We start from the raw sequence: 55805 nt of genomic DNA on the forward strand, positions 1-55805 counted from the left end.
ATGTTGCCGATGCCGCTGACGACGGACTGGTCCATCAGCACGAGCCCGACCGGCGTCGCCGTCCTGCGGAGCCGGTTCACGAAGCGGTCGCGCGCCTCGTCGGAGTCGTCGTCGGCCGGATCCGGACCGAGGCGGGCGAGGAGGGCCTCGACCTGGGCGGGGTCCATCACCTCGCACGCGGTGGGACCGCGCAGGTCGGCGACGGTCTCCTCCGTCATGATGCGCACGCGCACCGCGCCCACGGGCGGCGGCGGGAACTCGTCGAGGTCGGAGTCGGTCTCGTGCTCCGTCTCGGAGAGGCGCACGGCCCGGCGGCGCCGGGGAGCGCCGATGCTGCTGCCGGCCTTCCCGTCCGGGAACAGCGGAGAGACGTGCCCGAGGAAGTCCCACGCGCCGTAGAGGCCGAGGTGGACGTGCAGCGTCAGGTCGCCCTCGAAGCGCAGCAGCAGGTGCTTGCCGACGGCCGTGGAGTCGAGGACCTCGCGGCCGTCGAGGAGCGCGGCTCCCTCGGTGAAGCGGCCCTGGGGGCTGCTGGTCGAGACGCGGTGCCCGACGACGTCGCGCTCGAACTGCAGGGCGATCCGGTGGACGGAGTGCCCCTCGGGCACTCAGCGCTCCTTCGCGGCGGAGTCGACGACCCGGCCGGCGATGTCGCCGGTGGCCTCGTACTCGGCGAGCTGAGCGATGCGGCGCACGTGGCGCTCCTCGAAGGTGAAGGGCTCGGCGACGAACGCGTCGATGAAGCCGGTGGCCTCCTCGACGGAGTGCTGGCGCGCCCCGATCGAGATGACGTTCGCATCGTTGTGCTGGCGGGCCAGCACGGCGGTGCTCAGGTTCCAGACGAGCGCCGCGCGCACGCCCGCGACCTTGTTCGCCGCGATCTGCTCGCCGTTGCCCGAGCCGCCGAAGACGATGCCGAGGGCCTCGACCCCCGCCTCCTGATCACGCACGACCGCAGCGGCGGCGTTGATGCAGAAGGACGGGTAGTCGTCCAGCGGGTCGTACGACGTGGGGCCGTGGTCGATCACGTCGTGACCGGCGGCGCCGAGGTGCTCGATCAGGTGACGGCTGAAGTCCAGCCCTGCGTGGTCCGTGGCGATGTGGATGCGCACGAGAGAACTCCTCCGGAAGAGCCGTCTGGGGCCCGCGGTGCCCGGGCCGGGAGCCAGAGTACCGCGGGTCGGCTCAGTCGAACCGCGGGTCGCGGGTCCGCGAGCGCTTGAGCTCGAAGAAGCCGTCGAACGAGGCGGCCGCGACGATGCCGTCCCAGAGCGTCAGCGCCTGCTCCCCCCTCGGGATCGGCGAGATGACGGGACCGAAGAAGGCGACGTCGCCGATCGCGATGACCGGGGTGCCGACGTCCTGGCCGACCCGCTCGATCCCGTCGAAGTGGGAGGCGCGCATCGGCTCGTCGTACTCGTCCGAGTCGGCGTACGCGGCGAGCTCCGCGGGCAGGCCGAGCTCGGCGAGCGACTCGGCGATCACCGCGTCGACGTCCGTGCGGCCGCCCGGATGGATCCGGGTTCCGAGCGCGTCGTAGAGCGGCTTCACGTGCTCGCGGCCCTCGCGCTCGGCGACGGCGGCGACCAGGCGCGTGTAGCGCAGCGCGCGCGGGAGGAAGGCGCGGTACGAGTCGTCCACGTCCTTGTCCTCGTTGAGGACGGCGAGGCTCATGATGTGCCACTGCACGTCGAGGTCGCGGGCGGGGGTCACCTCGTCCACGAATCGTGAGGTCATCCAGGCCCACGGGCAGGAGGGGTCGAACCAGAAGTCCACAGAGGTCATGAGGACACGGTACGCCGCTCGCCGCGGCCGCGTCCGCGCTCCCCGGCGGCTCCGCAGGATCGGCGCCACGGGAACTCCACGGCGGGTCCCGGCAGCCCTAGGGTGGATCGGCGGCGCCCCCACCCCGGCGCCCCCGGCAGCGCCCGAGACGAACGGATGGAGCACCCCCGTGCCAGGAGACAACCTCACCCGGAGCGAGGCGCAGGAGCGCGCCTCCCTGATCCGGGTCCACGACTACGACATCGCCCTCGACCTGACCCGTGGCGCCGAGACCTTCCTCAGCACGACCACGGTGCGCTTCTCCGCCACCGAGGGCGCCTCGAGCTTCATCGACGCCGTCACGGGCACGGTCCACTCCGTCACCCTCAACGGCGCGGAGCTCGACCCGGCCGACGTCGCCGACGGCGTCCGCATCCGCCTCGACTCCCTGGCCGCGGACAACGAGCTCACCGTCGTCGCCGACGCGCTCTACACCAACACGGGCGAGGGCCTGCACCGCTTCGTCGACCCGGTCGACGGCGAGGTGTACCTCTACTCGCAGTTCGAGGTGCCCGACTCCCGCCGCGTCTTCGCGGTGTTCGAGCAGCCGGACCTCAAGGCCGAGTTCCGCTTCACCGTCACCGCGCCCGCGCAGTGGCAGGTCGTGTCGAACCAGCCCACTCCCGAGCCGGTCCCGGCGGGCGAGGGGATCGCGACCTGGAGCTTCGAGCCCACCCCGCGCATCTCCTCCTACATCACGGCCCTCGTCGCCGGCCCCTACGTGGTGGAGACCGACTCGCTCGTCTCCTCCGACGGCCGCACCATCCCGCTGGGGGTCTTCGCCCGGGCCTCGCTCGCGCCCTTCCTCGACGCCGACTACGTGTTCGAGAAGACGAAGCAGGGCTTCGCCTTCTACGAGGAGAAGTTCGGCGTCCCGTACCCGTTCGCGAAGTACGACCAGCTGTTCGTCCCCGAATTCAACGCGGGCGCGATGGAGAACGCGGGAGCGGTGACCTTCACCGAGACCTACGTGTTCCGCTCGAAGGTGACGGACGCGATCAAGGAGCGCCGGGTCGTCACGATCCTCCACGAGCTCGCCCACATGTGGTTCGGCGATCTGGTGACGATGAAGTGGTGGAACGACCTCTGGCTCAACGAGTCGTTCGCCGAGTACGCCTCCACCCTCGCCACCGCGGAGGCGACGGAGTGGACCGAGGCGTGGACCACCTTCGCCGCGATGGAGAAGAGCTGGGCCTACCGCCAGGACCAGCTGCCCTCGACCCACCCGATCGTCGCGACCATCAACGACCTCGAGGACGTCCAGGTCAACTTCGACGGCATCACCTACGCCAAGGGCGCCTCGGTGCTCAAGCAGCTCGTCGCGTGGGTCGGCGAGAAGGAGTTCCTCGCCGGCGTCCACGAGTACTTCGTCAAGCACGCGTTCTCCAACACGGAGCTGCGGGATCTGCTGGTCGAGCTCGAGGCCACCAGCGGGCGCGACCTCTCCGAGTGGTCGGCGCAGTGGCTCGAGACGGCCGGCGTGAACACGCTCCGCCCGGAGATCGCGGTCGACGAGAGCGGAGCGATCGCCTCCTTCGCGATCCTGCAGAGCGCGGTCGAGGAGTACCCGACGATCCGCCCGCACCGCCTGGCGATCGGCCTGTACGACTTCGAGGGCGAGCGCCTCGTCCGCGTCGACCGCCTCGAGCTGGACGTCGACGGGGAGCGCACCGAGGTGCCCGAGCTGATCGGCCGCACGCGCCCGGCGCTCGTGCTGCTCAACGACGACGACCTCGCGTACGCGAAGGTCCGCCTCGACGAGGCCTCGCTCGCCGTGGCCGTCGAGCACCTCGCGAGCATCGAGAGCCCGCTGGCCCGCTCGCTGGTCTGGGGCTCGGTCTGGGACTCGACCCGGGACGCCGAGTCGGCTCCGCGCGACTTCGTCCGCCTCGTCCTGGGCAACATCGCCACCGAGACCGAGTCCACGACCCTCCGGACGGTGCTCAACCAGCTCGTCGCCACCGCCACCCAGTACGTCGCTCCGGAGTACCGGGCCGAGGTCGTCGAGGAGGCGGGCGATCAGCTGTGGACGCTCGCGCAGAGCGCCGAGCCGGGCAGCGACGCGCAGTTCCAGTTCGTCAAGTTTTTCGCCGCGATCGCGTCGACCCCGGCGCACATCGAGGCCGTGCAGGCGCTGCTCGACGGCTCCACCGCGCTCGACGGCCTCGACATCGACACCGACCTCGGCTGGGAGCTGCTGATCGCTCTGGTCGCCGGCGGGCGGGCCGGCGCGGGCGACATCGACGCGGCGCTCGCCTCGGACAACACGGCGACCGGCCAGCAGTCGGCCGCGCACGCCCGTGCCGCGCTGCCGACCGCGGAGGCGAAGCGCGCGGCCTGGGACTCGGTCACGGCCGACGACTCGGCGCCGAACACGATCGTCCGCTCGACGGGCCTGGGCTTCCAGCGCGCCGCCGACCCGCATCTGCTCGACGCGATGGTCCCGGTCTACTTCGACGCCCTCCGCTCCCTCTGGGAGTCGAAGAGCTACAAGATCGCCGAGTACCTGGTCGTCGGCTTCTACCCGGCCGCCACGCCCTCGCGGGAGATCGTCGACGCCACCCGCGCGTGGCTCGACGCGAACCCGGAGGTCCCGGCGCTGCGCCGTCTCGTGATCGAGAACCTGGCCGGCGTGGAGCGCGCGCTCCGCGCCCAGGAGCGGGACGCCCGGGGCTGACCCGCGGCCGCTCGGTCCCCCGGCGCCCAGCGCTGCGGGGACCGAGCGGCGCCCCTCGACCCGTCGGGGACTACCGCTGCGGGACCGAGCGGCGCTCCGGCCCGTCGTAGGCGGACAGCGGCCGGATGAGCGCGTTCGAGCCCCGCTGCTCGATCACGTGGGCCGTCCAGCCCACCACGCGCGCCGCGACGAACAGCGGGGTGAAGATCTCGGTGTCGAACCCCATCAGGCGATAGGCGGGGCCGGACGGGTAGTCGAGGTTCGGCAGGATCCCCGTCCGCTCGGCCATCGCCTCGGCCAGAGCGTCGTAGAGCTCCATGAGCTCGCCGGCCCCCTCGTGCTCGGCGAGCCGCCGGAGAGCGGCGTCCATGGTCGGCACCCGCGAGTCGCCGGACTTGTAGACCCGGTGGCCGAACCCCATGACCTTCCGGCGCTGCCCGAGAGCCTCGGCGAGCCACTCGCGGGACCGCCGGTCCGCCTCCGGTCCGGTCCCGAGCTCGTCGAGCACGTGCAGCACGGCCTCGTTCGCCCCGCCGTGGAGCGGACCCTTGAGCGCTCCCACGGCGGCGGTCACCGCGGAGTAGACGTCCGACAGCGTCGACGTCACGACGCGGGCCGTGAAGGTCGAGGCGTTGAAGGAGTGCTCGGCGTAGAGCACCAGGGAGACGCGGAACGCGTCGACGACGACCGGCTCCGGCACCTCGCCGAAGGTCGTCCACAGGAAGTTCTCGGAGTAGTCGAGGTCGTCGCGCGGCTCGATCGGCTCGAGGCCGCGCAGGCGGCGCTGGGCGTAGGAGACGATCGCGGGCAGCGCCGCCCAGAGCCGCACGGAGCGCTCCAGCACGGCCTCGGGAGTGTCGGCGTCAGCATCCTCGTCGAGGGCGCCCAGGACGCTCACCGCCGTCCGCACCACGTCCATCGGGTGCGCCGACAGCGGCAGCAGGTCGATCACGGTGCGCACCTCGGGGGCCAGGCCGCGGTGGGACCGCTCCACGGCGGCCAGCCCGGCCGCCTCCTCCGGAGTCGGGAGCTCGCCGTGCCAGAGCAGCCAGGCCACGTCCTCGAACGAGGTCCCCGCCGCGAGCTCCTGCACGGGGTAGCCGCGGTAGAGCAGCGAGTTCGACGCCGGGTCGACCTTCGAGACGGCCGTCGTGTCGACGACGACCCCCACGAGTCCCTTGCGGATGTCCTGATCGGTCGTGCTCATCCTTCGCTCCTTCGCGAGAGGCGGGCGGCGGCGCCGGGGGGCGCCGCCGGTTCGTGCGGGTCGGCGCGCTCAGGCGCCGTAGTGGTCGGCGAGCGAGAAGTCGAAGACGCCCTCGTCGAAGCGGCTGTAGGACGCGTAGTCGAGGAGCTCGTAGAGCTCGGCGCGCGTCTGCATGCCCGGGACCTCCGAGCGGAGCGACCCCTCGGCCTTGAGGGCGTCGAGCGCCCGCATCGCGGCCCCCATCGCGATCCGGAGCAGCGAGACCGGGTGGATCACGACGTTCACGCCGACGTCGGCGAGCTGCTGCGCGGTGAACAGCTCGCTCTTGCCGAACTCGGTCATGTTGGCGAGGATCGGCACGTCGATCGCGGCGCGCACCGCCTCGAACTCGGACAGATCGCGCATCGCCTCGGGGAACACCGCGTCGGCTCCGGCGTCGACGAGGCGCTTGGCGCGGTCGATCGCGGCCGGCAGGCCGTCGAGGGCGCGGATGTCGGTGCGGGCCATGATCACCAGATCGGAGTCGCGGCGCGCGTCGACGGCCGCCGCGATCCTCCGCACCGAGGTCGCCTCGTCGACGACCGCCTTGCCGTCGAGGTGCCCGCACCGCTTGGGGTTCACCTGGTCCTCGATGTGCAGCCCCGCGACTCCGGCGTCCTCGAGCATCTGCACCGTGCGCGCGACGTTCAGCGGCTCGCCGAAGCCGGTGTCCGCGTCGACGAGGACCGGCAGGTCGGTCAGGCGCGCGATCTGCTGCGAGCGGCCGGCCACTTCGCTGAGCGTGGTGAGCCCGATGTCCGGGAGCCCCAGCTCGGCCGAGAGCACGGCGCCCGAGACGTAGATCCCGTCGAAGCCCTTCGCCTCGATGAGGCGCGCGGAGAGCGGAGTGAACGCGCCGGGCAGCTGCAGCAGCTCGCCCGAGGCGAGGCGCTCGCGGAAGAGGCGGCGCTTCTCGGCGGGAGTCCGGGTGGAGTGGAGCATCGGGCGTCCTTCCCAGGGCGGTGTCCGGGTCCGAGCGGACCCGCCTCGAATCTATACGCGCGCGGGGCCCGTGCACCCGACTCGGAGGGAGGCGTCCCGTAGCCTGGAGCGGTCATGCTGCTTCTTCAGACCTCCACCCCGGACCCTGTCGCCGCCACCGTCTCCTTCTTCGAGTCCGAGCCCTTCTGGAAGGTGGTCGCGATCCTCGGGATCGTGCTGGGCGCGCTGCTGGTGCGCGTCATCGCCCACTTCGTGATCGGCCGTGTCGTCGACCAGATCGTGTCGGGAGTGAAGCGCCGCCAGCGGGTCGAGGACACCCAGTCGATCGCCGCGTCGCCGCTCGCGGCCGTGCGGGTCGTGCAGCGCACGCGCACGCTCGGGTCGATCCTCAACAACCTGAGCTCGATCCTGATCGTCGTCATCGCCCTGGTCATGATCGTGACGACGATCGACAAGGACCTCATCGGCTCCTTCGCCCTGCTGACCGCCGCCCTCGGCGCGGGCCTGGGCTTCGGCGCGCAGAACATCGTGAAGGACGTCCTGAACGGGCTGTTCATGGTCGCGGAGGACCAGCTCGGGGTCGGCGACGTCGTCGACACGGGGCAGGCGACGGGCGTGGTCGAGTCGGTCGGCGTCCGGGTGACGCAGATCCGCGACGTCAACGGGACCCTCTGGTTCGTCCGGAACGGCGAGATCGTCCGGGTCGGGAACATGTCGCAGGGCTGGTCGCGCGTCATCGTCGACCTGGCCGTGCCCTACGAGACGGATCTCGAGCAGGTACAGTCCACGGTCCTCGCCACCGCGAACGAACTGGCGGCGAGCAGCCGCTGGCGGGCACGGATCATCGACAAGCCGGAGCTCTGGGGCCTGGAGTCCATCGCCGACGACGCCCTGGTCATCCGGGTCGTGGTCAAGACCCGCACCACCGCGAAGGACGACGTCGCCCGCGAGCTGCGCCTGCGCCTGAAGAGGTCGCTCGACGCGCTCGACGTGAAGCTCCCCTCGCTGGCGACCGTCGTCCTCGAGGGCTTCGAGGGAGCGACCAGCGTCGGAGGCGCCAAGCCGCCGCGCACCACGCCCTCCCCCACGATCAGCACCGAGCACGGCAAGCCCGTGCGCCTCCCCCGGGCGCTGCGGCGCGGGAGCGGAACGCCGCCCCAGGACGGCGGCGGCACGTCCGGCCCGACGGGACCGCGCTCGTGAGCGGCCTGCAGATCGGCGGCACGCCTCCGCTGCGCAGCTTCTGGGAGCACGTCGGCGGCCGGCCGACGTTCGAGCGCCTGGTCCGCCGGTTCTACGAGGGTGTCCGCGAGGACGAGGTGCTCTGGCCGATGTACCCCGAGCACGACCTCGAGGGCGCGATCCAGCGCCTCACCGGCTTCCTCGAGCAGTACTGGGGCGGGCCGGGCACGTACAGCGAGGAGCGCGGCCACCCGCGCCTGCGGATGCGGCACCAGCCCTTCCGGATCAACCCCGAGGCCCGCGACCACTGGCTCCAGCACATGCGGACGGCGGTCGACGGGCTCGAGCTCGCTCCGGCCGACGACGCTCTGCTCTGGGACTACCTGGAGCGCGCCGCCCACGCGATGGTGAACACCTTCGAGGAGTAGCCGCTCAGCCCGGGGTGCGGACCAGCACGTGCCCGCGGCGCGAGGTGAGCCGGCGCCAGGCGCCGCTCTCGAGAAGGGCCACCGGGTCGTCGGCGCCGAGGAACCCGAGCGCGAAGAGGGCGAACGCCGCTCCCGCCGGGACGTCCTCGAGTCCGTCGAGCGGGCGGCCCCAGACGCTCGACCGCACGCGTCCGACGATCTGCTCGCCCGTCTCGGAGCCGACGGCCGCCGCGATCTCGTCGATGCCCTCGCGCGCGACGCGCTCCAGGAATCCGGGGTCCACGGGCTCGCGTCGGGTCCACCCGCCGCGGGGCGGGGAGACGCCCGCCCAGGGGCCGGCCGTCGCGTCGTCGCCGTCGGGCAGCACGACCGGCTTGCCGTCCGCTCCGCCCGGCTCCCACTGCAGGCGGGCGAGACGATCCGACAGGGCCCGGATCGGCACGACCCGGTCGAAGCCGGCGGGCTCGTCGAGCGCGAAGACGCGCAGGCCCAGCACGGTCGCGGAGCGGTCCAGCAGACCGCGGGGCTGGAGGATCGGGGTGTAGACGGCCAGCACGTGGTCGTCAGCGAGGAGCCGGACCGCACCGTCCTCGACCCGAGCCGAACGGCCGAGGAAGACGCGCAGATCCGACAGGCTCGGCGGATCCGCCAGGGAGAAGGACGAACTCATCGCGTCGATAAACTTACCCCGCGCCGCTCGCCCCACCGCCCGACACCCCGGAGGTACCGTGCCCGATCCCCTGTCCTCGTTCCTCACCGCGCTCGACCTGACGGACACCGGCGCCCGCACCAGCGAGGACATCTCGACGGGTCCCTCGCAGTGGATGCCCGAGGGGCGGGTCTTCGGCGGCCAGGTCCTCGCGCAGTCGCTGATCGCGGCCGGTCGCACCGTGGCGGGGCGCTCCGTGCACTCGATGCACGGGTACTTCCTCCGCCCCGGGGACGTCTCCCTGCCGATCACGTTCTCGGTCGACCGGATCCACGACGGCCGCTCCTTCTGCACGCGGCGGACGCAGGCCTACCAGAACGGCCGCCCCATCCTCTCGATGATCGCCTCGTTCCAGACCGAGGACGAGGGGCTCGACCACCAGGCGCCGATGCCGGAGGGGATCCCCGACCCGGAGTCGCTGCCGAGCACCGCCGAGATCCTCGCGGGGGTCGACCACCCGGTCGGCAGCTTCTGGGCCACGCAGCGCCCCTTCGACGTGCGGCACGTCGAGCAGCCCGTGTACCTCCGGGCCGACCCCGAGCGGGTCGCCCACCAGAGCGTGTGGATGCGCTCGCTCGGACCGCTGCCGGACGATCCGATGCTGCACCGCGCCGCCCTCGCCTACGCGAGCGACTACACGATCCTCGAGTCGACGCTCCGCAGGCACGGCGCGGCCTGGACGACGCCGGGCCTGCGCATCGCGAGCCTCGACCACGCGATGTGGTGGCACCGCCCCGCGCGCGTGGACCAGTGGCTCCTCTACGTGCAGGAGGCGCCGAGCGCGTCCGGCGGACGCGGACTCTCGCTCGGGCGCATCTACACGCAGCAGGGCGTGCTCGTGGCGAGCGTCGCCCAGGAGGGCATGATCCGCGTCCCGCTGGGCTGAGCTCAGTTCCGCTTCGAGAACGTGATGGGCTCCTCGACGTAGGGGCCCCATGCCTCGCGGAGCTCCTCCGGGATGCGCTGGGGCCTGCCGGTCGCGGCGGTGACCAGCACCAGAGTGGTGGCCGCCTTCGTGAAGAGCACCCGCGGGACGACGCCGGCCGGTGAGTAGAGCTCGTAGCAGACCTCGAGGCTCGCGCCGCCGATCCGTCCGATCCACAGCTCCACGTCGATCGGCGCGCGCATGTAGGGGATCGGCGCGAGGTACTCGATCTCCTGCCGGGCGATGAGGCTGATCGACTCGGCACCCGGCCGTGCGTCGAGCACCGCCGTCGCCATCCCGCCGGGCTGCGGCGAGTCCGGCTTCCAGAACGCCTGGATGCGCGCCTCCTCGAGCAGGCGCAGCATCTCGGCGTTGTTCACGTGCGCGTAGGCGTCGAAGTCCGACCAGCGCAACGGGATGGCGACGTGCAGGCGCATCAGTCGCGGGTGAGCTTGCGGTAGGCGGAGCGGTGCGGCTTCGCCGCGTCCGGGCCGAGGCGCTCGATCTTGTTCTCCTCGTACGCCTCGAAGTTGCCCTCGAACCAGTACCAGTTGGCCGGGTCCTCCTCGGTTCCCTCGTACGCGAGGATGTGGGTCGCGATCCGGTCGAGGAACCACCGGTCGTGCGTGATCACCACGGCGCAGCCCGGGAACTCGAGGAGCGCGTTCTCGAGGCTGCCCAGGGTCTCGACGTCGAGGTCGTTGGTGGGCTCGTCGAGCAGGAGCAGGTTGCCGCCCTGCTTGAGCGTCAGCGCGAGGTTGAGGCGGTTCCGCTCGCCGCCGGAGAGGACTCCGGCCTTCTTCTGCTGGTCCGGGCCCTTGAAGCCGAACTGCGAGACGTAGGCGCGGGAGGGGATCTCGGTCTTGCCGACCGTGATGTAGTCGTGCCCGTCGGAGACGACCTCCCACAGGTTCTTCTGCGGGTCGATGCCGCCGCGGCTCTGGTCGACGTAGGAGATGTCGACCGTCTCGCCGATCTTGAGGTCGCCGGAGTCCAGCGGCTCGAAGCCGACGATCGTCTTGAAGAGCGTGGTCTTGCCGACGCCGTTCGGGCCGATGACGCCGACGATGCCGTTGCGGGGCAGGGTGAAGCTCAAGTCGTCGATCAGGACGCGCTCGCCGAACTGCTTGTGCAGCTTCTTCGCGTCGATGACCTGGGCGCCCAGGCGGGGGCCGACCGGGATGACGATCTCCTCGAAGTCGAGCACGCGCGTCTTCTCGGCCTCCGCCGCCATCTCCTCGTAGCGCGCGAGGCGCGCCTTCGACTTGGCCTGTCGGCCCTTGGCGTTGCTGCGCACCCAGTCGAGCTCGGTGGTGAGGCGCTTGGCGAGCTTGGCGTCCTTCTTGCCCTGGACCTCCAGTCGGGCGCTCTTCTTCTCGAGGTACGTCGAGTAGTTGCCCTCGTAGGGGTAGAGGTGGCCGCGGTCGACCTCGGCGATCCACTCCGCGACGTTGTCGAGGAAGTACCGGTCGTGGGTGACGGCGAGCACGGCGCCGGGGTACTTAGAGAGGAACTGCTCGAGCCAGAGCACGCTCTCGGCGTCGAGGTGGTTGGTCGGCTCGTCGAGCAGCAGCAGGTCGGGCTTCTGCAGGAGGAGCTTGGTGAGCGCCACGCGGCGCTTCTCGCCGCCCGAGAGGTTGGTGACGAGGGAGTCCCCCGGCGGGGTGCGCAGGGCGTCCATCGCCTGCTCGAGCTGCGAGTCCAGGTCCCAGGCGTCGGCGGCGTCGATCGCCTCCTGCAGGGTGCCCATCTCGGCGAGGAGGCTGTCGAAGTCCGCGTCCGGGTCGGCCATCGCGAGGGAGATCTCGTTGAAGCGGTCGATCTTGCCCTTGATCTCGCCCACGCCCTCCTGGACGTTCTCGAGCACCGTCTTGGTCTCGTCGAGCTCTGGCTCCTGCATCAGGATGCCGACGGTGTAGCCCGGGCTCAGCCTCGCCTCGCCGTTGCTCGGCGTGTCCAGCCCCGCCATGATCTTCAGGATCGTCGACTTGCCGGCGCCGTTGGGCCCGACCACGCCGATCTTCGCTCCCGGAAGGAACGACATGGTCACGTCGTCCAGGATCAGCTTGTCGCCGACCGCCTTCCGCGCGCGCACCATCGAGTAGATGTATTCAGCCATACCCAGTCCTCAAGTCCGTCGGTCTGCGCGGAGTCGCCTCGCCCGCCGGTCCCCTGCTCCGCGCGGAGGCGCTGACGCAGGCTCGGACCGGGGCGGGACGCCGGGCCCCGGCCGACGCGGTGCGCGGGCCGCGGGACCGTCCGCACCAGTCGAGGATAACGGGAACTCACCGGTCCGCGTCGGAGGGACCGCCACGACGAGATCCGCCCTCCGCTCCGGCCGGAGCCGGTGGGGAGGGCGGATCGCGTCAGCGGCCGACGGGGCGGATCAGCTGCAGGGCGTCAGGCGCTCCACCGCCTCGGACAGCGTGTCGGTGCTCCCGAGCAGGATCACCTGAGTCGCCTTGGACGCGGAGATGTCGGCGAGGACCGCCCGGGGCACGCAGGTGGGCCGAACCGCGAAGAGCGGGCTCCCGGTGTAGCCCGCCGCCGTGGCTCCGGCCAGGGCGTCGGGGAACTTCTCACCGGTCGCGAGGTAGACGGTCTCCGCCGAGGTGAAGGCCGCCTTGTTCAGCTTCTCCGAGGTGTCGTACCGGTCGGTCCCGCCGATGCGGGTGATCACCGGGCCCGTGATCGAGCGCTCGATGCCGTCGCTGACCGAGAGCGAGGAACCCGCGATGGTCAGCGTCCTGATCTTGAGGCCGCTGATGATCTGCTGGGTGAGGGGGTCCACCGTGGAGCCGGTGCCGTTGGTCAGCACCACCGGTGCGTCCTTCGCGCCGGCCGCGGCGCTGGCGCTCAGTGCGTCGGGGAACTTCTCGCCCGTCGCCAGCCAGGCCCTCGAGGAGCCGGCGGGGAAGGCGTACTGCAGGATCTTCTTCGACGTGTCGTAGCGGTCGACTCCGCCGAGGCGCGTGATGTTCCTGTTGGTCGCGTATCCGGCCAGGTCGCTGTAGACCTGGCTGCCGACGCTGAGCTCGGAGCCGACGACGACGATCTTCGCGGGCTTGAGGCGCGTCAGCTCGGTGCGGACCACCTGGCTCATCGAGTCGCGGTCGACCAGGAGCAGCGGCCCGTTCGCCTTGGCCGCTGCGGGTCCGGCGCTGAGCGCGTCCGGGAAGTTCTGCCCGGTGGCGACGTAGACGACGGGGACGTTCGCCGGGAAGGTGCGCTTGGACACCTCGACCGCGGTGCCCTGACGGTCGGTGCCCGAGATGCGCGAGACGACCGGCGAGCCGACGGGCGGAGCCGTCGGAGTGGTGGTCGGCGCGGGCGTCACCGGCGGGGTGGTCGCGGTGGCCGTGGGGGTCGGGGTCGGCGTGACGGGCGGGGTGGTGGGTCCGCTTCCCGTCACGCGGACAGCGGCGTCCGACGTGATGGTCGCTCCGCGGGGCTGCTGCACCCTGCCGTTGCTGACCCCGGTGACCTGGAGCAGGCTGCTCGCGCGGTCCTTGTAGGCGTCGTAGGCGCTGGAGGGGATCGTCACGGTGACCTTGGACTGGTCGTTGTCCGCGGTCACCTGGGCGGGGATCCGCTCGGTCCTGCTGGATCCGACGTAGGCCGCGAGTCCCTGGAGGTCGTAGAAGCCGGGCTGGTTGGACTCGAGGACGACGGTGTCGCCGCCCTTGACCTCCGGCACCTCGGCGGCGTTGCTGTACGCGAAGTACGCGGCGCTGCGCTGGAGCGTCTGCGCGGTCCCGCTGAGGTCGACCCCGCCGACGCCGCCGCTGCCGGAGGCTCCGGCGACGGAGAGGGTGGCCGACGTGGTCAGCTCGTAGCCGCTGTCGACGGGCTGGCCGATCGGCTCCCGGGGGTTCTTGATCGGCTGCTTCTGCGCGGTGATCTGCAGAGCGACGGTCCCGCCGCCGAACGAGGCGAGGGGCTGCTTCAGGTCGATGCGGAAGCTGCGGCTCCCGGACGCGAGGTTCGCCGAGCCGACCAGGTCGTAGTCCCCGATCGCCCAGTTGTAGGTCGTGAACGCCGGGTAGGAACCCGTCGGCCGAGCGGAGTCGGACAGCGTGACGTCGAGCCCGGTGACGTCGCCCGCGACGGGACTGATCTGGGCGGCCGAGAACGTCTCGGTGGTCGACCAGTTGTAGGGGCTCGTCAGAGCGACCATCCGGCTCTCCGCGGCGGCGGCCGCTCCGGCTCCGGTCGTCACTCCGAGGACGACGGCTGCCGTGCTCGCGACCGCGACGGCGGTGCGCATCCACCTCGCTCGCGTCGTCGTCTGCGGTCGGGATGTGGTCATGGCGAGTTCCCCCTCGTCGTGGTCCTCGTGCCGAGCGCTCCCGTCGGCACGTCCGCTCCGGTGCCCGCGCCGGGGCACACGTGTCGGTCAGGGCAGCCTAACCGTGCGGAGCGGCGTTCAGGGGAGGGCGGGACGGCGCCGACCGCCTCCCCCGCCGGCCGCCTCGCCCACAAGGGTGGGAGCCGATGCTCGGATCCGCACCGGTCGACGTGGTCCTCCGGCCATGGCGGACGGCGCCTCGACGCCCTCGCGACCGAGGGACGGGGACGGTGTCGAGGATCCTTTCGCCCTTTCCGTCCCCGACCGGGGCGCGGGGTCGAGCCGTTCCCGATCGACGTCGGCGCGTCAGCCCTCGATCGGGACGGTCCGGCCGACCAGGCAGGCGCCGGTCGCGATTGGCGCCGCGATCACCGCCCGCACTCCGCCGCTCTTGGGGCCGTACTGGCCGATGAGGCACGACTCGCCGAGCTTGACGGAGACCTGCACCGAGTCCGCGTCGAGACCGACCGAGGTCTCGTCGGCCGTCAGCTGCATCGACTCGCGGGCGAACCCCGCCGCGACGAGAGCGTCGACCACGCTCGAGCCGCTCACCTCCGGATCGGGCTCGGCCGCCGCTCGGAGGGTCTGCTCGAACACGGGGAGGTTCTGCTCCGTCGTCCCGTCCGGCACGAAAGCGACGGGTGCGCTGGACTCCGCGGGCGCCGGTGCCTCGGCCGCGGAGGAGGAGATCACGGGGTCCGGCGCCGACGGCGGAGTGCATCCGGCCAGGCAGACGGCGAGACCGCCGAGCACGACAGCGATGCGAGCCGCCCGGTTCCGTGTCACGCCCGGCTCCTCCCGACCGGGACGGCTCTCGCTCCGGTCCCCCGGATCAGAACGGGGTCTCCCCGGATCCTACCGAGAGACCGGGTGCGCCTCCGCCGACGCCCACCGCCACCGGCGGCTCGGGCGCGGCATCACCGCGACTGTGGCCCGAGGCTCCCCAGTCCCCCGCCGAGGCGCCCTCGCGCGGCGCCTCCTCGCTCCAGGCCGGCTCGGCGGCGGGGGCGGGAGCGGACGCGCGGCCGACGGTCTTCGTGAAGCTGCTCGTCCCCCACGCGAGGTCGTGCCCGATGCCCTCGGCGGTGAGGACCACATCGGTGCCGGCCTTGCCTCCCGCCTCCCAGGCCCTCACCCCGAGCCGCCCGGTGACGAGGATCCGGTCGCCGCGCGACAGGGAGGACAGCGCGTTGCCGGCCAGGCCGTTGAACGCGGTGACGGTGTACCAGTTGGTCGAGACGTCGACCCAGCGCTGCTCCGAGCGGTCGTAGCGCCGCTGCGTCGAGGCGAGCCGGAAGCTGGTCATCGCGGTGCCGCTGGAGGTGTCGATGCTCCGGGGCTCGGTGCCGATGGTCCCGATGACGGTCAGCGTGTCGGTCATGGTCGTGTCCTCTCTACTCCTGCCCCGCCGAGGCTGCGACGGGGACGGCGCCCGGGCGGAGGGGGCTGGTACCGCTCGGGCGCCGCAGAGCCAGTGTCGCGACGAAGGGCCCGCCTCCGAGGTGGAGGCGGGCCCTTCTGGGGAGAGGACGATCGAGTCGACCCTTGTGGAGGAGCGCTACGAGGCGGTGATGTACGCGGAGTAGGACTTGCGGATCTTGTTCACCTTGGGCAGTGCGACCGCCATGCAGTAGCCCTGGCCGGGGTTCTTCGCGAAGAAGTCCTGGTGGTAGTCCTCGGCGGGGTAGTAGACGCCCAGCGGCGAGATCTCGGTGACGATCGGGCCGTCCCACCACTCGGCGGCGCGGTCGCGCGCCGACTCGAACAGCTCCTTCTCCTCGTCGGAGGAGTAGAACATCGCCGAGCGGTACTGCGTGCCGACGTCGTTGCCCTGGCGGTTCAGCTGACGCGGGTCGTGCAGGGTGAAGAAGACGTCGAGGATCACCTGCTCGGGGATGACGTCCGGGTCGAAGGTGACGGCGACGGCCTCGGCGTGACCGGTGCGCCCGGAGCAGACGTCCTCGTAGTCGGGCTCGGTCGTGCGGCCGCCGGTGTAGCCGGAGACGACGTCGGTCACGCCGTCGAGGACGCGGTAGACGGCGTCCAGACACCAGAAGCATCCTCCGGCGAGTACGAATGTGCGCATTGCGTGTGACTCACTTCCTGTCGCATCGACGCGTCCGGGGTGCCGGAGGCGTCAGTCCCTCCAACACGCTCCCCGCCCCCTGCATTCCGCGGATCCTCCCCCTGCAATAGAGTCGCCGCGTGAGCTACGACGCCGCCCCCGCCCGCTACGACCGCATGGACTACCGACGCACCGGACGGAGCGGTCTGCTGCTGCCCGCCCTGTCGCTGGGCCTCTGGCACAACTTCGGATCCGACCGCTCCCTCGACACGCAGCGCGCGATCCTCCGCCGCGCGTTCGACCTGGGCGTCACCCACTTCGACCTCGCGAACAACTACGGACCGCCCTACGGCGCCGCCGAGACGGCCTTCGGCCGCATCCTCGCGGAGGACCTCCGCCCGTACCGCGACGAGATCGTCATCTCGTCCAAGGCCGGGTACGACATGTGGCCCGGCCCGTACGGGGACGGCGGCTCGCGCAAGTACCTGCTCTCCTCGCTCGACCAGAGCCTGCAGCGGATCGGCGTCGACTACGTCGACGTCTTCTACTCGCACCGGCCGGACCCGGAGACTCCGATCGAGGAGACCATGGGCGCTCTCGTCTCGGCGGTGGAGTCGGGCAAGGCGCTCTACGCCGGCATCTCCAACTACTCGCCCGAGCAGACCCGGGCCGCGCAGGCGGCACTGGCGGGCAGCGGAGTCCCGCTCCTCCTGCACCAGCCCCGCTACTCGCTCTTCGACCGGGGACCCGAGGACGGCCTCTTCCCGGTGCTCGACGAGCTCGGCACCGGCTGCATCGTCTTCTCGCCGCTGGCGCAGGGGCTCCTGACGGACCGCTACCTCGACGGCACCGTGCCGGAGGGGTCGCGCGCGGCGACGTCGCGCTTCCTCTCCTCCGACCGGATCGACGAGGCGTACCTCACCCGGGCCCGCGGCCTGAACGCGATCGCGCAGCAGCGCGGCCAGTCGCTGGCCCAGCTCGCCTTGAGCTGGGTGCTCCGGGTGCCCACCGTCACGAGCGCCATCATCGGCGCGTCGAGCGTCGCGCAGCTCGAGCAGAACGTCGCCGCGCTGGACGCCGGCCCCCTCTCGCAGGAGGAGATCGACGCGATCGAGGAGTTCGCGGTGCACGGCACGACCCTGCGCTGACGCCTCGGCGGGGATGTCGGTGGTCGGCCGTAGTCTGCGACAGCACTCGGCCGGTGGGTGCTCCGAGACTCGAGCAGGAGGAACCGATGTCCCTGTCCACGCTGCACGCCACCCGCACCCCGCCGACGCTCACCCGGGTCAACGCCCGGCTGTGGCGCGTGAGCACCGGCTCGGGCGCCGTCGTCGGCCACATCGAGCTGGTCGAGGATCCGCTCGGCGAGCGGTACCGCGCCCGGCTGCTGCGGGCGGGCATGCCTGCCGGCGCCGAGCTCGGCGAGTTCTGGAGCGTCGACGACGCGATCGAGGTCTTCCGCGTCGCCTGACGCGCCGATCCGGCCGGTCGGCGGCGTGCCGACCGGGCCGCGGCGACCGCCCCGGATAGCGTTCGCCCCATGCAGTGGTGGAACGAGTTCATGTCCTGGATCCGCACGAGCGACGGGCACCAGGCGGTCTTCACGGCCGCTGTGGTCCTGCTGGCCGTGGTGGTCGGAGCGATCGTGATCGGCTCCGTCTTCCGTGCGTCCATCGCGCGCCTGATCCAACAGCAGGATCACGAGCGGAAGAACGCGGTCATCGCGACGCTCGTCGACGCCGCGGTCGACGCCTCCGCCTGGAACGTCCTCAGCAGCCCGGAGCGCGTCCTCAGCGACCGCGCGTCCGCGCAGGCCGAGACGCACCTGCGCCTGCTCCCCGTCAAGGGCTCCGGGGTCGCGGCCAACTGGGCCGCGCACGAGCTCGCGGAGCTGAAGCACACCTCGAGCACCGGCGGCTATCAGACGCAGGCGAGCGTGGGCGAGTTCCGCGACCGCCTCGTGCAGTGGCGGGACAAGCCCGGGCGCGCCCGGAAGGCGTTCCTCGCCGACCTCGAGCGCTGGCGCTTCTCGGAGACCGGTCGCGACCGCTCCGCCGAGTCCGCGTCGTCGTCCGATCGTGCGGCGAGCAGCGGCGACTCCACGCCGGAGCGCACCGCTCCCCCGGCCTCCGCGCCCGCCGCCGTCGCTCCGGTCGTCGTCGGTGCGGGCTCCGGCTCCGGCGCGGCCGCCGCGCAGACGCCCACGATCGTCCTCCCTGCATCGGCCGGGGACGCCTCGCAGGAGGAGACCCGCCGCCTCCTCGCCGACGTCGACCGCCTGGAGGTGCCCTCGCGCGAGCGCCCCGTCGAGGAGCTTCCGCCCGTCGACCCGCAGCGATCGGCTCCTTCCGCGGAGCCGCAGCCGGACGCGGAGCACGACGCGACGCCGTCGGCTCCGGCCGAGGGCGACCGCGACGACGTGCCGGCCGACGACGAGGACGTCGTCCGGGCGGACGAAGCGCGGTTCGAGCGGCCCGCCTCGGACGACGACCGCCGCGAGGAGCGCAGCTCGATCTGAGCGTCCCCGACCGACCACGAGAAGAAGGCCCCGATCGCGAGTGCGATCGGGGCCTTCTCCGTGGTGCGGGCGGTGCGTGTACTGACTAGCTGTGTGCATCTCGTGCACGGGCGACTCGGCCGACCAGTACGGCGAGGGGCGCCGCGACGATCGTCCACGCGACGGCGATTCCACCGAGGATGGCGAGGAGCAGCATGGTCGTACCTCCGTTCGTTACGTCGTTGTAATTCCGGACACCCCAAGACTAGGTGCCTGAACGACACTCAAACGACATCGGGTGGGAAACACGCCGGTGTTGCCTCCGATTTGCCGGTGTGTTACTGGTGCAGTGACCGCGAGTCCTCGTCCGAGGGGCACCCGGGCGGAGGAAAACCCCGCTGGCCCCCGACCTCACCCCCGAAGGCGTGTCGTGCCGCTCGAGGCGCAGCCGCGACACGGTCCGGAGACGAGGGCGACACGTCGTCGGTGAGCCACCCGCGGCCGCGGAGGAGGCCGCGGGGCGGCGACCGACGCGCTTCCGACCCGATGGTGCCCCCGGCGAGGATCTCGATGGTGCCCCCGGCAGGAATCGAACCTGCGACCAAGAGATTAGAAGGCTCCTGCTCTATCCGCTGAGCTACGGGGGCGGACTCGACCACGATACCGAAGCGCGGGGGCCGCGCCCGCCCGGGCCTACGCGCCCCGGACGAGTCCCAGCACTCCCACGACCAGGGAGACGACGGCGAGGGCGAGCGAGATGCCGATGAGGACCGTGTGCACGCGGAGGAAGGTCGTCGCGCGGCCGTTCGCGTCCCGCGCCCGCGGGTCCTTACGGACGCGGCGGAGGAAGGGCGGCCAGACGATCGCGTTCCACACGGCGTTGACGATCAGGAGGCAGCAGGCGAGCGTGATCACGAGGATCCAGTGTAGGAGGAGCGGGGCGGCCGGACCGGGTGTCGGCGGCCGCCGATAGACTGCCCGGCATGAGTAGCGCCCCCGACCGTCTTGTCTGGATCGACTGCGAGATGACGGGGCTCGACCTCTCCGTCGACGAGCTCGTCGAGATCGCCGTCGTCGTCACCGACTTCGAGCTGAACCCGCTCGACGAGGGGCTCTCCCTCGTCATCCGGCCCGACGCGACCGCGCTCGAGAACATGGGCGACTTCGTCCGGTCGATGCACGAGACCTCCGGCCTGCTGGTCGAGATCCCTTCCGGCGTCAGTGTCGCGGAGGCGGAGTACGAGGTGCTCGAGTACGTGCTGAAGCACGTCCCGGCCGAGCAGCAGGCTCCGCTCGCCGGCAACTCGATCGGCACCGACCGCGCCTTCCTCGCGAAGTTCATGCCGCGCCTCGACGGCCACCTGCACTACCGCAACGTCGACGTCAGCACGATCAAGGAGCTGGCACGGCGCTGGTTCCCGCGCATCTACTTCAACGCGCCCAAGAAGCACGGCGGGCACCGCGCGCTCGCCGACATCCTCGAGAGCATCCGCGAGCTGCAGTACTACCGCCGTGCCGTGTTCGTGGAGCAGCCGGGGCCGAGCACCGCCGAGGTGCAGGCCGTGTCGGCCGCGGTCGTGGACGAGTTCGCCTCCCGGATGTAGTACTCTCGTACAGTTGCTTCGGCGGGTCACCCCGGCGGAACACGCTCCTGGTGGGTATAGCTCAGTTGGCAGAGCGCCTGGTTGTGGTCTAGGAGGTCGCGGGTTCGAGCCCCGTTACTCACCCCAGTGGCTGTGCATGCAGCGGAAGAGGCCCGGAGTTCCGACTCCGGGCCTCTTCGCACATCCGGCGACCTGCAGCGTCGCCGACGGAGAGAGGTCCCGGATGCTCGACCTGGGCGAGGACGCCTTCGAAGCTCTGGTGGTCTCCGAGCTCGACGCGCTCCCGGACGACATGGTCGACGGGCTCGACAACGTCGTGTTCGTGGTGGAGGACCGGCCCGAGGACGGGACGCTCGATCTGCTCGGCTACTACGACGGAGTCGCCCTCACCGAGCGCGAGCGCTACGGCTTCGGCGAGATGCCGGACCGCATCGTGCTGTTCCGAGAGCCGCACCTCGCCGTGTGCGAGGATCTGGACGCGCTGCGCGACGAGATCCACGTCACCCTCGTGCATGAGATCGCCCACTTCTACGGCATCGACGACGACCGGCTGCACGAGCTCGGCTGGGCCTGACCGCCGCCGAGGGAGAGCCGCCCGCCGGCATCCGCGCGTCGCCGGCATCCGCGCGTCGCCGCGCTCGGAGAGGACCCCTCAGCCGCGCACCGCTCCCCCGCCGCCCGTGTCCAGCACGAGGTCCGCGTGCTCGCGGGGTCGCTCCCCCGCGCAGTAGGAGCGGAAGTCGCGATCCCAGGCGTCCCAGTGCGGAGCGAAGAGCTCGCCGTCGCGGTCGAGCGCGCGCGTGCGCCGCACCTCGTCGTCCGCCTCGAGCCAGACCACCAGATCGGCGTGACGGCGGGCGGCGGCGCCGGCCGACCCGCAGCCCTCCAGCACCAGGAGGGTCTCGCGGACGACGCGGCGACCGGCCGTCGTCCCCGCGGCCCAGTTCCAGGGCCGCCAGTGCGCCGTGAGGCCGAGGCCGTGGGGGCGGACGAGGGTCCCGGCCGTCTCCCGCGACGCCCGGCCCAGGCCCGTCCAGCCGGGGTAGAGGTCGTCCATCCGCACGAGCGCGACGGACGGTGCCGGCGGCGCGAGACGGAGGTGCTCGACCAGCGCGCGCGCGAACGTCGACTTGCCGGAGCCGCTCGGTCCGTCCAGCAGCACCGTCCGACGCCGCCGCGCGATCACGGAGCGGGCGAGGTCGCGCGCCGTCCTGTCCGTGAGCGGCAGGACCCGCTCAGCCATGCAGGACGAAGCTCCAGGAGCCGGTGGCGACGGAGGCCGTCACGGCGACGGCCGCGATGAGCACTCCGCCCGCGAGCAGCAGCAGGTCGCCGGCTCCGAGGCGGGACTGCCGCGCCCACGTGCGCGGGATACCGGAGCCGAAGCCCTTCGCCTCCATCGCCGTCGCGAGCCTGCTCCCCCGGCGGATGGCCAGCACGAGCAGCGAGAACGTGCGGGAGGCGAGGCTGCGGAGCACCTCGACCGGCCCGCGGCCGTCGGCGACCCCGCGGGCCCGGCGGGCCATCGAGAGCGTGCGCCAGTCGTCGACGAGCAGCCCGACGAGCCGCATGCCGGCGAGAGCGCCGAGCACGAAGCGCGAGGGCAGGCGCAGGATCTGCGCGAGGCCGTCCGCCAGGTCGGTCGGGTCGGTGGTGGCGATCAGCACAACGCTCGGCAGTCCGATCGCCAGGACGCGCAGCGCGATGGCCAGCCCGAGGGCGACCGATCCCTCCGTGACCGAGACGATGAGGAACTCCGCGTAGACGGCACCGCTGTCGCGCCCGTAGAGGACCGTCGAGAGCCCGGCGAGCGGAGCCGCGATCCAGACGGGCGCTGTCCGGCGGACGAGCTCTCCCGCCCGGAGCCCCGCGAAGGGCAGCACCAGCAGTTCGAGCACCAGCGCCGTCGCTGCGGAGACCGCGTCGACCGTGAGGAGGAGCGCGAACGCGATCACCAGGCTGGCGAGGAGCTTGGCGACCGGGTTGGCCCGGGCGATCCGGCTGCGCGCGGGAACGGAGTCGAGGAGCGTCATCCCGACACCGCCTCACGGGCGCCGAGGGTGACGACCGAGTCGGCGAGAGCGGCGACCAGCGCCCCGTCGTGGGTGACGGCGAGCACCGCCGTTCCCTCGTCGCGCTGCTCGGCGAGGAGGTCGACGAGCACCTCCCAGGTCAGGCGGTCCTGCCCGAACGTCGGCTCGTCGAGGACGAGCACGGACGGCGATCGGGTCAGGGCGGACGCGACAGCCAGGCGCCGCTTCTCGCCTCCGGAGAGGGTGAACGGGTTGGCGTCGGCGAGGTGCGCGAGGCCGAGACGCTCCAGGAGGTCCTCCGCCCGCCTCCGCTCCGCCTCGTCGCGGGCGCCCAGCGCGAGCTCGGCGCGGACGCGGGCGGTGAGGAACTGGTGCTCCGGCTCCTGGAACACCATCGCGATCCGTCCGGCGAGCTGAGCCGAGGTCCAGCGGATCGGCTCGGGGCCCGCACCGGCGCGGAGCGACTCGGAGGCGGTCACCCGCCCTGATACCGGCGCCAGGAGGCCGGCCAGAGTGAGCGCGAGGGTCGACTTCCCCGCGCCGTTGGGTCCCAGCACGGCCGTGGCCCGCGCGGAGTCGACGGCGAGGTCGAGCCCGGAGGCCACGACACTCGAGCGGCGCCGCCCGAGGACGGGCCGGCCGATGGCGAGGTCGTGCGCGCTCAGGGCGGCGGGCGACGGCAGCGCGCTCGCTGCGCGCCGTGCGGGGGTGTCACCCGGCAGCCAGACGCCGGAGGCGCGGAGCACGTCGTGCGCCCGGTCGAGGACCTCCGCCGGAGCGCCGTCGGCGACGACCGCGCCGTCCCTCCCGAGCACCACGACCCGGTCGACGAGGCCGACCCAGACGTCGACCCGGTGCTCGACGACGATCAGCGTCGCTCCCGTGCGGGCGGCCGTGCGCTCGACCGCCGCCCGCACCTCGCGGACGCCGTCCGGGTCGAGGTTGGCGGTGGGCTCGTCGAGGAGCAGGAGCCGCGGACGCATGGCGAGGACTCCCGCCAGGGCGAGCCGCTGCTTCTGCCCGCCCGAGAGCGCCGAGGTGGAGTGGTCGAGCGGCACGTCGAGACCGACGTCGTCGAGCGCCTCCCGCACGCGCGCGGGGATCTCCTCGCGCGCCACGCCGAGGTTCTCGCAGGCGAAGGCGACGTCGTCGCCGACCCGCGCGAGGACCGCCTGGGTGTCCGGATCCTGCAGCACGAGCCCCGCGACACCGCGCCGGGTGAGCGGTGCCGCTCCGTCGATCTCGAGCTCCCCGGCCGCGGAGCCGTCCTCCTCCCCGCCGAGGACGCCGGCCAGGGCGTGCAGCAGCGTGCTCTTGCCCGCGCCGGAGGGGCCGAGGAGCAGCACGCGCTCCCCCGGCTCCAGCGCGAGATCGAGGCCGGAGAGGGCGTCGCGGGAGCGTCCCGCGTGCCGCCAGCTCCAGCCCCTCGCCCGGACGGAGGCGCCGCTCATCGAGCGCCCGCGCCGACTCCCTCGACCGTTCGGCCCTCGCGCCCCGAGGCGAAGCGGTCCAGCGCTCCGGAGGCCGCGAGCCCCCGCACCGCGAACCAGGACAGCAGCCCGGCCAGGAGCGCGCCCGAGACGATCGAGGAGGCGACGTAGACGGTCTTGAAGAGCGCGTCGTTGACGGCGTAGTACGACAGCAGGTCGTTGATCGCGAGGGCCAGCCCCGCACCGGCGCCGGCCAGCATCGCGACGAGCGGACGGCCGCTGCGGTAGAGGAAGAGCGCCAGGACGATCTCGGCGCCGAGTCCCTGCACGAGTCCGGAGATCAGCACGGTGAAGCCCCACTGAGTGCCGATCAGAGCCGAGACGGCCGCGGCGACCAGCTCGGTGTAGAGCGCCGCTCCGGGCTTGCGGATGATCAGGCCGCCGAGGACGCCGGCGAAGAGCCAGCCGCCGCCGAGGAGACCGCCGAGCCCCGGCAGGAACTCGAAGGCGAGGCCGAGGACGTTCGTCGCCAGGCCCCAGGCCCAGAAGACGATCCCGCTCGCGACGGCGACGACGCTCGCCACCACGATGTCGACGACCCGCCAGCGCAGATCGCGCCGGGCCGGGGCGGAGGAGGTGGGATTCTGCGCGTTCGTGTTCTGCGCGTTCGTGTTCTGCGCGTTCGTGTTCTGCGCGTTCGTGTTCTGCGCGTTCGTGTTCTGCACTGACGTGCCCTTTCGTGGAAGCGAATGGAGGGCACGGGTTGGTAAGAGGAGATCGAAACGTTCCTTCGCTGGCATGACCCAGATCAGGTTCGACGGTCGAAGGCTGCTGCCTTCCTCTCAGCCCGGTGCACCGGACTCCCGTGTTCGTCGGCAATCATAGACGTCATGTCGTGGTCGGTGGTCGTCGTCCTGGCCGTGCTGCTGATCGTCCTGCTGCAGGCCCTGCTCTGGCAGCGCCGTGCGCGGATCCGGCGCGAGCTGCTCAGCTACGGCACGCGGGTGCCGGCGCGCGTCGTCGGGCCGGATCCGTCGCGCGGCGACCGCGATTCGGCGCGGGATCTGGGTCGGCTCCTGGTCGTCTACCGGACCGCGGAGGGTGTGGAGAAGCGCGCGCAGAAGTACCCGCTGAAGCGCGGGGACGCGTGGATGGCCGGCGAGCCGGCCGCGGTGATCTACGACCCCCGTCGGCCGGACGACGCCGAGCGGCTGATCGTCGGCTTCGGCCGGACGAAGAAGAAGTGGTACCCCGCGCGCCAGCAGCGCGCCAGCTGACGCGGGGCCGCTCCGACTACTTCTTGAGGGCGCGGATGATGCGCGCGAGGGCCTTGCCGGTCACCCACACGAAGGGGATGCCGACGGCGAGGACCGAGATCACGTTCGGCTGGAACCGCAGGCCGAGGTCGTCCTTGATGTAAGCGCCGATCGGGATGACCGTGGCGCCGCCGCCTCCGCCGCCGCCCTCCTGGCCGTCCTCGGAGCCGCTGCCTCCGCCGAAGCCGAACCAGCGGAGGGCGACGGGGACGAGCGAGACGCCGTCGACGGTGACGGGCTCGCCGTAGATCGTCGCGGTACCCGCGGTGGTGACGGTGTCGGCCAGGGAGACTGCGATGTTGGGCATGGTGCGACGGTACTCCGCGGCTCTCCGCGGCGACAAGCGGCCCGCCGGGGCGCACAGGACTCGTCCATGGACCTCCGGGGACCTGCTGTCATGATCGACGGATGTCCGCCCGCACCCGCCGCCGCCCCGTGCGCTCGGCCGTGGTGGCGGTCGCGAGCCTCGTGCTCGCCGCCTTCCTCGCCTTCCACCGTGCGCTGCCCGATCCGATCGGCTGGCTGTCGGTCCTCGAGGTCGGGATCCCGTGGACCGGGCTGCTCGTGCTGCTCCTCATCGCGGCCGCGGTGGCCCTCCGGTCGCGCCGGACGGCGGCCGCGGTCACCGTGCTGGCGATGGTCTACGGCGTGCTGGTGCTGCCGGTCGCGCTGCCGGCACCCGCCGTGCGCTCCGGTTCGTTCACCGTCGTCAGTCAGAACATCGAGACCAGCGGCGACGCGGGTGAGCTCGCCGCCTCGCTCGCCGCCCGCGGCCCCGACGTGATCGCGCTGCAGGAGCTCGACGGAGCCGCCGTGGACGCGGTCGACGCCGAGCTGGCCGACGAGTACCCGTACTCGTCCGTCTCGAGCACCGTCGGCGTCTGGAGCCGCACCGAGCTGACCGCCCAGGAGCCGCTCGACCTCGGTCTGGGCTGGGAGCGCGCGCTCGCCGTCGACGTCGACACACCGGTCGGCAGCGCGCGTTTGTTCGTGGTGCACCTGGCCTCGTTCCGGCCGGGCGACCACGAGGAGCGGGACACCATGCTCTCGAACCTGGCCACCGCCCTCCGCGACGACGAGTCGGAGCGGACGCTGGTCATCGGCGATTTCAACACGCCGACGGACGACCACCTGTTCGCTCCGGTGCTGGCGGAGGCGGGCCTCGTCCGCACCGGCGGAGTCGGCTTCCCGGCGACCTGGCCGTCGCTGCTGCCGCTCGTCTCGCTCGACCACGCGCTCGCCGACGGCGTCGCCGCCGCGACCGTCGCGGTCCTGCCGCCGAACGGCTCGGACCACCGCCCGATCAGTCTGACGATCGGTTCCGCGTAGCGAGCGTGTCGCTGAGGTCGATCCCCTTGGCCGACTCGGGAGCAGACCGGGACAGGAGCGAGGCGGGGCGCACGGCCCCGGAGCCGAAGCGGGCGGCCACTCCGTCGACCGCGAGCTCCGCGTCGCGCCAGTCGTCGGAGTCGCTCCAGAGGGAGAAGGCGACGTCGTCGCCCTCGACCAGCTGCTCGCCGCGCACGCCGATCAGCCGCACGGGCCGCCGCATCGGGTTGGCCGCCTCGAGCAGCGCGGAGGAGGCCTCGTAGAGGACGCGGGCCACGTCCGTCGCCTCGACGAGCGTGCGGGAGCGGGTGAGGGTGCTGAAGTCGCCGAAGCGGACCTTCACCGCGACGGTGCGGCAGCGCACTCCCGAGCGGCGCATCCGCACGGCGACCTTGTCGCAGAGCCGCAGCAGCTCGCGGCGGACGAGCTCGGGATCGGCCACGTCGTCGGCGAACGTGATCTCGTGCCCGGCGCTCTTCTCGACCTGACGGGTGTCGACCGGCCGCGGATCCGCCCCGTTCGCCAGGGCGTGCAGGCGCCGCCCGGTCGCCTCGCCGAGGGCGGACACGAGCGACGGCAGCGGGGTGGTCGCGACGTCGGCGACGGTGCGCAGACCGCGGCGGACGAGAGCCTCCTCCGTGCTCGCGCCGACTCCCCACAGCGCGCTCACGGGCAGCGGATCGAGGAACTCGCGGACGCCGTCGGCCGGGACGACCAGCAGGCCGTCGGGCTTGGAGCGGCCCGAGGCGAGCTTGGCGACGAACTTGGTGCTGGCGATCCCGACCGAGCAGGTCAGCCCGAGCTCGGCGTGCACCCGGCGGCGGATCTCGGTGCCGATCGCGAACGGGGAGCCGGAGATGCGGCGGGCCCCCGCGACGTCGAGGAACGCCTCGTCGATACTCAGGCGCTCGACCAGCGGCGTGAAGGAGTCGAAGATCGCCATCACGCGGCGGGAGGCCTCGCGGTAGCGCTCCATGTGCGGCTCGAGGACCACGGCCTGCGGGCAGCGGCGGAGGGCGACCGCCATCGGCATCGCCGAGTTGACGCCGTAGCGGCGCGCCTCGTAGGTCGCCGCCGTGACGACGGAGCGCGCTCCGTGGTGGCCGACGATGACCGGCCTCCCGCGCAGATCCGGCCGGTCGAGCAGCTCGACGGAGGCGAAGAACGCGTCCATGTCGATGTGCATGATGCTCGCGCGCGGGTCGTCGAAGGGCTCGGTCGTGACCTGCCGCCCGGTGCCGTCCTGCTTGCTCATGCGGTGCCGTCCTGCTCGCTCACGCCGCTCCGTCCTGCTCGCCCGCGCCTCAGACATGGTCGCACGCACCACCGACATCGGCCGCTCGACCGCTGCGCCCGGGCCGGCCGGGAATGAGCGCCGACGCCTCGCGGTTGACCCGAGCACCACGACGCTCCGGAGAGACCATGACGCACGAGCAGCCCGACTCCCCCACCGCCACCGAGACCGGCGCCGGCGCCGAGATGAGCCGCTGGCTCGATCTGCAGGACCGCGCCCACCGCGCCTTCGAGCTCCGGCTGAGCGCCGTCGAGGACTGGTCCGCTTCCACGCCCGACACCGAGTGGGACACGCGCGCGCTGGTGCTGCACGTCGTCCGCGAGCAGCAGCGCGCGCACACGCTCCTCTCGGGCGGCGACGAGTCGTCACTGCGCCTCGAGTCCGTCGCCACTGATCTGCGGAGCGAGTGGCGCCGCGTGACCGACCGCCTGCGCATCGCGGTCCGCACTGTCGACCCTGTCGCCACCGTGCAGCTGGGGCGCGACACCGTCAGCGTCGTCGAGCTGGTGCAGGAGCAGACGGCCGACCTGACCGTCCACGCCTGGGACCTGGCCCGCGCCACCGGCAGCGATGAGCGGCTCGACGAGGAGCTCGTCGCAGCGGTGTGGGAGCTCTTCGCACCCCAGGAGGAGACCCTGCGAGCGAGCGGCCTCTACGCCGCGCCGGTGCCGGTCGACGACGCCGCCTCCCTCCAGAGCCGCCTGCTCGCCATCACCGGACGCGACGACCGCCTGGCCGCCTGACGGCCGGCGCCCGAGCGCCGTCAAGGCCTGGGGCGTCCAGGGACGTCGCGGCAGGATGGAGGGGACCACGAACCCGGGGCGACCCGCCCCGACGAGGAGAGGAACATCCATGACACGCATCGCCGTCATCGGAGCCCACGGCAAGGTGGGGCAGCAGATCCTGCACCTGCTCTACGACGCCGGCCACGAGTCGGTCGGAGTGATCCGCAACCCCGATCACGCCGAGGACATCGTCCGGCTGGGCGGTGAGCCGCTCGTGCACGACCTCGAGGACACGACGCCCGAGGCCTTTGCCGAAGCGCTCGGCCACGTCGACGGCATGGTGTTCACCGCCGGAGCCGGACCCGACTCGGGCCCGGAGCGCAAGCGCACGGTCGACCTGGGGGCGTCCGTCCTCAGCCAGAAGGCCGCCGCGATCGTCGGAGTCCAGCACTTCGTGCAGGTCAGCGCCATCGGAGTGGACGAGCCGCTGCCCGAGGACACGGAGGAGGGCTGGAAGGCCTACGTGGAGGCCAAGCGCGACGCCGACGCGGCACTGCGCGACTCCGGCCTCGACTACACGATCCTCCGCCCGGGCGGGCTCACGGACGACGAGGGCACCGGCACGATCACGCTCGGCACCTCCGTCGAGAAGGGGAGCATCCCGCGAGCGGACGTCGCCGCCACGGTGATCGCCGCCCTGGCGCAGCCGACCTCCATCGCGAAGACGTGGGAGATCGTCTCCGGTCCCACCCCGATCGAGGACGCGGTCGCCCAGGGAGCCTGAGCCCCGCACCGCCTCCTAGAGTGGGGCGGGTGAGCACCCACCCGCCCCGCCCCTGGACCCGCAGCTACGCTCCCGGCGTGCCGACGGAGCTCGAGCTCCCGACCGGCTCGCTCGTCGACATCGTCACCGAGTCGGCCGAGCGCTATCCCCACCAGGTCGCGCTCGAGTTCTTCGGCCGCTCGACCAGCTACTCCCAGCTCGCCGACGAGGTGGAGCGGGCCGCCGAGGGCCTCCGCCGCCTGGGCGTCCGCGCGGGCGACCCGGTCGCCCTCGTCCTCCCGAACTGCCCGCAGCACGTCGTCGCCTTCTACGCCGTCCTCCGGCTCGGCGCGGTGGTGGTGGAGCACAATCCGCTCTACACCCCGCGCGAGCTGCGCCACCAGTTCGAGGACCACGGCGCCCGTGTCGCGATCGCCTGGAACCGCGTCGTGCCGACGGTGCAGGACCTCCCGGCCGATCTCGGCGTCGAGACGGTCGTCGCCGTCGACCTCACCCGTGCGATGCCCGCCTCGATGCGCGCAGCCCTCCGCCTTCCGCTGAAGAAGGCCCGGGAGTCGCGCGCCGCGCTGACCGGGCCGGTCCGCGGCGCGATCGAGTGGGAGTCGCTGCTGCGGCGGCGGATCGACGCGGCGCACCCGCGCCCGGTCGCCGAGGACCTCGCGGTCATCCAGTACACGAGCGGCACGACCGGCACGCCGAAGGGCGCCGAGCTGACCCACGCGAACCTGACGGCGAACGCGGCCCAATCGCGCGCCTGGGTGCCGACGGTCCGCCGCGGCGACTGCGTGGTCTACGCGGTGCTCCCCATGTTCCACGCCTACGGGCTGACGCTCTGCCTCACCTTCGCGATGAGCATGGGCGCGCGCCTGGTGCTGTTCCCGAAGTTCGACCCTGAGCTGGTGCTGAAGGTGGTCAAGAAGCACCCCGCCACCTTCCTGCCGGCCGTTCCGCCGATCGCGGAGCGCCTGGCGCGCAGCGCGCAGCAGCGGGGCGTCTCCCTCCACGGCATCGAGATCGCCATCTCCGGCGCGATGCCGCTCGACCCGGCGCTGGTCGAGTCGTTCGAGGCGCTGACCGGAGGGACGCTCGTCGAGGGCTACGGCCTCTCGGAGACCTCTCCGGTCCTGATGGCCAACCCGGTCGGTCCGACCCGACGCGCCGGGACGGTCGGGCTCCCCCTGCCGGGCACCGACGTGCGGATCGTCGACCCCGAGGATCCCGACACGGAGGTGGCGGCCGGCGAGCAGGGCGAGCTGGTCGTGCGCGGCCCGCAGGTGTTCCGCGGCTACCACCGCAAGCCCGAGGAGACGGCCGCGACCTTCACCGGCGACGGCTGGTTCCGGACCGGCGACATCGCGACGATCGACGAGGACGGCTTCGTGCGCATCGTCGACCGGATCAAGGAGCTCGTGATCACGGGCGGCTTCAACGTCTCGCCGTCCGAGGTGGAGGAGGTGCTGCTCCGCCTCCCCGAGATCAAGGAGGTGGCGGTGGTCGGCCTGCCCGATCCGCGCAGCGGCGAGGCCGTGGCGGCGGCGGTCGTCCTGGAGCCGGGCGCGCAGCTCGACGTCGCGGCCGCCCGCAGGGCCGTCCGGGAGGCGCTGACCCCCTACAAAGTCCCCAAGCGGATCACCGTCGTCGACGAGCTGCCGAGGAGCATGATCGGCAAGGTCCTCCGGCGCCAGGTGAAGGCCATGCTGACCGACGAGGACTAGCCCGGAACGAGAGAGGCCCCCGACCACGCTCCGTGATCGGGGGCTCTCTCGTCGAGGCTAGAAGCCGAAATCGCCGCCCCCGAAGTCGCCGCCCCCTCCGAAGTCGCCGCCCCCTCCGAAGTCGCCGCCGCCTCCGAAGTCGCCACCGCCGGAGTCGCCCCAGCCGCCGCCGTCACCGGCGTCCGCGCCGGAGGCGTCCGCTCCGCTCGCGTCCGCTCCGCCGTCGGCCGAGGCGTCTCCCCCGCCGTCACCGCCCGCGTAGTCGCCCCCCGCGTCGGGAAGGAACGCACCCGCGATGGCCGAGCCGATCGCGAACCCGGCGATCGTGCCGAGCATCGAGGAGGCGAGGACGCCGCCGAAGCCCATGCCGCCGCCGCCGGAGAAGCGCCGCTCCATGAATCCGGGCTGGCGCAGCTCGCTCCGGGTGGCGGACTGTGCGAGGGTGCGCGGGTCGTCATCCTTCGGCGCGTCGCCGACCGGAGCGCCCTCGCTGAGCTCGCGGAAGACCTGCTGGCGCTGCTCAGGGGTCAACTGCTCGAACGCCTCGCGGTGCACCTGCTCGATCGCCTCGGGCGGTGCGGTGCGGAGGAGGTAGCGGTAGCGCTCGATGGCCCGTTCGTCATCGCTGCGCGGAGACGTCGTCGGCGGAGAGCCGTACTCGGGCCTGCGGTCCGCGGCCTGCGGCGGCGCGTACGTCGAGCGGCGTGCGCTCTCGGGCTGCTCGTCGCGGCCCAGCAGTCGGTCCAGGAATCCCATGATCTCCTCCTCGGCGCCCGACGGACGCACACCGCCACCGTAGGCCTGCCAGCGCTCCGGGTGCTGAGCGTTCTCTCAGAGGCTGCTCGGAGCGATGGCCGCGATCACTTCTGCTTCGGGATGACCACCCACATCACGAGGTAGGCGATGATCTGCGGCCCCGGGAGGAGGCACGAGAGCACGAACAGGAGACGCACCACGAAGGGGCTCCAGCCGAATCGGCGGGCGAGACCGGCACAGACGCCGGCGATGATCCTGCCCCGACGGGGGCGCACGAGAGTAGCCATGACTCCACTCTGGCGCAGGGCGCCTGAGCGGGGCATCCGGGAAACCCCCTAGTCCCGCGCGGGAGTCCCGTCGAGCTCCTCGGGCCGGGACGCTCCGACCGAGCGGGCGAAGGCGGCCGCGCGCTCGGCGTCGGCCTCCGGCCAGACCACGCGGAAGCGCTCGAAGACCACGTCGCCCATGCCGCCCGGTGAGACGCGGGAGAAGTACCGCCGATGCCCGTCGAGCCAGGAGGCGCGCGTGCGGTCCCCCTCGCCCTCGGCCCAGGCGAACGCGTCGTCGACGGAGTCGAGCGGACCGGTCCGCACCTCGTCCGTCACGAGGACCGCCCGCGCCGCTCCCGCGCCGTCGCAGACGATCCAGTGGTCGCCCGCAGCGGGCGCCCCCTCCTCGGCGAGGGAGGCGGTGGCCGTCTTCACTCCGCGCCGCACGAGGCCCAGCAGCTCGTCCGCCATCGCCGTGCTGTCGCCAAAGGACTCGACCGGCGGGAGCGCTCGGTCGACGCCCGGATGCGCGGAGCGGTACTCCTCCCACAGACGCGCCGCCGAGGCCACGTCCGGCTCGGGGAGCGCCGTGCGCTCCGGAGTGGCGGGCACGAGGGCGACGATGTTCGCACCGGCGAGGGAGGCGGGATCATCGGGGTGGTTGTCGGGCGTGGTCACCATCTCGAACGGCCAGTGCTGCTGCAGCCAGCGGCGCGCGTACGCGTCGAGCTCCTCCTCGAGCCGGGACCCGCGGACGGCGGGCACAACCCACCAGGAGGCCTCGGCGGAGTCGCCGCCGCCCGGTCGGATGCTCAGGGCGCCGAGCGCCTCGGTGCGGTCCGGACCGACGAGCAGGAACGCGTGCGCCCGCCCGGCACGTGCCTCCTCCTCGAGGCGGAGGAGGCCGCGCACGTCGTCGCCGAGGGACGCCGACGGCAGGGCAGCCGGATCGTCCCCCGGGAGGAGAGCCGCGAGCCACGGGCGCTGCTCGCCGATGACCGCGTGCAGGAGGTCCGCGTCGCTCGAGACGAGCGGACGCAGGAGCGCGCCCGCCGGCAGCTCGAGCCGCGCGGGAAGCGGCGCCACGCCGGATCCACCGCTCATGACCGCACCTCCCCGCGCACCGGCTCAGCCGGCCGCGCGCTCCAGGACGAGCTCGCGGACGCGGGCCGCGTCGGCCTGGCCCTTCATGGCCTTCATCACGGCGCCGATCACGGCACCGGCGGCCTGCACCTTGCCGTCGCGGATCTTCGCGAGCACGTCGGGCTGCGAGGCCAGTGCCGCATCGATCGCCTCGATGAGCGCTCCGTCGTCCGAGACGACCGCGAGACCGCGGGCGTCGACGACCTCCTGCGGGGTGCCCTCTCCGGCGATGACGCCCTGGAGGACCTCGCGCGCGAGGCGGTCGGTCAGCGTGCCGCTCTCGATCAGACCGGCGAGCTCGGCGACCTGGGCCGGGGTGACCAGGGAGGCCGGGTCCTCGCCCGCCGCGTTCGCGAGGCGCGCGATCTCGCCGGTCCACCACTTGCGGGCGGCCTGCGGAGCGGCTCCCGCGGAGACGGTCTCGGCGATCTCGACCAGCAGGCCGCTGTTGGCGACGTCCTGGAACTCGAGGTCGGTGAAGCCCCACTCGGCCTTGAGACGGCGACGGCGGTCGGCGGGCTTCTCGGGCAGCGCCGCGCGCAGCTCCTCGATCAGCTCGCGGCTCGGCACGACCGGGAGCAGGTCGGGCTCCGGGAAGTAGCGGTAGTCGTCGGCATCGCTCTTGGGCCGGCCCGCGGAGGTGCGGCCGGTGTCCTCGTGCCAGTGGCGCGTCTCCTGCGTGATCGTGCCGCCTGCGGCGAGGATCGCCGCCTGGCGCTGGATCTCGTAGCGGACGGCGCGCTCGACCGAGCGGAGCGAGTTGACGTTCTTGGTCTCGGTGCGGGTGCCGAGCTTCTCCTGGCCGATCGGGCGGAGCGAGACGTTCGCGTCGCAGCGGAGGTTGCCGCGCTCCATCTTGGCGTCCGAGATGCCGAGCGCCAGCACGATGTCCCGGATCGTCGCGACGTAGGCCTTCGCGTACTCGGGCGCGCTCTTCCCCGCGCCGTAGATCGGCTTCGTGACGATCTCGACGAGCGGGACCCCTGCGCGGTTGTAGTCCACGAGGGAGTACTCGGCGCCCTGGATGCGGCCGGTGGCGCCGCCGACGTGCGTGAGCTTGCCGGCGTCCTCCTCCATGTGCGCGCGCTCGATCGGGATCTGCACGAGCGAGCCGTCGACCAGCTCGATCTCGACCGAGCCCTCGAAGGCGATCGGCTCGTCGAACTGCGAGATCTGGTAGTTCTTCGCCAGGTCCGGGTAGAAGTAGTTCTTGCGCGCGAAGCGGCTGGACGGAGCGATCGAGCAGCCCAGGGCGAGGCCGAGGCTGATCGAGTACCGCACGGCCTGCTCGTTCACGACCGGCAGCGATCCCGGGAGGCCGAGGTCGACCGGGGTCACGTTCGTGTTGGGCTCGGATCCGAACTCGTTCGGCGCGTCCGAGAACATCTTGGTCTTCGTGTTGAGCTCGACGTGCACCTCGAAGCCGAGCACCGGCTCGAAGGTCTCGAAGACCTCGTCGTAGTCCATCAGCTCGGGAGCGGACGTGTGCGCGGAGGCCATCAGACGGCACCTTCCTCGGTCGCGGAGAGCACGGAGTGGGTCAGGTCGGGGGCCTGAGCGAGCAGCGGGCGGCCCCACTTCTCCTCGAGCAGGGCCTCGAGCGCGGCGCCCACGCTGTAGAGGCGCACGTCCTCCCGGGCGGGAGCGAGGAACTGGATGCCGACGGGCAGCCCGTCCTCGTCGGCGAGGCCGGCGGGGACGGAGATGCCGGGGATGCCGGCCAGGTTCGCCGGGATGGTCGCGACGTCGCCGCGGTACATCGCCAGCGGGTCGTCGAGCTTCTCGCCGAGACGGTAGGCGGTGGTCGGCGCGGTCGGCGAGGCGATCACGTCGACGCTCGCGAAGGCCGCGTCGAAGTCCCGCTGCACCAGCGTCCGGACCTTCTGCGCGCTGCCGTAGTAGGCGTCGTAGTAGCCGGCCGAGAGGGCGTAGGTGCCGAGGATGATCCGGCGCTTGACCTCGGGGCCGAAGCCCTGCTCGCGGGTCGCGGACATGACCTGCTCGACCGTGCCGCCGCCCTCGGGCGTGACGCGGAGGCCGAACCGCACCGAGTCGAACTTGGCCAGGTTGCTGGAGGCCTCCGCCGGGAGGATCAGGTAGTAGGCGGCGACCGCGTGCTCGACGCTCGGGAGGCTCACCTCGACGACCTCGGCACCGGCGCCCTGGAGGATCTCGAGCGCCTCGTGGAAGCGCGCCAGCACGCCGGGCTGGAAGCCCTCGCCGCCGTCGAGCTCCTTGACCACGCCGATCCGGAGGCCCGTCACGTCGGCGCGGCGGACCGCGTCGGCGAAGGAGGGCCAGGAGTCGCGCAGCGACGTCGAGTCGCGCGGGTCGTGGCCCGCGATGACGTCGTGCAGCAGGGCGGAGTCGAGGACCGTCCGGGAGACGGGGCCGATCTGGTCGAGGCTCGAGGCGAGCGCGATCGCTCCGTAGCGCGAGACGCCGCCGTAGGTCGGCTTCACGCCGACCGTGCCGGTCACGTGCGCGGGCTGACGGATCGACCCTCCGGTGTCGGAACCGAGGGCCAGAGGCGCCTCGTAGCTCGCGACGGCCGCCGCGGACCCGCCGCCGGAGCCGCCGGGGATCCGGTCGAGGTCCCAGGGGTTGTGGGTGGGGCCGTATGCGCTGCGCTCGGTGGTCGAGCCCATCGCGAACTCGTCCATGTTGGTCTTGCCGATCGGGACCAGCCCGGCCTCGCGGACCTTGCGCATCACGGTCGCGTCGTACGGCGGGCGCCAGCCCTCGAGGATGCGGGAGCCGCTCGTGGTCGGCATGTCGTTCGTGACGATGACGTCCTTGACCGCGAGAGGCACTCCCGCCAGCGGGTGCAGCGACTCGCCGTCCGCGCGGCGGCGGTCGATCGCCTCGGCGGACGCGACGGCGCCCTCGCGCGCGACGTGGAGGAAGGCGTGGACCGCTCCGTCGACCGCGTCGATGCGCTCGAGATGGGCGCGGGTCGCCTCGACCGAGGAGACCGAGCCGTCGGCCAGCTTCTGGGAGAGGGCGGACGCGCTGAGGCGGACGAGCTCGTCGCCGTGCGCGCTCACTGCTCCTCCCCCAGGATCGCGGAGACCTGGAAGCGGCTGCCGTCGTGCTCGGGGGCGCCGGAGAGGGCCTGCTCGAGCGTGAGGGTCTCGCCGACCACGTCGGGCCGGAAGACGTTCTCGAGCGGGATCGGGTGGCTGGTCGCCGGCACCTCGGGCGTGGCGACGGCCTGGACCGCGCGCACGGAGTCGACGATCTGGCCGAGCTCCCTGGTGAGGCTCCCGATCTCGTCGGAAGTGAGGTCGATCCTGGCCAGCTGGGCCAGATGGGCGACCGTGTCGGCCGTGATCTCGGACATGCGTCTCCGTCTGGTGGTTCGGGGGGATTTCCGGCCGCCAGTCTACTCGGCGCGCCCGCACCGCCTCCGCCTGCGCCGCCCGCCCGTCAGGAGCCGCCGAAGAGGCTGGCGCCGTGCTTCAGGAGGGCGTTGTACGCCCCCTCGTAGGTGGTCGGCAGGTCCTCGCCGGGCTCGCCGTACCGGGCCAGCAGCAGGCCCATCAGGCCGACGGCGGGCGGGCTCAGCGGCTTGTCGCGGTTCACGTGAGCCGGATGCGCGGGCGCCGCCTCGGGGTTCGGAGGCAGGTATTGCGGCACCGTGGTCGGCCAGTCGCCGATCTGCCGCGGCTCGTCGAGGGTCAGCACCCCGAAGAGGTCGGGGGCGGAGGCGTCGCGAGCGGTCAGCGGCTCGAGGCCGTGCAGGGCGCTGAGGGTCCGGATCACGGCGCCGTGGTGCAGCTCGTCGTGCACGATCGTGCCGGCCCTCGTGTACGCCGAGACGGCGATCGCCGGCACGCGGCAGCCGAGCCGGTCGAAGGCGAAGCCCATCTCGCCCTCGCGGCCGTCGCCCGGCGGAGTCGCCGACGGCGGGGGGACGTGGTCGTAGAGGCCGCCGTGCTCGTCGAAGGTCGCCAGCAGGAGCGTGTTCATCGCGTTCGAGCCGGTCGCGCTCGCGCTCTCCCGGATCGCCGAGTACACCTGGTGCAGCAGCAGCTCGCCGGCGCGGACGTCGGACAGCGCACTGTCGTAGACGGGCGTGCCGTCGACCTCGTCCTCGTGCAGGACGCCGGTCGGCGGGTGCATGTCGTTGTGGTCGAAGACGAGCCGCGGCTCGAGGAAGGCGTAGTCGGGCAGCTCGCCGTTCTCCACGTCGGCGTAGAAGCGGTCCATCGTCGAGAAGTGCGTCTTCCAGTACTTCTCGAGCACCGGCGCGTGCAGGAACCCGGTGTACGAGACCACCTGCAGCGCGTCGAAGTAGACGCGCCAGGTCTTCCCCGCCTCCTCGAGGCGGTTGAAGACGGTCGGCGCGTCGGCCAGATCGTCGGCGAGCCACTTCTCGTAGCCGCCGCCCTGCTTGTTCGTGACGAAGCCGTGCGAGGTCGACGCGTGCAGGAAGGACCGGTTGCAGAAGGTCTGGGAGGGGACGGCGCAGAACCAGTGGTCGAAGACGGCGAACTCGCGGGCGAGGGTGGAGAAGACGGGCAGCATCTCCGGTGAGAAGCCGCCCATGATCGTCCGAGCCTCCTCCGCCGTCGGCTCCTGCCCCTTCTTCATCACCCGCAGGTGCTGGACGTAGTCCTCGAGGAAGCCGGTCATCGTCGGGGCGGAGGCGTCGGCGGGCGCGTTGAAGGGCGCGGTCATCGCGCCGACGGTGCGGCCGGCGTTCTCGGGAGGATCCACCGTGCCGAAGAGCTGGGTGTTGACGTGCGGGTACTCCTCGCCGGGATCCGGATCGGGCTGGCGCATCACGGAGTCGGTGGCCCCCTCGTAGACGTGCGTGCCGACGGTCAGGCCCCCGGCGCTGGTGTTCGTCCGCTCGTCGGGGAGGAGGCCCTCGAAGCTCTCGCCCGCTGGCAGGTCGTCCGGTCCGTAGAGGCGGCCCAGGACGTTGTCGAAGGAGCGGTTCTCGAACATGATCACGACGACGTGGTCGAAGCCCGGCTCCGTGCGGGCGGGCAGTCGCGGCTCCTCTTCGCGGCGGGGACCGGAGGCGACGGCCGCGCCGATCGCGCCGCCGGCGAGGGCTCCGGCTCCGACTCCGGCGGCCGCGGTACCGGCCAGGAAGCGGCGGCGCGAGCGGGAGCGGGGCGCTCCGTCGTCGTGCTCCGAGGGAGTCCGCTCGCTGCTCATCTCCGCCGCCTCTCCTGCGCCGCCTGCGCCTGCTCGGAGTGTAGCGACGCGCCCGGGGCGGCGGCCCGGAGGCGGGCGAGCAGTCCGGTGTCCGGCTCCGGGTCGACGTGTGCGCGGCGGGCCGCCTCGCGGAGGCGCCGTCCGACCGGCGCGGGCGGCGCGAACGCCGGCGCCGTGCGGGGCCAGCGCGCGAGAGGCCGGTCGGGACCGCTCAGGAGTGCGGCCAGTTCTCGGACCTGCGGATCGACGAGGGCGCGGCGCACGCCTGCCCGGGCGCGCACGAGCTGCGCGGGAGTCTCCGGACCGAGCGGCACCTCGCTCCGGGCACCCGCGGGGACCGCCGAGGCGAGGACGAGGGCCGGCACCGCAGCGGGCCGGTCCGCGCTCCCCCGCGCCGTGACGAGGAGCATCATCCGCCGACCCGCCCGCTCACCGCCGCGGACGGCGTCGGCCACGACGTGCAGCAGCTGCTCCGCGAGGCGCGCATCGGCGGAGCGCTCGGTGCCGGCGGCTGCGGCGTCGGCGAAGTCGGCCGGATCGACGAGGGAGCGCGGCTCGACCAGGACGAGCGGAGGAAGGGTGCCGGCGGCGGCTTCGGCGGCCAGCGCCTCGACGGGCAGGAGGCGCCCGCCGCCGGAGTCTGCGGCCCCCGGATCGCGGTGGGGCCACTCCGGATCGGCGAGGAGCGTGGTCGAGACGCCCTGCCGCTCGTCGATCGCGAGAGCCCAGCCGGTGCCGGTCTCCCGGGCCGCGCGCAGGGCCGCCAGCAGCGGATCGCGGCCGTCGGCGCGCCAATGGTCGGCCCGGGCGAAGGCCGTGGCGAGGAGCGCGTGCACCGGGAGCATCTCGGGGGCGAAGCGCGCGCCCGGAGGATCGTCCGGGCCTGGCGCGGTCATCACGGCGTCCGTGCCGCCGGTGAACACCGGGCCGTCCTCATCGTCGAGGGCGCCGAGGACCTGGTCGCGGCTGCGGCCGGCGAAGGAGAGCACGACCAGGTGGTCGATCCGCCCGAGCACCTCGGCGGTCCGGCGCTCGGCGGCGGTGGGTCGAGCCGCGGCGTCGAGCGCGAGCGATGCGGCATCGGCGAGGGAGCGGCGCAGGAACGCGCGCCGCTCTCCGCCGCCCGCGTCAGGCATCGGGCCCGGTCGGCTCCTCCGTGGTCGGGGCGGCCGCGTCCGGCGCGGCGTCGTCCTCCGTGACGGCGTCGTTCTCGACCTCGGACCGCGACGCGACGTCCTCGTCCGCGTCGCCGGCAGCCGCCTCCGCCGGAGCGTCGACGGAAGCCTCCTCCGGCAGCGCGATCGCAGCCGGTCCCTCCGTCACCAGCAGGTGGAACTCGGCCGCGGTGATGATCCGGAGGCCCAGGGCCTCGGCCTTGCCGAGCTTGCTGCCGGCGCCGGGCCCGGCGGCGACGTAGTCGGTCTTCTTGGAGACGCTCGAGCCGGCCTTGCCGCCGGCCGCGAGGATCGCCTCCTGGGCCCCCTCGCGGGAGTACCCCTCCAGGCTGCCGGTCGCCACGATCGTGAGACCTGCGAGCACCCCGCCGGCGGCGTCCGCGGCGCCGGGCCCGGGGTGGCCGGGCGTGGCGAAGCGCACTCCGGCCGCGGCCCAGCGCTCGACGATCTCGACGTGCCAGTCGACCTCGAACCAGGCGATCAGCGCGTCGGCGATGATCCCGCCCACTCCGTCGACGGCGGCGAGCTCGTCGCGGCTCGCCCCGCGGATCGCCTCGAGCGAGCCGAAGTAGCCCGCCAGCGCGCGCGCCGCGACCGGGCCGACGTGGCGGATGCTGAGCGAGACCAGCAGGCGCCACAGCTCCTTGGTCTTCGCCCGCTCGATGTTCTCGATCAGCCGGAGGGCGTTGGTGCTGGGCACCGAGGCGGCGTCCCCCGCGAAGGCTCCCGCCTCCGGGTCGAACGCGCCGTCCTTGGCGAGCTGCCGCTTGCGCTTGAAGGGCGTGACGACCTTCGGATCGCCCTTCGCGTCGAGCTTCTGCAGACCCGTCTCGGAGTCGCGGACGACGACCTCGATCGGGAAGAGATCGGCCACCGTGAGCTCGAACAGGCCCGCTTCGGTCCGCAGCGGCGGCTCGGCGGGCACCAGAGGCTGGGTCAGGGCGGCGGCACTGACCTCGCCGAGCGCCTCGATGTCGAGTGCGCCGCGGCTGCCGATGTGCTCGACGCGCCCGCGGACCTGCGCGGGGCAGGACTCCGCGTTGGGGCAGCGCAGGTCGACGTCGCCCTCCTTGGCCGGAGCGAGGGTGGTGCCGCACTCGGGACACTGCGTCGGCATCACGAACTCGCGCTCGGAGCCGTCGCGGAGCTCGACCACCGGGCCGAGCACCTCGGGGATGACGTCCCCGGCCTTCCGCAGCACGACCGTGTCGCCGATGAGCACGCCCTTGGCCTTGACCACGTCGGCGTTGTGCAGCGTGGCCTGGCGCACCTCGGACCCCGCGACCTTCACCTTGGTCATCTGGGCGAACGGAGTCGCGCGGCCGGTGCGCCCGACGCTCACGACGATGTCAAGGAGCTTCGTGTGCACCTCCTCGGGCGGGTACTTGTAGGCGATCGCCCAGCGCGGAGCCCGGCTGGTGGCGCCGAGCTCGTCGTGCAGCTCGAGCTCGTCCACCTTCACGACCACGCCGTCGATCTCGTGCTCGACCGAGTGGCGCTCCCGGCCGAAGCGCTCGACGAAGGCGAGCACCTCCTCCACCGAGGCCGAGACGCGGTTGTGGCCGCTGACCGGCAGTCCCCAGGAGGAGAGCAGCCCGTAGACCTCGGACTGGGTCGCGACCGGCGGGTCCGGCCAGGCGCCGATGCCGTGCACGTAGAGCGCGAGGGACCCGACGCGCGCCTCGCCGGCGCGCAGGTCGAGACCGGACTTCTTGTCGAGCTGCTGGCGGAGGCCGCCGCTGGCCGCGTTCCGCGGGTTGGCGAAGGTGGGGAAGCGCCGTAGCGCGCTCGTGCGCGCCTTCTCCTCCTCGAAGGCGCCGCGGGTGGCGGCCGGGCGGGACGACCAGCGGGCCCGCGCCTCCTCGACCGCCTCGTCGCGCAGCGTCTCCTGGAGGGCGTTCAGCTCGGCGAAGGCGGCCACGGGGATGAAGACCTCGCCGCGGACCTCGACGAGGGCGGGGTGGCCCTCGCCGGAGAGGCGCTCGGGGATGCCCGCGACGCGGAGCGCGTTGACGGTGACGTCCTCGCCGGTGCGGCCGTCGCCGCGGGTCGCCGCCGTGACGAGGCGGCCGTGCTCGTAGTGGAGGGAGATCGCGAGCCCGTCGATCTTGAGCTCGGTGAGCCAGGCGACGGGGCGGTCGGCCGAGGCCACCGTCTTCTCGCACCACTCGCGCAGCTCCTCGGCCGAGAACACGTTGTCGAGGGAGAGCATCCGCTCGGCGTGGTAGATGGGGGCGAGGCCCGCTCCGACGATCCCGCCGACGGTCTGCGTCGGCGAGTCCTCGGCGCCGAGCTCGGGGTGCTCGGCCTCGAGCGCGGCGAGCTCGCGCACCAGGGCGTCGTACTCGGCGTCGGACAGCGGCGAGGAGTCGGCCGCGTAGTAGTCGTCGCTCGCCGAGCGGATCCGCGCCCGCAGCTCCTCGACGCGGGCAGCGGGCTCGACGGCGCTCATCGGAGCACCGCGGCGTCGGCCGCGACCGTGCGGTCGATCGTGCACTGGCCCAGCACGCGGGTGCCGAGGTAGACGACGGCCGTCTGGCCGGGGGCGACGCCGTCGAGCGGCGAGTCCGGAGTGATCACGAGCTCCACCCTGCCATCGACGTCCGACACCACCGCGGAGGCGGGGACCGGGTCGGCGTGCGCGCGGATCTGGACGTCGCAGCGGAAGGGCGCGTCCGCGTCCTCGGGAGCGGCGCCCGCCCACGTGAACCGCTCGCCGGCGATCTCGCCGATGCGCAGCGCCTCGCGCGGACCGACCACGACCTCGTTGCTCACCGGCCGCACCTCCAGGACGAAGCGCGGCCGTCCGTCGGGCGCGGGGACGCCGAGGTGCAGGCCTCGGCGCTGGCCCACCGTGTACCCGTGGGCGCCCTCGTGGGAGCCGACCACCGCGCCGTCCCGATCGACGATCGCTCCGGTCGCAGGGGCGACGCGCTCGGCGAGCCAGCCGCGGGTGTCGCCGTCGGGGATGAAGCAGATGTCGTAGCTGTCGGGCTTGCTCGCGACGCTGAGCCCGCGCTCCGCCGCCTCCGCGCGCACGATCGCCTTGGACGGCGTGGATCCGAGCGGGAACATCGAGTGCCGCAGCTGCTGCTCCGTCAGCACGCCGAGGACGTAGGACTGGTCCTTCGCCTCGTCGCTCGCACGGTGGAGCTCCGGGGAGCCGTCGCCGGCGGTGCGGAGGGAGGCGTAGTGGCCGGTGCAGACGGCGTCGAAGCCGAGGTCGAGAGCCTTCTCGAGCAGGGCGGCGAACTTGATCCGCTCGTTGCAGCGCATGCAGGGGTTCGGGGTGCGGCCCGCCGAGTACTCGGCGACGAAGTCGTCGACGACGTCGAGCTTGAACCGCTCGGAGAAGTCCCACACGTAGTACGGGATGCCGAGGACGTTCGCGGCGCGCTGCGCGTCCATCGAGTCCTCGATGGTGCAGCACCCCCGGCTGCCGGTGCGCAGCGTGCCGGGCATCCTGCTCAGGGCGAGGTGCACGCCCACCACATCGTGCCCCGCCTCCACCGCGCGGGCCGCGGCCACCGCCGAGTCCACTCCACCGCTCATCGCCGCCAGAACCTTCACCGTGCGAGTCTACGTTTCCCGCGGGCGGGCCGGCAGGGGTTCAGGCGGGCAGCACCGCGCGGTTCGAGAGCCCGGCGCGGGCGGCGCGGGCGTAGGCGCCGGGCAGCGCGGCCAGGAGGGCGTCGACGTCGGCGTCGGTCGAGGTGTGGCCGAGCGTCATCCGGAGCACCCCGCGGGCCTCGTCCTCGCTCCGGCCGAGCGCGAGGACCACGTGCGAGGGCTCCGGGATCCCCGCCGTGCAGGCGGACCCGGTCGAGACGGAGACGCCCGCCGTGTCGAGGAGGAAGAGGAGGGAGTCGCCCTGCGCGCCGGGGAAGGCGAGGTGCGCGTTGGCGGCGACCCGGCGTCCGGAGTCGAGGGCGGGCCCGGTCAGGGTCGCGCCCGGCACGGCGGCGAGGACGCCCGCGACGAGCCGGTCGCGCAGGGCGGCGAGGCGCTGCGCCTCCGCCGGCAGCTCGGCGTCCGCCTCGACCGCGGCGGCGGCGAAGGCCGCGGCGCCCGGCACGTCCTGGGTGCCGGAGCGGACGCCCCGCTGCTGTCCGCCTCCGTGCAGCACCGGCACCACGCGGGCGTCGCGGGCGAGCACGAGTGCACCGGTGGCGATCGGGCCGCCGACCTTGTGACCCGAGACGCTGACCGCGGCCAGTCCTGCACCGCGACCGGAGCCGGAGGCGCGGCGGATCTCGGCGATCCGCAGCGGCACGTGCCCGAGGGCGGCGACCGCGTCGACGTGCAGGGGGACGCCGGCGCGCGCGCACACCGCCGCGAGCTCACCGATCGGGTTGATCGTGCCGATCTCGTTGTTGACCCAGAGCACCGTGACCAGGGCGACCGAGGCCGGGTCCTCCTCCAGCGCCGCGGCGAGCGCCTCCGGTCGCAGGGTGCCCTCGTCGTCGAGCGGCAGCCACTCGAGGACGGCGCCCTCGTGCTCGGCGAGCCAGGCGGCGGAGTCGAGCGTCGCGTGGTGCTCCCCCTCGGCGACCAGGACCCGGACGCGGCCCGGATCCTCGCTCCGGCGCTGCCAGTAGAGGCCCTTGATGCCGAGGTTGACCGCCTCGGTGCCGCCGGCGGTGAGGATCACCTCGATCGGCTCGCAGCCGAGCACCCCGGCGAGCGCCGAGCGGGCGTCCTCCAGGCGGCGGCGCGCCTCCTGGCCGGAGCCGTGCACGGAGGAGGGGTTGCCGGCGTGCGCGGACGCCTCCGCGAACGCGGCGAGCGCCGAGGCGCGCAGCGGGGTGGTCGCGGCGTGGTCGAGGTAGATCACAGCAGCCCTTCGTCCCGCATCGGGGGCACGGAGGGAGCCGGTGCCCGTCACTACTGTAAGTCGCATGACCTCTCACGATCCCCTGGCCCGGCTCGGCGTGACCGTGGACGATCAGGGCGGCGGGCTGCGGGTCTGGTCCGAGAGCGCGAGCGCCGTCGATCTGCTGCTGTACGACGAGAAGGACCCGACCTGGGTGACCCGCACGGTCCCGCTGACGCGCGACGACGACGCGGTCTGGTCCGCGCGCTCCGATCTGCTGGCTCCCGGCCGCCGCTACGCTCTGCGCGTCGACGGGCCGACCGGCCCCCGGCACCGCTTCGACCCGCGCCGGGCCCTGCTGGAGCCGTACTCCCGGGGCCTGCACCGGGTGGCGGAGAACGAGTGGCGCTCGGTCGTCGTGGACGACGCGTTCGACTGGGGCTCCTCCTCCCAGCCCGGCACCTCGATGGACCGCACCGTGATCTACGAGGCGCACGTGAAGGGGCTGACCCGGCTGAACCCGGCGCTCCCCGTGGAGCTGCGCGGCACCTACGCCGGCCTGGCGCACGAGTCGACGGTCTCGGCGCTGCTCGAGCTGGGCGTCACGGCGGTCGAGCTGCTGCCGGTGCACGCCTTCGTGTCGGAGCAGCGCCTGCTGCGGCAGGGCCTGACCAACTACTGGGGCTACAACACGCTGAACTTCTTCGCCCCGCACGCGGCGTACGCCTCCTCCACCGCGCAGCGCGGCGGACCGACCGCCGTGCTCCGCGAGTTCAAGGGGATGGTGAAGCTCCTCCACGAGGCCGGCCTCGAGGTGATCCTGGACGTGGTCTACAACCACACCGCCGAGGAGGGGCCGGGCGGGCCGATGTCGAGCCTGCGCGGCATCGACGACGCCGGCTGGTACCGCCAGACGCCCGAGGGCCACTACGTGGACGTGACCGGCTGCGGCAACACGATCGACTTCGGCCGGCCCGCGGCGCAGCGCCTCGCGCTGGACTCGATGCGCTACTGGTCCGGAGAGGTCGGGATCGACGGCTTCCGGCTCGACCTGGCCGCGACCCTCGGCCGGGACGAGATCGCGCACTTCCGGAGCGACCACCCGCTGCTGCGGGCCGCGGTCGAGGATCCGGCGCTGGCCGGCGTGAAGATGATCGCCGAGCCCTGGGACGTGGGCATGGGCGGCTGGCAGACCGGGAACTTCCCCGCAGGGTGGTCGGAGTGGAACGACCGCTACCGCGACCGCGCCCGCAACTTCTGGCTCTCGGACATCGACTACGCCCGCCGGGCCGGTACCGCGCCCGTCGGCATCGGCGGCTTCGCGACCCGGCTCTCGGGCTCCTCCAACACCTTCTCGGCGGAGCGGGGACCCCTCGCATCGGTCAACTTCGTCACTGCGCACGACGGCTTCACGCTCGCGGACCTCGTCTCGTACAACGTCAAGCACAACATCGGCAACGGCGAGTCGAACCGCGACGGAGCCGACACCAACCGCTCCTTCAACCACGGCTTCGAGGGCCCCACCACCGACGAGCGGATCACGCAGGCGCGGCGCAAGGCGATGCGGAACCTCCTCGGCACCCTGCTGCTGTCGGCCGGCGTGCCGATGATCACGGCGGGCGACGAGACCGGGCGCAGCCAGCGCGGCAACAACAACGCCTACTGCCAGGACTCGGACCTGACCTGGGTGCGCTGGGAGGGCCTGGCCGACTGGCAGCTCGCGCTCCGCGCGCACACGCGGACCCTGCTGCGCCTGCGGCGCGAGCACCCGGCGCTGCGTCCCTCCCGCTACGGAAGCGGCGACGCGAGCGAGCCGGGCGCCACGAGCATGACGTGGTTCGACGCCCATGGGCGCGGGATGAGCGAGCACGACTGGACCTCCGCCGCCAACCGGACGCTGCAGTACCTCGCGGCCTCGACCCCGGTCGAGGGCGAGCCGGACCGCGTCCTGCTGGTGGTGCACGGCGTCGAGCAGGACACCGCGGTCGTGCTCGCCGAGGGCGAGGGGATCACCGGCTACACGCGCCTGTGGAACAGCGAGGAGCCGGAGCCGCTGGAGCACGGCGAGTCGTTCGAGCCGGGGCAGGTCATCCGCGTGGCCGGCACCTCGATGCAGCTCTTCGCGGCGCACGGGCCGGCGGCCGAGCAGGACGCCTGATGGCGCGGAGCGGGCCGGGGACCCCGGCGACCGTCGCGCTGACGGCGGCGAGCATCCCCTTCACAGCCCACGAGTACCGGCACGACCCGGCCACGACGCGCTACGGGCTCGAGGCGGCCGAAGCGCTCGGCGTCGAGCCGGAGCGGGTGTTCAAGACGCTGGTGGTCGACGTGGACGGCGAGCTCGTGGTGGGCGTCGTGCCCGTCACCGGCTCGCTCGGACTGAAGGAGCTCGCGGCCGCGGTCGGCGGCAAGCGGGCGGCGATGGCCGACCCCGCGCTCGCCCAGCGGAGGACCGGCTACGTGCTCGGCGGCATCTCACCGCTCGGGCAGAGGACGCGGCACCGCACCGTGATCGACGAGACCGTCGAGCTCCACGACACGGTGCTCGTCTCGGGCGGGCGCCGGGGCTTCGACATCGAGCTCGCCCCCGCCGACCTCGTTGCTGCGACGTCGGCCCTCCTCGCCGACATCGCGCGCTGACCCCTGCGCCCTCCCCCTCCGGGTGCCGTCCTCCTCCCGCGAGATGCCACTCGGGCGCGGGGTCAGCCTGCGGCGGCGGCCAGGCCCAGCTCGGCGGAGCGGGCCAGGAGCGGGTGCCGCGGCACGACGCGGACGGTGTAGCCGAAGGAGCCGCTGCGGTCGAGGGTGACCACTCCGGCGTACGGCACGCGGCCGACCGCGTCGGCGGGCACCACGGCACCCGACTCCTCGACCACCTCGAGCTCGTGGTGGCGGACCTCCGTGAGCGAGCCGTCGGCGGACGTCGTCCCGTAGACGACCTCGACCGAGACGTCCTCCGGCGAGAGCTCGCCCAGGCGCACGCCCGCCCGCACGGCGAGCCGGTCCCCGCGCTGGGGCACCGCGTCGATCCCGCCGGACTCGACGGACGCCACTGCGACCCCGGGCCAGCCGGCGCGGACGCGCCGCTTCCAGTTCGCCAGCTCCTTGGCCGGCTCGAAGTGGTCGGCGGCGACGGCCCGCCCGGCCTCGGCGGCCGGCGAGTAGAGCGCCTCGACGTACTGGCGCACCATCCTCTCGGCCGAGAGCTCGGGCGAGAGGGTCGCGAGGGTGTGCCGGATCGAGCGCACCCAGCGCCTGGGCACGCCGTCGTGATCGCGCTCGTAGTAGCGCGGTACCACCTCGGTCTCGAGCAGCTCGTAGAGTGCCTCGGCCTCGAGCGTGTCGCGGGCCTCCGGGTCGAGCGCGCGGTCGGAGGAGGGGATCGCCCAGCCGTTCTCGCCGTCGAAGTACTCGTTCCACCAGCCGTCGAGGATCGAGAGGTTGAGCGAGCCGTTGAGCGCCGCCTTCATCCCGGAGGTGCCGCACGCCTCGAGCGGTCGTAGCGGGTTGTTGAGCCAGACGTCGGTGCCCGGGTAGAGCAGCTGCGCCATCGCGATGTCGTAGTCCGGGAGGAAGACGATCCTCCGGCGCACGTCCGGCTCCTGCGCGAAGCGGACGAGCCGCTGGATCAGCCGCTTCCCCTCCTCGTCGGCCGGATGGGACTTGCCCGCGATGACGATCTGGATCGGGTGCTGCGGGTGGGTGAGCAGCGCGCGCAGGCGCTCGGGGTCGTGGAGCATCAGGGTCAGCCGCTTGTAGGTCGGCACCCGCCGGGCGAAGCCGATGGTCAGCACGTCCGGGTCCAGCAGCTCGTCGAGCCAGGCCGGCGGGAGGCCGCCCGGGTTCTGCTCGCGCCAGGAGCGGGCGGCGCGGCGGCGGGCGTCCTGGACCAGCTGCTCCCGCATCGCCCGGCGCGCGGCCCACAGCTCGGTGTCGCCGAGCGCGCCCGAGGCCCAGTCGGCCGTCGTCGTGTCGTCGGTGCCGAGCCGCTCCTCGGCGAGCCGCCGGAGGATCGGATCGGTCCAGGTCGCCGCGTGGACGCCGTTCGTCACCGAGCCGATCGGCACTTCCGCCGTCTCGAAGCCGGGCCAGAGGCTCGAGAACATCGAGCGGCTGACCTCGCCGTGCAGCGTCGAGACGCCGTTGGAGCGCTGCGCGAGGCGCAGACCCATGTACGCCATGTTGAACGCCGTCCCGGAGTCCCCCGGCTCGGCGCCCAGCGCGAGCACGTCCTCGACCTGCACGCCCGGGAGCAGCTCCGTGGAGAAGTACTCCTCGATCATCCCGCGGTCGAAGCGGTCGATGCCCGCCGGCACCGGAGTGTGCGTGGTGAAGACCGTGCTCGCCCGCACCACCTGGAGCGCCTGGTCGAAGTCCAGGCCCGCGCCGATCAGGCCGGAGATGCGCTCGAGCCCCTGGAAGCCGGCGTGCCCCTCGTTGGTGTGGAACACCTCCGGGAGGGCGCCGCCCGAGACCTCGGCCCAGAGCTCGAGCGCGCGGACCCCGCCGATGCCCAGCAGAAGCTCCTGCAGCAGGCGGTGCTCGCCCCCGCCGCCGTAGAGGCGGTCGGTGACCGAGCGGAGCGAGTCCTCGTTCTCGGGGATGTCGGTGTCGAGCAGGAGGAGGGTCACCCGGCCCACCTCGGCGCGCCAGACCCGGGCGTAGAGCGCGCGGCCCTCGGGGAGCGCCAGCACGATGCGGGCGGGCGAGCCGTCGGCGAGGCGGACGACGCGCAACGGCAGCCCGTCGGGGTCGAGCGAGGGGTAGGACTCGACCTGCCAGCCGTCGGCGGAGAGCTTCTGCGAGAAGTAGCCCGACCGGTAGAAGAGGCCGACACCGGTGAGCGGCACGCCCAGGTCGGAGGACGCCTTCAGGTGGTCGCCGGCGAGGATGCCGAGTCCGCCGGAGTACTGGGGCAGAGCCGCCGCGATGCCGAACTCCGGCGAGAAGTAGGCGATCGAGCGCGGAGCCGACTCCGGGAGCGACTGGTACCACCGCGGCTCGGCGCGGTAGCGCTCCAGCTCGTCGCGGAGGCGCCACGCCTCGTCGACGAAGCCCTGGTCCCCCGCCAGCTCGGCGAGGCGCTCGGGGCTCACCGCTCCGAGCAGGGCGGTGGGGTCCGCTCCCCCGCGCCGCCACAGCTCGGGATCGACCCGCTCGAACAGCCGCCGGGCGGGCTCGTGCCAGGCCCAGCGCAGGTTGCCCGCCAGATCGCCCAGAGCCGAGAGCTCGGGCGGGAGGACGGAGCGGACGATGAAGCGGCGGATCGCCTTCACGGCACCCCTCGACTCTCTGCGGACCCCGGATCTCCCGGTCGCGGAGCACCGGGGCGGTCGCGCTCGGTCACCCTAGCGGACCCCGGCCACCGCGGATCGGCGGGACGCGGACCCCCCTCGACGCTCCGGCGCGCTCACCCCGGGTCCGTTTGCACAGGCCCGAGCGCGGGCGCAAGCGTCGTGTGCGAGCCGTCGCCGGTCGCTACTGTCGTGACGTGGCTCAGATACCTTTCGGCAAGGCTCAGAACGGCAAGGACGCACGGCGAGCGGGTCGCGGACGCGCACCCCAGGAGGCGTCGGCGCCTCCCGAGACGGCCGCTCCGGCGCCCGCCGCCGCCCCCGAGGCGGCTCCTGCTCCCCCCGCGGCCGACAGCGCTCCGGCCGCCCCGCTGACCGCGGACGCACCCGACGTGTCGCCGGCGCCCGCGACGACCGGGAGCGGCTACCGCGTCCGCGCCGAGCGCCTGCCGATCATCGACCCGCAGCCGCGGCTCGAGGACGACCGCTGGCCCGCGAAGGCGTTCGTCGGCGAGGTCGTCCCCTTCGCCGCGACCGCCTTCCGCGAGGGGCACGACCTCATCGGCGTCGACCTCCTGCTGAGCTCGCCCTCCGGGGCCGAGTCGGAGCACCGGATGTCGCTCCTCGCGACCGGCACCGACCGCTACGGGCGTCTCGTGGCCCTCGACGAGGAGGGCGACTGGAGCTACCGCATCCGCGCCTTCGCCGACGACTGGGCGACCTGGCTGCACACCGCCGAGGTCAAGATCCCGGCGGGCCTGGACATCGACGTCACTTTCGCCATCGGCGAGGGCCTTCTGCGCAGCGGCGCCGACGACTCCTCGCGGCCCGAGAGCGAGCGCAGCCTGCTCTCCGACACCGCCGCCCGCATCGGCGACGCCTCGCTGAGCACCGAGGAGCGCCTCGCCGCGGCGACCGGTCCCGCCGTCCACGGCGCGCTCGACGCCCGCCCGGTGATGAGCCTCACCAGCGTCTCGGAGCCGCGCACCGTCCACGTCGAGCGCACCCGCGCCGGCGTCGGCGCCTGGTACGAGTTCTTCCCCCGCTCCGAGGGCGCCGTGCGCCACGAGGACGGGACCGTGACCAGCGGATCCTTCCGCACCGCGATCGACCGCCTCCCCGCCGTGGCCGCGATGGGCTTCGACGTGCTCTACCTGCCGCCGATCCACCCCATCGGCCGCTCCTTCCGCAAGGGCCCGAACAACACCCTCGACGCCGGCGAGAACGACCCCGGCTCGCCGTGGGCGATCGGCTCGGCCGAGGGCGGGCACGACGCGATCCACCCGGACCTCGGCACCGAGGACGACTTCCGCGCCTTCCACGCCGCGGTCGAGGACGCGGGCCTCGAGCTCGCCCTCGACTTCGCCCTGCAGGCCTCGCCCGACCACCCCTGGGTCACCAGCCACCCCGAGTGGTTCACGACGCTCCCCGACGGCTCGATCGCCTACGCCGAGAACCCGCCGAAGAAGTACCAGGACATCTACCCGATCAACTTCGACAACGATCCCGAGGGCATCCGGCAGGAGTCGCTGCGGGTCCTGCGGCACTGGATCGACCTGGGCGTGCGGATCTTCCGCGTCGACAACCCCCACACGAAGCCGCTCGACTTCTGGGAGTGGATCATCCACGAGGTCAACGCCGAGCACCCCGAGGTCGTCTTCCTCGCGGAGGCGTTCACGCGCCCCGCGATCATGCGCGCGCTCGGCAAGGTCGGCTTCCAGCAGTCGTACTCCTACTTCGCCTGGCGCAACACCAAGGAGGAGCTCGGCGAGTTCTTCACGAGCATCTCCCACGAGACGGCCGACTACATGCGGCCGAACCTCTTCGTGAACACGCCGGACATCCTCACCGAGTACCTCCAGTACGGCGGCCGCTCGGCGTACAAGGTGCGGGCGGCCCTGGCCGCGACCGCGTCGCCGCTGTGGGGCGTCTACGCCGGCTACGAGCTGGTCGAGAACGTAGCTCGCCCGGGCGCCGAGGAGAACATCGACAACGAGAAGTACGAGTACAAGACGCGCGACTGGGCCGGAGCCGAGGAGTCGGGCCGCTCGCTGGCGCCGTACATCACGCGCCTCAACGAGATCCGGCGCTCGCACCCCGCGCTCGGGCAGCTGCGGAACCTGCACGTCCACGGCAGCGACGACGACGCGATCCTCGTCTACTCCAAGCACCTGCAGGCAGCGTTCACGGGCACCGGGACCGACGACACGATCATCGTCGTCGTCAACACCGACCCGCACTCGGCCCGCGAGACCACGGTCCACCTCGACCTGCCCGCGATCGGCCTCGACTGGAGCGCGACCTTCGAGGTCGAGGACCTGATCACCGGCGCCGTCTGGACCTGGGGCAGCGACGACTACGTGCGGCTCGACTCGTTCGTCGAGCCCGTGCACATCCTGAGCGTGAAGGCGGACGAGCGATGAGCGGAACCACTCCCGAGGGCACGAGCCCGGCCGAGGAGGCGGGCCTCGGCGCGCACGCCGAGACGGTCCCCACGACGGGCACCAGCTCGGCGACCACCTCCGGCCGCGGCGCGCACGTCGCCGAGGCGGCGCCCGACGCTCCGCAGCACCCGGGAGGGGACGGCGAGAACGCGCGCAGCTACGCGGTCGAGACGGTCCCGGAGGCGCCGCAGCCGGACACGGCCGACGACGCCGCGACCGAGCAGCCCGACGCCGCCGAGGACGCGGACTCCGCCCCGGTCGGCAGCGGCTCCGAGGACGCCCTGCACGACGACGCGGTCTCCGCCAGTTCCGACGCCGCCGATTCCGTCGCCGCCGACAGCGCGGCTCCCGTCGAGACGACCGCCGGTTCCGACGGGACGACTGCGGACCCCGCGTCCGCCGCCGGCTCCGTCGACGGCACCGCGGCGATCGCGTTGCCCGACATCCCCGAGTGGGTGCTCCAGCAGCTCGCCACCGGCAGCAACGCGCTCCCCCACGACGTCCTGGGCCAGCACCTCGTCGCGGCCCCCGGCGTCTCCGACCCGGTGACGGTCGTGCGCGTGCGCCGTCCGCTCGCCGAGAAGGTCGCTGTGGTGCTCGCCACCGGAGCCCGCGTCGAACTCAGCCACCTCAGCGACGGGATCTGGCAGGGCTTCCACATCCTCGGCCCGCAGGCGTACACCGTCGAGGCCCGTTACAGCGGCGGCGGCGAGTGGACCGCGGAGGACCCCTACCGCTTCTCGAAGACGGTCGGCGACTTCGACCTCTACCTCATCGGCGAGGGCCGCCACGAGCGGCTCTGGGAGGCGCTCGGTGCCCGCCACCGCGAGCACGAGGGGGTCTGGGGCACGAGCTTCGCCGTCTGGGCCCCGCACGCCCAGGCCGCTCGGGTCGTCGGCGACTTCAACGACTGGAGCGGCGAGGGCCACTCCCTCCGCAACCTCGGCACGACCGGGGTGTGGGAGATCTTCGTGCCGGGCGTCGAGCCCGGAGCCTCCTACAAGTTCGACCTGCTCTCGCGCGACGGCCACTGGGTCCGCAAGGCCGACCCGATGGCCCGCGCAACGGAGGTGCCGCCCGCGACCGCCTCGAAGGTCCCCGTCTCGCACCACCAGTGGCGCGACTCCGGCTGGATGGAGAAGCGCGCCTCGGTCGACCCGCACACGCAGCCGCTCAGCGTCTACGAGATGCACCTCGGCTCCTGGCGTCCGGGACTGGGCTACCGCGACCTCGCGGACCCGCTGATCGAGTACGTCACCGAGCTCGGCTTCACCCACGTGGAGTTCATGCCGCTGGCCGAGCACCCGTTCGGCGGCTCCTGGGGCTACCAGGTCACCGGGTACTACGCGCCCTCCAGCCGCTTCGGCACGGCCGACGACCTCAAGTACCTGATCGACCGCCTGCACCAGGCCGGCATCGGCGTCATCGTCGACTGGGTGCCCGGGCACTTCCCCAAGGACGACTTCGCCCTCGCCCGCTTCGACGGCGAGCCGCTCTACGAGCACCCGGACTGGCGCCGCGGCGAGCAGATGGACTGGGGCACCTACGTCTTCGACTTCGGGCACACCCAGGTGCGCAACTTCCTCGTCGCGAACGCCCTGTTCTGGCTCGAGGAGTTCCACGTCGACGCCCTGCGCGTGGACGCCGTCGCCTCGATGCTCTACCTCGACTACTCCCGCAAGGAGGGCGAGTGGCTGCCGAACCAGTACGGCGGACGCGAGCACCTCGAGGCGATCAGCTTCCTCCAGGAGGTCAACGCCACGGCCTACAAGCTCCACCCCGGCATCATGATGATCGCCGAGGAGTCGACCAGCTGGCCCGGCGTCACCCAGCCCACCAGCTCCGGCGGCCTCGGCTTCGGGCTCAAGTGGAACATGGGCTGGATGCACGACTCGCTCGACTACATGGCGAACGACCCGCTCTGGCGCCAGTACCACCTGGGCGAGATCACCTTCTCGTTCGTCTACGCCTTCAGTGAGAAGTTCGTCCTGCCGATCAGCCACGACGAGGTCGTGCACGGCAAGGGCTCGCTGATTCAGAAGATGCCCGGCGACCACTGGCAGCAGCTCGCCAACGTGCGCGCCTATCTCGCCTTCATGTGGGCGCACCCCGGCAAGCAGCTGCTCTTCATGGGCCAGGAGTTCGGCCAGTACTCGGAGTGGAGCGAGGAGCGGGGCCTGGACTGGTGGATCCTCGACCAGCCGAGCCACCGCGGCCTCTCGAGCCTCGTCGGGCAGCTGAACCGCGTCTACCGCGACTCCCCGTCGCTCTGGGAGCTCGACCACGAGCAGGCGGGCTTCGAGTGGATCGACGGCGGCGCGGCCGCGGCCAACGTCGTCTCGTTCCTGCGGAAGGACAGCGAGGGGCGCCCGATCGCCGTCATCGCCAACTTCTCGGGATCGCCCGTGCACGGCTACCGCGTGAGCCTGCCCACGGCCGGCCGCTGGGAGGAGCTCGTCAACACGGACGCCGAGATCTACGGCGGCAGCGGAGTCGGGAACTTCGGAGCGGTCGACGCGCGCGAGGAGCCGTGGGCGGGCCGCCCCGCGTCCGCCGAGCTGGTCCTGCCCCCGCTGGCCGTGCTCTACCTGCGACCCGCCGACTGACCGGTCCCCGCACGCAAGAGGCCGCCCGCCGCGACGATCGTCGCGAGCGGGCGGCCTCTCGGCGTTCCGGCCGGCGTCAGTAGAGCAGGCCGGTGAGCCGGGCCCGTGCCTTGGTGACGCGCGGGTCGGCCTGGCCGACGATCTCGAAGAGCTCCAGGAGGCGCGCCCGGACGGCGGCCTTCCCGTCGGCGTCGAGGCGCGGGAACATCGAGAGCAGCCGGTCGAAGGCGTCCTCGACGTGTCCCCCGGAGACGTCCAGGTCGGCGACGGCGAGCTGCGCGTCGAGGTTCGACGGCTCGGCCGCGGCGGTCGAGCGGATGTCGTCGAGCGTGCGGCCCTGGAGGCGAGCCAGCAGCCGCACCTGGGCGAGACCGGCGACGGCGAGGTCGTCGCGGGGGTTCTGCGCGATGGCGGTCTCGTACTCGGTGATCGCCGCGGCGTAGTCGCCCCGGTCGATCGCGTCGTAGGCCTCCTGGTGGTGTGGCGGCAGCGGCTCCGGCTCGGGCTCCGCGCCCTCGGCGGGAGCGGCTCCCTCCACGGGCACGGTGCCCGTGACGCCGTTCTGAGCGGCGAGCTGGAGGACCTGGTCGAGCAGGTCGCGCAGCTGCTCCTCGGCGACGAGGCCGCTGAACAGGGGCACCGGGCGGCCGCCGATGATCGCAGCGACCGTCGGCACGGACTGCACCTGGAACGCCTGCGCCAGCTGCGGGCTCGACTCCACGTCGACCCCGACCAGCACGAACGCGCCGGCGTACGAGACGACGACCTTCTCGAGCAGAGCGGTCATGCTCTGGCTCTGGTCCGACCAGGAGCCGCGCAGGTCGACGATCACCGGAACGCGCGAGGAGAGCTGGACCACCTGGTCGAACTCGGCGTCGCCGGCGGTCAGCAGCAGCGGGTTCCCGCCGGGCGCGCCTCCGGGGGCGGCGGGCGCGGCCGGAGAACCGGCGGCGGCGGGCGGGGTGCGGCGGTTCACCAGCGATGAGAGGTCGACGGCGCCGCGGAGGTTTCCGGGCAGGGGCGGGACGGTGCTCACGGCAGCTGCACCACCGAGACGAGT

51 protein-coding genes, 2 tRNA genes and 1 riboswitch (2 of these 54 running past the window's edge) are annotated in these 55805 nt (G+C 72.8%); of the genes, 19 read left to right on the top strand and 34 right to left on the bottom strand.

All coding sequences use genetic code 11. The annotated features are described in order from the left end of the window. The 3 genes from GSU45_RS08565 to GSU45_RS08575 form a co-directional block, all read right to left on the bottom strand. On the bottom strand, nt 1–608 hold the 5' portion of the coding sequence (locus tag GSU45_RS08565) for a DNA-formamidopyrimidine glycosylase family protein (RefSeq protein WP_159914243.1). The gene continues 310 nt to the left of window position 1, outside the view; 608 of the gene's 918 nt are visible here — the first part of the coding sequence; its start codon is at nt 606–608; its stop codon lies off the left edge, out of view. Continuing rightward, entirely contained in the window at nt 609–1112 is a 504-nt protein-coding gene (locus GSU45_RS08570) for a ribose-5-phosphate isomerase (protein WP_159914244.1), read from the bottom strand. It lies immediately after the preceding gene. Nucleotides 1113–1185: 73 nt separating this feature from the next. Next, complete coding sequence (locus GSU45_RS08575; protein WP_159914245.1) at nt 1186–1785, bottom strand: DsbA family protein; 600 nt, start codon at nt 1783–1785, stop codon at nt 1186–1188. 169 nt (nt 1786–1954) lie between these two features. On the opposite strand from GSU45_RS08575, the gene pepN reads away from it, so the two are divergent. Beyond that, complete coding sequence (gene pepN / locus GSU45_RS08580; RefSeq protein WP_159914246.1) at nt 1955–4501, top strand: aminopeptidase N; 2547 nt, start codon at nt 1955–1957, stop codon at nt 4499–4501. Between the two features lie 70 nt (nt 4502–4571). Here the strand turns inward: pepN and GSU45_RS08585 are convergent, their stop codons facing one another. Both GSU45_RS08585 and prpB read right to left on the bottom strand, forming a co-directional pair. Then, nucleotides 4572–5708: a bifunctional 2-methylcitrate synthase/citrate synthase gene (locus tag GSU45_RS08585; protein WP_159914247.1), complete on the bottom strand. Its 1137-nt coding sequence runs from the start codon at nt 5706–5708 to the stop codon at nt 4572–4574. Between the two features lie 69 nt (nt 5709–5777). Next, a complete protein-coding gene (gene prpB / locus GSU45_RS08590) occupies nt 5778–6689 on the bottom strand; it encodes a methylisocitrate lyase (protein WP_104223704.1) in 912 nt (303 codons plus the stop codon). A gap of 114 nt (nt 6690–6803) precedes the next feature. Between prpB and GSU45_RS08595 the strand changes: the two genes are divergently transcribed. Further along, a complete protein-coding gene (locus GSU45_RS08595; RefSeq protein ID WP_159914248.1) occupies nt 6804–7892 on the top strand; it encodes a mechanosensitive ion channel family protein in 1089 nt (362 codons plus the stop codon). Between the two features lie 29 nt (nt 7893–7921). Beyond that, nucleotides 7922–8299, top strand: a complete 378-nt coding sequence (locus GSU45_RS08600; RefSeq protein ID WP_159916985.1) for a globin — start codon at nt 7922–7924, stop codon at nt 8297–8299. Between the two features lie 4 nt (nt 8300–8303). Here the strand turns inward: GSU45_RS08600 and GSU45_RS08605 are convergent, their stop codons facing one another. Beyond that, entirely contained in the window at nt 8304–8969 is a 666-nt protein-coding gene (locus GSU45_RS08605; RefSeq protein WP_159914249.1) for a hypothetical protein, read from the bottom strand. A gap of 58 nt (nt 8970–9027) precedes the next feature. Here GSU45_RS08605 and GSU45_RS08610 point away from each other — a divergent pair, with 58 nt between their 5' ends. After that, a complete protein-coding gene (locus tag GSU45_RS08610; RefSeq protein ID WP_244248065.1) occupies nt 9028–9894 on the top strand; it encodes an acyl-CoA thioesterase II in 867 nt (288 codons plus the stop codon). A gap of 2 nt (nt 9895–9896) precedes the next feature. Here GSU45_RS08610 and GSU45_RS08615 read toward each other — a convergent pair whose 3' ends face one another. From GSU45_RS08615 to msrA, 6 genes are all read right to left on the bottom strand, one after another. Then, on the bottom strand, nt 9897–10370 hold the full coding sequence (locus GSU45_RS08615) for a thioesterase family protein (protein ID WP_159914250.1): 474 nt from the start codon (nt 10368–10370) through the stop codon (nt 9897–9899). Next, nucleotides 10370–12052 carry an energy-dependent translational throttle protein EttA gene (gene ettA, locus GSU45_RS08620; protein ID WP_159914252.1) on the bottom strand — a complete coding sequence of 561 codons (1683 nt, stop codon included), beginning with the start codon at nt 12050–12052 and terminating at the stop codon, nt 10370–10372. The genes GSU45_RS08615 and ettA overlap by 1 nt, the downstream gene beginning before the upstream one ends. 267 nt (nt 12053–12319) lie before the next feature. After that, nucleotides 12320–14242, bottom strand: coding sequence for a cell wall-binding repeat-containing protein (locus tag GSU45_RS08625; protein WP_159914254.1), 1923 nt, complete (start codon nt 14240–14242; stop codon nt 12320–12322). Between the two features lie 345 nt (nt 14243–14587). After that, nucleotides 14588–15067 carry a hypothetical protein gene (locus GSU45_RS08630; RefSeq protein WP_159914255.1) on the bottom strand — a complete coding sequence of 160 codons (480 nt, stop codon included), beginning with the start codon at nt 15065–15067 and terminating at the stop codon, nt 14588–14590. A 46-nt stretch (nt 15068–15113) separates the two neighbouring features. Continuing rightward, complete coding sequence (locus tag GSU45_RS08635) at nt 15114–15662, bottom strand: single-stranded DNA-binding protein (protein WP_159914257.1); 549 nt, start codon at nt 15660–15662, stop codon at nt 15114–15116. Between the two features lie 177 nt (nt 15663–15839). Next, the gene (gene msrA, locus GSU45_RS08640; RefSeq protein ID WP_159914259.1) at nt 15840–16367 is read right to left on the bottom strand and encodes a peptide-methionine (S)-S-oxide reductase MsrA; all 528 of its coding nucleotides are present in this window, start codon (nt 16365–16367) and stop codon (nt 15840–15842) included. 119 nt (nt 16368–16486) lie between these two features. Between msrA and GSU45_RS08645 the strand changes: the two genes are divergently transcribed. The 3 genes from GSU45_RS08645 to GSU45_RS08655 all read left to right on the top strand — a co-directional run bounded on the left by GSU45_RS08645 (nt 16487) and on the right by GSU45_RS08655 (nt 18864). Then, complete coding sequence (locus GSU45_RS08645; RefSeq protein WP_104223714.1) at nt 16487–17494, top strand: aldo/keto reductase; 1008 nt, start codon at nt 16487–16489, stop codon at nt 17492–17494. A gap of 86 nt (nt 17495–17580) precedes the next feature. Further along, on the top strand, nt 17581–17817 hold the full coding sequence (locus tag GSU45_RS08650) for a hypothetical protein (protein WP_104223715.1): 237 nt from the start codon (nt 17581–17583) through the stop codon (nt 17815–17817). A 69-nt stretch (nt 17818–17886) separates the two neighbouring features. Then, nucleotides 17887–18864: a hypothetical protein gene (locus tag GSU45_RS08655; protein WP_159914261.1), complete on the top strand. Its 978-nt coding sequence runs from the start codon at nt 17887–17889 to the stop codon at nt 18862–18864. Between the two features lie 550 nt (nt 18865–19414). Here GSU45_RS08655 and GSU45_RS08660 read toward each other — a convergent pair. Further along, a tRNA-Arg gene (locus tag GSU45_RS08660) sits at nt 19415–19490 on the bottom strand. Nucleotides 19491–19536: 46 nt separating this feature from the next. Further along, nucleotides 19537–19758, bottom strand: coding sequence for a hypothetical protein (locus GSU45_RS08665; protein WP_159914263.1), 222 nt, complete (start codon nt 19756–19758; stop codon nt 19537–19539). 68 nt (nt 19759–19826) lie between these two features. Here GSU45_RS08665 and orn point away from each other — a divergent pair, with 68 nt between their 5' ends. The 3 genes from orn (at nt 19827) to GSU45_RS08680 (ending at nt 21021) form a co-directional block, all read left to right on the top strand. Next, a complete protein-coding gene (gene orn / locus GSU45_RS08670) occupies nt 19827–20447 on the top strand; it encodes an oligoribonuclease (RefSeq protein ID WP_104223718.1) in 621 nt (206 codons plus the stop codon). A gap of 50 nt (nt 20448–20497) precedes the next feature. Then, nucleotides 20498–20573, top strand: a tRNA-His gene (locus tag GSU45_RS08675). 97 nt (nt 20574–20670) lie between these two features. After that, the gene (locus GSU45_RS08680) at nt 20671–21021 is read left to right on the top strand and encodes a metallopeptidase family protein (protein ID WP_159914265.1); all 351 of its coding nucleotides are present in this window, start codon (nt 20671–20673) and stop codon (nt 21019–21021) included. Nucleotides 21022–21099: 78 nt separating this feature from the next. On the opposite strand, the gene GSU45_RS08685 is transcribed toward GSU45_RS08680, so the two are convergent. Genes GSU45_RS08685 through GSU45_RS08700 form a run of 4 tightly spaced genes read right to left on the bottom strand, consistent with a single transcriptional unit; the run spans nt 21100 to nt 24521 of the window. Further along, nucleotides 21100–21690 (bottom strand): ATP-binding protein, encoded by a 591-nt coding sequence (locus GSU45_RS08685; protein WP_208543418.1) that lies wholly within the window; start codon nt 21688–21690, stop codon nt 21100–21102. Further along, a complete protein-coding gene (locus tag GSU45_RS08690; RefSeq protein ID WP_159914267.1) occupies nt 21683–22480 on the bottom strand; it encodes an energy-coupling factor transporter transmembrane component T in 798 nt (265 codons plus the stop codon). The genes GSU45_RS08685 and GSU45_RS08690 overlap by 8 nt, the downstream gene beginning before the upstream one ends. After that, entirely contained in the window at nt 22477–23931 is a 1455-nt protein-coding gene (locus GSU45_RS08695) for an ATP-binding cassette domain-containing protein (RefSeq protein ID WP_159914269.1), read from the bottom strand. The genes GSU45_RS08690 and GSU45_RS08695 overlap by 4 nt, the downstream gene beginning before the upstream one ends. Next, a complete protein-coding gene (locus GSU45_RS08700; protein WP_244248289.1) occupies nt 23928–24521 on the bottom strand; it encodes an ECF transporter S component in 594 nt (197 codons plus the stop codon). The genes GSU45_RS08695 and GSU45_RS08700 overlap by 4 nt, the downstream gene beginning before the upstream one ends. A 157-nt stretch (nt 24522–24678) precedes the next feature. Continuing rightward, nucleotides 24679–24786: riboswitch (TPP riboswitch) on the bottom strand. 14 nt (nt 24787–24800) lie between these two features. Here GSU45_RS08700 and GSU45_RS08705 point away from each other — a divergent pair. After that, nucleotides 24801–25187 carry a DUF3592 domain-containing protein gene (locus GSU45_RS08705; protein WP_104276026.1) on the top strand — a complete coding sequence of 129 codons (387 nt, stop codon included), beginning with the start codon at nt 24801–24803 and terminating at the stop codon, nt 25185–25187. A 16-nt stretch (nt 25188–25203) separates the two neighbouring features. Here GSU45_RS08705 and GSU45_RS08710 read toward each other — a convergent pair whose 3' ends face one another. Next, nucleotides 25204–25533 (bottom strand): hypothetical protein, encoded by a 330-nt coding sequence (locus tag GSU45_RS08710; protein ID WP_104223724.1) that lies wholly within the window; start codon nt 25531–25533, stop codon nt 25204–25206. 101 nt (nt 25534–25634) lie between these two features. Between GSU45_RS08710 and GSU45_RS08715 the strand changes: the two genes are divergently transcribed. Continuing rightward, entirely contained in the window at nt 25635–26555 is a 921-nt protein-coding gene (locus GSU45_RS08715) for an endonuclease/exonuclease/phosphatase family protein (RefSeq protein WP_159914273.1), read from the top strand. Here GSU45_RS08715 and dinB read toward each other — a convergent pair. Next, entirely contained in the window at nt 26530–27810 is a 1281-nt protein-coding gene (gene dinB / locus GSU45_RS08720) for a DNA polymerase IV (RefSeq protein ID WP_159914275.1), read from the bottom strand. The genes GSU45_RS08715 and dinB overlap by 26 nt on opposite strands. Before the next feature lie 167 nt (nt 27811–27977). Between dinB and GSU45_RS08725 the strand changes: the two genes are divergently transcribed. The 3 genes from GSU45_RS08725 to GSU45_RS08735 all read left to right on the top strand — a co-directional run bounded on the left by GSU45_RS08725 (nt 27978) and on the right by GSU45_RS08735 (nt 31073). After that, nucleotides 27978–28592: a TIGR03086 family metal-binding protein gene (locus GSU45_RS08725; protein WP_244248066.1), complete on the top strand. Its 615-nt coding sequence runs from the start codon at nt 27978–27980 to the stop codon at nt 28590–28592. A 109-nt stretch (nt 28593–28701) separates the two neighbouring features. Further along, nucleotides 28702–29358 carry an SDR family oxidoreductase gene (locus GSU45_RS08730; protein WP_104223727.1) on the top strand — a complete coding sequence of 219 codons (657 nt, stop codon included), beginning with the start codon at nt 28702–28704 and terminating at the stop codon, nt 29356–29358. Nucleotides 29359–29387: 29 nt separating this feature from the next. Then, on the top strand, nt 29388–31073 hold the full coding sequence (locus tag GSU45_RS08735; RefSeq protein WP_159914277.1) for a long-chain-fatty-acid--CoA ligase: 1686 nt from the start codon (nt 29388–29390) through the stop codon (nt 31071–31073). Between the two features lie 57 nt (nt 31074–31130). Here the strand turns inward: GSU45_RS08735 and GSU45_RS08740 are convergent, their stop codons facing one another. The 11 genes from GSU45_RS08740 to GSU45_RS08790 form a co-directional block, all read right to left on the bottom strand. Beyond that, nucleotides 31131–31829 (bottom strand): hypothetical protein, encoded by a 699-nt coding sequence (locus tag GSU45_RS08740; RefSeq protein ID WP_159914279.1) that lies wholly within the window; start codon nt 31827–31829, stop codon nt 31131–31133. Between the two features lie 104 nt (nt 31830–31933). Beyond that, nucleotides 31934–32116, bottom strand: coding sequence for a PspC domain-containing protein (locus GSU45_RS08745; RefSeq protein ID WP_104223873.1), 183 nt, complete (start codon nt 32114–32116; stop codon nt 31934–31936). A 48-nt stretch (nt 32117–32164) separates the two neighbouring features. Continuing rightward, nucleotides 32165–33202, bottom strand: coding sequence for an ASCH domain-containing protein (locus tag GSU45_RS17235; RefSeq protein WP_244248067.1), 1038 nt, complete (start codon nt 33200–33202; stop codon nt 32165–32167). A 24-nt stretch (nt 33203–33226) separates the two neighbouring features. After that, a complete protein-coding gene (gatB, locus tag GSU45_RS08755) occupies nt 33227–34741 on the bottom strand; it encodes an Asp-tRNA(Asn)/Glu-tRNA(Gln) amidotransferase subunit GatB (RefSeq protein ID WP_159914281.1) in 1515 nt (504 codons plus the stop codon). Beyond that, nucleotides 34741–36288 carry an Asp-tRNA(Asn)/Glu-tRNA(Gln) amidotransferase subunit GatA gene (gatA, locus tag GSU45_RS08760; protein WP_159914283.1) on the bottom strand — a complete coding sequence of 516 codons (1548 nt, stop codon included), beginning with the start codon at nt 36286–36288 and terminating at the stop codon, nt 34741–34743. The genes gatB and gatA overlap by 1 nt, the downstream gene beginning before the upstream one ends. Continuing rightward, nucleotides 36285–36584 carry an Asp-tRNA(Asn)/Glu-tRNA(Gln) amidotransferase subunit GatC gene (gene gatC, locus GSU45_RS08765; RefSeq protein ID WP_104226848.1) on the bottom strand — a complete coding sequence of 100 codons (300 nt, stop codon included), beginning with the start codon at nt 36582–36584 and terminating at the stop codon, nt 36285–36287. Before gatC ends, gatA begins: the two co-directional genes overlap by 4 nt. Before the next feature lie 86 nt (nt 36585–36670). After that, nucleotides 36671–38413, bottom strand: coding sequence for an alkaline phosphatase family protein (locus GSU45_RS08770; RefSeq protein ID WP_159914285.1), 1743 nt, complete (start codon nt 38411–38413; stop codon nt 36671–36673). After that, nucleotides 38410–39549 carry a hypothetical protein gene (locus GSU45_RS08775; RefSeq protein WP_159914287.1) on the bottom strand — a complete coding sequence of 380 codons (1140 nt, stop codon included), beginning with the start codon at nt 39547–39549 and terminating at the stop codon, nt 38410–38412. Before GSU45_RS08775 ends, GSU45_RS08770 begins: the two co-directional genes overlap by 4 nt. Next, a complete protein-coding gene (ligA, locus tag GSU45_RS08780; RefSeq protein WP_159914289.1) occupies nt 39542–42040 on the bottom strand; it encodes an NAD-dependent DNA ligase LigA in 2499 nt (832 codons plus the stop codon). Before ligA ends, GSU45_RS08775 begins: the two co-directional genes overlap by 8 nt. Further along, entirely contained in the window at nt 42037–43158 is a 1122-nt protein-coding gene (gene mnmA, locus GSU45_RS08785) for a tRNA 2-thiouridine(34) synthase MnmA (RefSeq protein ID WP_244248068.1), read from the bottom strand. Before mnmA ends, ligA begins: the two co-directional genes overlap by 4 nt. A 40-nt stretch (nt 43159–43198) precedes the next feature. Further along, nucleotides 43199–44422, bottom strand: coding sequence for a cysteine desulfurase family protein (locus GSU45_RS08790; protein WP_348272057.1), 1224 nt, complete (start codon nt 44420–44422; stop codon nt 43199–43201). 64 nt (nt 44423–44486) lie between these two features. Here GSU45_RS08790 and glgX point away from each other — a divergent pair, with 64 nt between their 5' ends. Together glgX and ybaK are read left to right on the top strand one after the other, a co-directional pair. Then, on the top strand, nt 44487–46559 hold the full coding sequence (gene glgX / locus GSU45_RS08795; protein ID WP_159914293.1) for a glycogen debranching protein GlgX: 2073 nt from the start codon (nt 44487–44489) through the stop codon (nt 46557–46559). Beyond that, a complete protein-coding gene (gene ybaK / locus GSU45_RS08800; protein ID WP_159914295.1) occupies nt 46559–47041 on the top strand; it encodes a Cys-tRNA(Pro) deacylase in 483 nt (160 codons plus the stop codon). Before glgX ends, ybaK begins: the two co-directional genes overlap by 1 nt. Nucleotides 47042–47103: 62 nt before the next feature. On the opposite strand, the gene glgP is transcribed toward ybaK, so the two are convergent. Continuing rightward, the gene (gene glgP, locus GSU45_RS08805) at nt 47104–49677 is read right to left on the bottom strand and encodes an alpha-glucan family phosphorylase (protein WP_159914297.1); all 2574 of its coding nucleotides are present in this window, start codon (nt 49675–49677) and stop codon (nt 47104–47106) included. A 470-nt stretch (nt 49678–50147) separates the two neighbouring features. Between glgP and GSU45_RS08810 the strand changes: the two genes are divergently transcribed. Together GSU45_RS08810 and glgB are read left to right on the top strand one after the other, a co-directional pair. Continuing rightward, a complete protein-coding gene (locus GSU45_RS08810) occupies nt 50148–52118 on the top strand; it encodes an alpha-1,4-glucan--maltose-1-phosphate maltosyltransferase (RefSeq protein ID WP_279631117.1) in 1971 nt (656 codons plus the stop codon). Further along, complete coding sequence (gene glgB / locus GSU45_RS08815; protein ID WP_159914299.1) at nt 52115–54745, top strand: 1,4-alpha-glucan branching protein GlgB; 2631 nt, start codon at nt 52115–52117, stop codon at nt 54743–54745. The genes GSU45_RS08810 and glgB overlap by 4 nt, the downstream gene beginning before the upstream one ends. 76 nt (nt 54746–54821) lie before the next feature. Here glgB and GSU45_RS08820 read toward each other — a convergent pair whose 3' ends face one another. Next, nucleotides 54822–55781 carry a tetratricopeptide repeat protein gene (locus GSU45_RS08820; RefSeq protein WP_159914301.1) on the bottom strand — a complete coding sequence of 320 codons (960 nt, stop codon included), beginning with the start codon at nt 55779–55781 and terminating at the stop codon, nt 54822–54824. After that, nucleotides 55778–55805: the end of a hypothetical protein gene (locus GSU45_RS08825; RefSeq protein WP_159914303.1), read on the bottom strand. The gene runs 1769 nt beyond the window's last position; only the last 28 of its 1797 coding nucleotides appear in the window; the start codon falls outside the window, past its right edge; its stop codon occupies nt 55778–55780. The genes GSU45_RS08820 and GSU45_RS08825 overlap by 4 nt, the downstream gene beginning before the upstream one ends.

The organism is Rathayibacter sp. VKM Ac-2801, assembly GCF_009834245.1.
In the GTDB taxonomy this organism is placed as follows: domain Bacteria; phylum Actinomycetota; class Actinomycetes; order Actinomycetales; family Microbacteriaceae; genus Rathayibacter.

Bases quoted from the DNA above. Each gene is read 5' to 3' on its own strand.
- GSU45_RS08775 (WP_159914287.1), bottom strand. From the start codon at position 39,549: ATGCCTGACGCGGGCGGCGGAGAGCGGCGCGCGTTCCTGCGCCGCTCC.
- GSU45_RS08585 (WP_159914247.1), bottom strand. From the start codon at position 5,708: ATGAGCACGACCGATCAGGACATCCGCAAGGGACTCGTGGGGGTCGTC.
- GSU45_RS08740 (WP_159914279.1), bottom strand. From the start codon at position 31,829: ATGGGATTCCTGGACCGACTGCTGGGCCGCGACGAGCAGCCCGAGAGC.
- msrA (WP_159914259.1), bottom strand. From the start codon at position 16,367: ATGCGCACATTCGTACTCGCCGGAGGATGCTTCTGGTGTCTGGACGCC.
- glgX (WP_159914293.1), top strand. From the start codon at position 44,487: ATGACCTCTCACGATCCCCTGGCCCGGCTCGGCGTGACCGTGGACGAT.
- GSU45_RS08635 (WP_159914257.1), bottom strand. From the start codon at position 15,662: ATGACCGACACGCTGACCGTCATCGGGACCATCGGCACCGAGCCCCGG.
- orn (WP_104223718.1), top strand. From the start codon at position 19,827: ATGAGTAGCGCCCCCGACCGTCTTGTCTGGATCGACTGCGAGATGACG.
- GSU45_RS08575 (WP_159914245.1), bottom strand. From the start codon at position 1,785: ATGACCTCTGTGGACTTCTGGTTCGACCCCTCCTGCCCGTGGGCCTGG.
- ligA (WP_159914289.1), bottom strand. From the start codon at position 42,040: ATGAGCGCCGTCGAGCCCGCTGCCCGCGTCGAGGAGCTGCGGGCGCGG.
- GSU45_RS08690 (WP_159914267.1), bottom strand. From the start codon at position 22,480: ATGACGCTCCTCGACTCCGTTCCCGCGCGCAGCCGGATCGCCCGGGCC.
- GSU45_RS17235 (WP_244248067.1), bottom strand. From the start codon at position 33,202: ATGAGCGGTGGATCCGGCGTGGCGCCGCTTCCCGCGCGGCTCGAGCTG.
- gatC (WP_104226848.1), bottom strand. From the start codon at position 36,584: ATGTCCGAGATCACGGCCGACACGGTCGCCCATCTGGCCCAGCTGGCC.
- dinB (WP_159914275.1), bottom strand. From the start codon at position 27,810: ATGAGCAAGCAGGACGGCACCGGGCGGCAGGTCACGACCGAGCCCTTC.
- GSU45_RS08650 (WP_104223715.1), top strand. From the start codon at position 17,581: ATGTCCCTGTCCACGCTGCACGCCACCCGCACCCCGCCGACGCTCACC.
- GSU45_RS08655 (WP_159914261.1), top strand. From the start codon at position 17,887: ATGCAGTGGTGGAACGAGTTCATGTCCTGGATCCGCACGAGCGACGGG.
- GSU45_RS08695 (WP_159914269.1), bottom strand. From the start codon at position 23,931: ATGAGCGGCGCCTCCGTCCGGGCGAGGGGCTGGAGCTGGCGGCACGCG.
- GSU45_RS08705 (WP_104276026.1), top strand. From the start codon at position 24,801: ATGTCGTGGTCGGTGGTCGTCGTCCTGGCCGTGCTGCTGATCGTCCTG.
- prpB (WP_104223704.1), bottom strand. From the start codon at position 6,689: ATGCTCCACTCCACCCGGACTCCCGCCGAGAAGCGCCGCCTCTTCCGC.
- GSU45_RS08725 (WP_244248066.1), top strand. From the start codon at position 27,978: ATGACGCACGAGCAGCCCGACTCCCCCACCGCCACCGAGACCGGCGCC.
- GSU45_RS08605 (WP_159914249.1), bottom strand. From the start codon at position 8,969: ATGAGTTCGTCCTTCTCCCTGGCGGATCCGCCGAGCCTGTCGGATCTG.
- GSU45_RS08710 (WP_104223724.1), bottom strand. From the start codon at position 25,533: ATGCCCAACATCGCAGTCTCCCTGGCCGACACCGTCACCACCGCGGGT.
- GSU45_RS08730 (WP_104223727.1), top strand. From the start codon at position 28,702: ATGACACGCATCGCCGTCATCGGAGCCCACGGCAAGGTGGGGCAGCAG.
- GSU45_RS08685 (WP_208543418.1), bottom strand. From the start codon at position 21,690: ATGGCTGAGCGGGTCCTGCCGCTCACGGACAGGACGGCGCGCGACCTC.
- GSU45_RS08745 (WP_104223873.1), bottom strand. From the start codon at position 32,116: ATGGCTACTCTCGTGCGCCCCCGTCGGGGCAGGATCATCGCCGGCGTC.
- ettA (WP_159914252.1), bottom strand. From the start codon at position 12,052: ATGGCTGAATACATCTACTCGATGGTGCGCGCGCGGAAGGCGGTCGGC.
- ybaK (WP_159914295.1), top strand. From the start codon at position 46,559: ATGGCGCGGAGCGGGCCGGGGACCCCGGCGACCGTCGCGCTGACGGCG.
- GSU45_RS08770 (WP_159914285.1), bottom strand. From the start codon at position 38,413: ATGAGCAGCGAGCGGACTCCCTCGGAGCACGACGACGGAGCGCCCCGC.
- GSU45_RS08680 (WP_159914265.1), top strand. From the start codon at position 20,671: ATGCTCGACCTGGGCGAGGACGCCTTCGAAGCTCTGGTGGTCTCCGAG.
- glgB (WP_159914299.1), top strand. From the start codon at position 52,115: ATGAGCGGAACCACTCCCGAGGGCACGAGCCCGGCCGAGGAGGCGGGC.
- gatB (WP_159914281.1), bottom strand. From the start codon at position 34,741: ATGGCCTCCGCGCACACGTCCGCTCCCGAGCTGATGGACTACGACGAG.
- GSU45_RS08595 (WP_159914248.1), top strand. From the start codon at position 6,804: ATGCTGCTTCTTCAGACCTCCACCCCGGACCCTGTCGCCGCCACCGTC.
- GSU45_RS08615 (WP_159914250.1), bottom strand. From the start codon at position 10,370: ATGCGCCTGCACGTCGCCATCCCGTTGCGCTGGTCGGACTTCGACGCC.
- GSU45_RS08715 (WP_159914273.1), top strand. From the start codon at position 25,635: ATGTCCGCCCGCACCCGCCGCCGCCCCGTGCGCTCGGCCGTGGTGGCG.
- GSU45_RS08625 (WP_159914254.1), bottom strand. From the start codon at position 14,242: ATGACCACATCCCGACCGCAGACGACGACGCGAGCGAGGTGGATGCGC.